This window comes from Pseudolysinimonas kribbensis (genome assembly GCF_039531715.1).
GTDB classification, from domain to species: domain Bacteria; phylum Actinomycetota; class Actinomycetes; order Actinomycetales; family Microbacteriaceae; genus Pseudolysinimonas; species Pseudolysinimonas kribbensis.
The window spans coordinates 286,551-344,221 of the sequence record NZ_BAAAQO010000003.1; the positions used below are offsets into that span (position 1 = coordinate 286,551).

Annotated in this window: 46 protein-coding genes and 1 tRNA gene (2 of these 47 cut by a window edge); 36 read left to right on the forward strand and 11 right to left on the reverse strand. The window is 72.5% G+C overall.

Annotated elements, in window-relative coordinates:
- A protein-coding gene (locus ABD285_RS07965; RefSeq protein WP_344201773.1) for a copper-translocating P-type ATPase crosses the window boundary here: on the forward strand, positions 1–34 show its 3' portion. The gene continues 2,147 nt to the left of window position 1, outside the view; 34 of the gene's 2,181 nt are visible here — the last part of the coding sequence; its start codon lies off the left edge, out of view; its stop codon occupies positions 32–34.
- Positions 35–49: 15 nt separating this feature from the next.
- Here the strand turns inward: ABD285_RS07965 and ABD285_RS07970 are convergent, their stop codons facing one another.
- Positions 50–1,009: a hypothetical protein gene (locus ABD285_RS07970; RefSeq protein WP_344201776.1), complete on the reverse strand. Its 960-nt coding sequence runs from the start codon at positions 1,007–1,009 to the stop codon at positions 50–52.
- An 18-nt stretch (positions 1,010–1,027) separates the two neighbouring features.
- Between ABD285_RS07970 and ABD285_RS07975 the strand changes: the two genes are divergently transcribed.
- The 3 genes from ABD285_RS07975 to ABD285_RS07985 all read left to right on the forward strand — a co-directional run bounded on the left by ABD285_RS07975 (position 1,028) and on the right by ABD285_RS07985 (position 3,110).
- Positions 1,028–1,948: a YegS/Rv2252/BmrU family lipid kinase gene (locus ABD285_RS07975; protein WP_284253086.1), complete on the forward strand. Its 921-nt coding sequence runs from the start codon at positions 1,028–1,030 to the stop codon at positions 1,946–1,948.
- Between the two features lie 41 nt (positions 1,949–1,989).
- Positions 1,990–2,065 (forward strand) — tRNA-Glu (locus ABD285_RS07980).
- A gap of 139 nt (positions 2,066–2,204) precedes the next feature.
- A complete protein-coding gene (locus ABD285_RS07985; RefSeq protein ID WP_344201779.1) occupies positions 2,205–3,110 on the forward strand; it encodes a DMT family transporter in 906 nt (301 codons plus the stop codon).
- 6 nt (positions 3,111–3,116) lie between these two features.
- Here ABD285_RS07985 and ABD285_RS07990 read toward each other — a convergent pair whose 3' ends face one another.
- Entirely contained in the window at positions 3,117–3,473 is a 357-nt protein-coding gene (locus ABD285_RS07990) for a hypothetical protein (RefSeq protein ID WP_284253084.1), read from the reverse strand.
- 45 nt (positions 3,474–3,518) lie between these two features.
- Between ABD285_RS07990 and ABD285_RS07995 the strand changes: the two genes are divergently transcribed.
- The 21 genes from ABD285_RS07995 to ABD285_RS08095 all read left to right on the forward strand — a co-directional run bounded on the left by ABD285_RS07995 (position 3,519) and on the right by ABD285_RS08095 (position 36,491).
- Positions 3,519–3,680 carry a hypothetical protein gene (locus ABD285_RS07995; RefSeq protein ID WP_284253083.1) on the forward strand — a complete coding sequence of 54 codons (162 nt, stop codon included), beginning with the start codon at positions 3,519–3,521 and terminating at the stop codon, positions 3,678–3,680.
- 83 nt (positions 3,681–3,763) lie between these two features.
- Positions 3,764–4,144, forward strand: coding sequence for a hypothetical protein (locus ABD285_RS08000; RefSeq protein ID WP_284253081.1), 381 nt, complete (start codon positions 3,764–3,766; stop codon positions 4,142–4,144).
- A gap of 49 nt (positions 4,145–4,193) precedes the next feature.
- Positions 4,194–4,901, forward strand: coding sequence for an SOS response-associated peptidase (locus tag ABD285_RS08005; protein ID WP_344201783.1), 708 nt, complete (start codon positions 4,194–4,196; stop codon positions 4,899–4,901).
- 393 nt (positions 4,902–5,294) lie between these two features.
- Positions 5,295–6,290: a TerC/Alx family metal homeostasis membrane protein gene (locus ABD285_RS08010; RefSeq protein WP_284253078.1), complete on the forward strand. Its 996-nt coding sequence runs from the start codon at positions 5,295–5,297 to the stop codon at positions 6,288–6,290.
- A 155-nt stretch (positions 6,291–6,445) separates the two neighbouring features.
- Complete coding sequence (locus ABD285_RS08015) at positions 6,446–7,987, forward strand: serine/threonine-protein kinase (protein ID WP_344201786.1); 1,542 nt, start codon at positions 6,446–6,448, stop codon at positions 7,985–7,987.
- Positions 7,988–8,095: 108 nt separating this feature from the next.
- Positions 8,096–13,567 (forward strand): Ig-like domain-containing protein, encoded by a 5,472-nt coding sequence (locus ABD285_RS08020; RefSeq protein ID WP_344201789.1) that lies wholly within the window; start codon positions 8,096–8,098, stop codon positions 13,565–13,567.
- A 127-nt stretch (positions 13,568–13,694) separates the two neighbouring features.
- A complete protein-coding gene (locus tag ABD285_RS08025) occupies positions 13,695–14,657 on the forward strand; it encodes an AAA family ATPase (RefSeq protein ID WP_344202465.1) in 963 nt (320 codons plus the stop codon).
- Positions 14,658–14,666: 9 nt separating this feature from the next.
- Complete coding sequence (locus tag ABD285_RS08030; RefSeq protein ID WP_344201792.1) at positions 14,667–15,902, forward strand: DUF58 domain-containing protein; 1,236 nt, start codon at positions 14,667–14,669, stop codon at positions 15,900–15,902.
- A complete protein-coding gene (locus ABD285_RS08035) occupies positions 15,899–18,316 on the forward strand; it encodes a transglutaminase TgpA family protein (RefSeq protein WP_344201795.1) in 2,418 nt (805 codons plus the stop codon). The genes ABD285_RS08030 and ABD285_RS08035 overlap by 4 nt, the downstream gene beginning before the upstream one ends.
- On the forward strand, positions 18,313–19,149 hold the full coding sequence (locus ABD285_RS08040; RefSeq protein ID WP_284253068.1) for a PP2C family protein-serine/threonine phosphatase: 837 nt from the start codon (positions 18,313–18,315) through the stop codon (positions 19,147–19,149). The genes ABD285_RS08035 and ABD285_RS08040 overlap by 4 nt, the downstream gene beginning before the upstream one ends.
- A complete protein-coding gene (locus ABD285_RS08045) occupies positions 19,146–20,213 on the forward strand; it encodes an FHA domain-containing protein (RefSeq protein ID WP_344201798.1) in 1,068 nt (355 codons plus the stop codon). The genes ABD285_RS08040 and ABD285_RS08045 overlap by 4 nt, the downstream gene beginning before the upstream one ends.
- On the forward strand, positions 20,210–20,986 hold the full coding sequence (locus ABD285_RS08050) for an FHA domain-containing protein (RefSeq protein WP_284253066.1): 777 nt from the start codon (positions 20,210–20,212) through the stop codon (positions 20,984–20,986). Before ABD285_RS08045 ends, ABD285_RS08050 begins: the two co-directional genes overlap by 4 nt.
- The gene (locus ABD285_RS08055) at positions 20,983–21,516 is read left to right on the forward strand and encodes an FHA domain-containing protein (RefSeq protein ID WP_284253065.1); all 534 of its coding nucleotides are present in this window, start codon (positions 20,983–20,985) and stop codon (positions 21,514–21,516) included. The genes ABD285_RS08050 and ABD285_RS08055 overlap by 4 nt, the downstream gene beginning before the upstream one ends.
- A 59-nt stretch (positions 21,517–21,575) precedes the next feature.
- Positions 21,576–22,406 carry a PP2C family protein-serine/threonine phosphatase gene (locus ABD285_RS08060; RefSeq protein WP_344201802.1) on the forward strand — a complete coding sequence of 277 codons (831 nt, stop codon included), beginning with the start codon at positions 21,576–21,578 and terminating at the stop codon, positions 22,404–22,406.
- Positions 22,403–23,629, forward strand: coding sequence for an FHA domain-containing protein (locus tag ABD285_RS08065; RefSeq protein ID WP_344201805.1), 1,227 nt, complete (start codon positions 22,403–22,405; stop codon positions 23,627–23,629). Before ABD285_RS08060 ends, ABD285_RS08065 begins: the two co-directional genes overlap by 4 nt.
- Positions 23,626–25,278: a serine/threonine-protein kinase gene (locus tag ABD285_RS08070; protein ID WP_344201808.1), complete on the forward strand. Its 1,653-nt coding sequence runs from the start codon at positions 23,626–23,628 to the stop codon at positions 25,276–25,278. Before ABD285_RS08065 ends, ABD285_RS08070 begins: the two co-directional genes overlap by 4 nt.
- A 14-nt stretch (positions 25,279–25,292) precedes the next feature.
- Positions 25,293–25,994 carry an FHA domain-containing protein gene (locus tag ABD285_RS08075; protein ID WP_284255598.1) on the forward strand — a complete coding sequence of 234 codons (702 nt, stop codon included), beginning with the start codon at positions 25,293–25,295 and terminating at the stop codon, positions 25,992–25,994.
- 127 nt (positions 25,995–26,121) lie between these two features.
- Entirely contained in the window at positions 26,122–31,692 is a 5,571-nt protein-coding gene (locus tag ABD285_RS08080; RefSeq protein ID WP_344201811.1) for an Ig-like domain-containing protein, read from the forward strand.
- 13 nt (positions 31,693–31,705) lie between these two features.
- On the forward strand, positions 31,706–32,674 hold the full coding sequence (locus tag ABD285_RS08085) for an AAA family ATPase (RefSeq protein WP_284253058.1): 969 nt from the start codon (positions 31,706–31,708) through the stop codon (positions 32,672–32,674).
- A complete protein-coding gene (locus ABD285_RS08090; protein ID WP_344201814.1) occupies positions 32,671–33,960 on the forward strand; it encodes a DUF58 domain-containing protein in 1,290 nt (429 codons plus the stop codon). The genes ABD285_RS08085 and ABD285_RS08090 overlap by 4 nt, the downstream gene beginning before the upstream one ends.
- Positions 33,957–36,491, forward strand: a complete 2,535-nt coding sequence (locus ABD285_RS08095) for a transglutaminase-like domain-containing protein (RefSeq protein WP_344201817.1) — start codon at positions 33,957–33,959, stop codon at positions 36,489–36,491. The genes ABD285_RS08090 and ABD285_RS08095 overlap by 4 nt, the downstream gene beginning before the upstream one ends.
- Before the next feature lie 31 nt (positions 36,492–36,522).
- Here ABD285_RS08095 and ABD285_RS08100 read toward each other — a convergent pair whose 3' ends face one another.
- The 7 genes from ABD285_RS08100 to ABD285_RS08130 form a co-directional block, all read right to left on the reverse strand.
- Positions 36,523–37,305, reverse strand: coding sequence for a hypothetical protein (locus tag ABD285_RS08100; protein ID WP_284253054.1), 783 nt, complete (start codon positions 37,303–37,305; stop codon positions 36,523–36,525).
- The gene (locus tag ABD285_RS08105) at positions 37,286–37,927 is read right to left on the reverse strand and encodes a hypothetical protein (RefSeq protein ID WP_284253053.1); all 642 of its coding nucleotides are present in this window, start codon (positions 37,925–37,927) and stop codon (positions 37,286–37,288) included. Before ABD285_RS08105 ends, ABD285_RS08100 begins: the two co-directional genes overlap by 20 nt.
- On the reverse strand, positions 37,924–38,544 hold the full coding sequence (locus ABD285_RS08110) for a hypothetical protein (protein ID WP_284253052.1): 621 nt from the start codon (positions 38,542–38,544) through the stop codon (positions 37,924–37,926). Before ABD285_RS08110 ends, ABD285_RS08105 begins: the two co-directional genes overlap by 4 nt.
- A gap of 2 nt (positions 38,545–38,546) precedes the next feature.
- The gene (locus ABD285_RS08115; protein ID WP_284253051.1) at positions 38,547–39,932 is read right to left on the reverse strand and encodes a putative T7SS-secreted protein; all 1,386 of its coding nucleotides are present in this window, start codon (positions 39,930–39,932) and stop codon (positions 38,547–38,549) included.
- On the reverse strand, positions 39,929–40,258 hold the full coding sequence (locus ABD285_RS08120; RefSeq protein ID WP_284253050.1) for a hypothetical protein: 330 nt from the start codon (positions 40,256–40,258) through the stop codon (positions 39,929–39,931). Before ABD285_RS08120 ends, ABD285_RS08115 begins: the two co-directional genes overlap by 4 nt.
- A gap of 80 nt (positions 40,259–40,338) precedes the next feature.
- Entirely contained in the window at positions 40,339–40,635 is a 297-nt protein-coding gene (locus tag ABD285_RS08125; protein ID WP_284253049.1) for a WXG100 family type VII secretion target, read from the reverse strand.
- A gap of 134 nt (positions 40,636–40,769) precedes the next feature.
- On the reverse strand, positions 40,770–45,239 hold the full coding sequence (locus tag ABD285_RS08130; RefSeq protein ID WP_344201827.1) for a type VII secretion EssC family protein: 4,470 nt from the start codon (positions 45,237–45,239) through the stop codon (positions 40,770–40,772).
- A 146-nt stretch (positions 45,240–45,385) separates the two neighbouring features.
- Here ABD285_RS08130 and ABD285_RS08135 point away from each other — a divergent pair, with 146 nt between their 5' ends.
- The 7 genes from ABD285_RS08135 (at position 45,386) to ABD285_RS08165 (ending at position 52,775) form a co-directional block, all read left to right on the forward strand.
- The gene (locus ABD285_RS08135; protein ID WP_284253046.1) at positions 45,386–45,934 is read left to right on the forward strand and encodes an FHA domain-containing protein; all 549 of its coding nucleotides are present in this window, start codon (positions 45,386–45,388) and stop codon (positions 45,932–45,934) included.
- A 453-nt stretch (positions 45,935–46,387) separates the two neighbouring features.
- Entirely contained in the window at positions 46,388–47,809 is a 1,422-nt protein-coding gene (gene leuC, locus ABD285_RS08140) for a 3-isopropylmalate dehydratase large subunit (RefSeq protein ID WP_284253045.1), read from the forward strand.
- Positions 47,809–48,405 carry a 3-isopropylmalate dehydratase small subunit gene (gene leuD, locus ABD285_RS08145; protein WP_284253044.1) on the forward strand — a complete coding sequence of 199 codons (597 nt, stop codon included), beginning with the start codon at positions 47,809–47,811 and terminating at the stop codon, positions 48,403–48,405. Before leuC ends, leuD begins: the two co-directional genes overlap by 1 nt.
- Positions 48,406–48,510: 105 nt before the next feature.
- On the forward strand, positions 48,511–49,836 hold the full coding sequence (murA, locus tag ABD285_RS08150; RefSeq protein WP_344202467.1) for a UDP-N-acetylglucosamine 1-carboxyvinyltransferase: 1,326 nt from the start codon (positions 48,511–48,513) through the stop codon (positions 49,834–49,836).
- Between the two features lie 39 nt (positions 49,837–49,875).
- Entirely contained in the window at positions 49,876–50,598 is a 723-nt protein-coding gene (locus tag ABD285_RS08155; protein WP_344201834.1) for a lysophospholipid acyltransferase family protein, read from the forward strand.
- A gap of 42 nt (positions 50,599–50,640) precedes the next feature.
- Positions 50,641–51,672 carry an NAD(P)H-dependent glycerol-3-phosphate dehydrogenase gene (locus ABD285_RS08160; protein ID WP_284255597.1) on the forward strand — a complete coding sequence of 344 codons (1,032 nt, stop codon included), beginning with the start codon at positions 50,641–50,643 and terminating at the stop codon, positions 51,670–51,672.
- A gap of 8 nt (positions 51,673–51,680) precedes the next feature.
- Positions 51,681–52,775, forward strand: coding sequence for a D-alanine--D-alanine ligase family protein (locus ABD285_RS08165; RefSeq protein ID WP_344201837.1), 1,095 nt, complete (start codon positions 51,681–51,683; stop codon positions 52,773–52,775).
- 6 nt (positions 52,776–52,781) lie between these two features.
- Here ABD285_RS08165 and ABD285_RS08170 read toward each other — a convergent pair whose 3' ends face one another.
- Positions 52,782–53,324, reverse strand: a complete 543-nt coding sequence (locus ABD285_RS08170) for a DUF3515 family protein (RefSeq protein ID WP_284253043.1) — start codon at positions 53,322–53,324, stop codon at positions 52,782–52,784.
- A gap of 25 nt (positions 53,325–53,349) precedes the next feature.
- On the opposite strand from ABD285_RS08170, the gene ABD285_RS08175 reads away from it, so the two are divergent.
- Positions 53,350–53,592 carry a hypothetical protein gene (locus ABD285_RS08175; RefSeq protein ID WP_284253042.1) on the forward strand — a complete coding sequence of 81 codons (243 nt, stop codon included), beginning with the start codon at positions 53,350–53,352 and terminating at the stop codon, positions 53,590–53,592.
- A complete protein-coding gene (locus ABD285_RS08180) occupies positions 53,592–54,608 on the forward strand; it encodes a thiamine-phosphate kinase (RefSeq protein ID WP_284255596.1) in 1,017 nt (338 codons plus the stop codon). The genes ABD285_RS08175 and ABD285_RS08180 overlap by 1 nt, the downstream gene beginning before the upstream one ends.
- Here ABD285_RS08180 and rsmD read toward each other — a convergent pair.
- Positions 54,578–55,180 (reverse strand): 16S rRNA (guanine(966)-N(2))-methyltransferase RsmD, encoded by a 603-nt coding sequence (gene rsmD / locus ABD285_RS08185; protein ID WP_344201842.1) that lies wholly within the window; start codon positions 55,178–55,180, stop codon positions 54,578–54,580. The genes ABD285_RS08180 and rsmD overlap by 31 nt on opposite strands.
- 113 nt (positions 55,181–55,293) lie before the next feature.
- Here rsmD and ABD285_RS08190 point away from each other — a divergent pair, with 113 nt between their 5' ends.
- A complete protein-coding gene (locus ABD285_RS08190; RefSeq protein WP_284255595.1) occupies positions 55,294–56,352 on the forward strand; it encodes a magnesium and cobalt transport protein CorA in 1,059 nt (352 codons plus the stop codon).
- Positions 56,343–57,671: the 5' portion of an ATP-dependent DNA helicase RecG gene (locus ABD285_RS08195; RefSeq protein WP_425564980.1), read on the forward strand. Its footprint extends 864 nt past the window's final position; only the first 1,329 of its 2,193 coding nucleotides appear in the window; the start codon lies at positions 56,343–56,345; its stop codon lies beyond the right edge, outside the window. The genes ABD285_RS08190 and ABD285_RS08195 overlap by 10 nt, the downstream gene beginning before the upstream one ends.

The following is a 57,671-nucleotide window of genomic DNA, read 5'->3' on the forward strand; positions in this document are numbered from 1 at the left end:
CCATTTCTGGCCGCCGCGGCGGCGCCAGCGCTGACGGCCGTCTCGGCCGTCAGTCGTCGCGAAGGCCGAGTTCGTAGAGCCAGCGCTTGCGCGGGAACTCGCTGGCGCCCCAGAGCCGGCCACGGGCGTCGAGCGCGAGGTCCTCGGGGCCGGGCGGCAGTGCGCCCGCGCGGCGCACGAGGGCGTCGCGCGGGCCGTGCCACAGGTCGCCGCGCGCGTTCGGGCCGTTGCCGGAGCTCACCGACCACATGCCGTCCCGGAGTGCGACGCCCTGCATCGCCGCGATGCCGGGCGTGACGACGTCCACGATCTCGGCGTGCTCCTCGCCCACGCGCAGCCGGGCGATCCGGCCGCGGTCGTCGGGGCGGTACTCGCCGGCGACGAGCTCGCGGGCCCCCTCGACGGCGGAGACGAATGAGTAGCGCAGCCGTTCGTGCCGCTCGCCCTGCGCGATGAGCTCGGCCGACTGCGGCAGCACGAGGCCGTGCTCGAACGGCCCGTGCGCGCGGGCCAGGTCGGCGAGCCGGAACTCCCGGATGCCGCCGAACGTGGCGGCGGCGTAGAGGAGCCCGCCGTCCGCGCCGGGCAGCCACGCGATCCCGCCCGCGTGGATCGGCACCGTCTCGAGCGCGCCGTCCGCGCCGATCGCGACGAGCAGCACGTGCCGGTAGCGCGGTCGACGCGCATCGCGCAGGTCGACGACGCTCACGCGTGCGCCGCGCCGGATGCCGCGCCGCTCCTGCGCGAACCAGCTCACGAGCGCGACGGGGGCGCCGTGGTGCTCGCCGAGCGCCACGCCCTGCGGCCACCACACCCGCGACCAGCGGTCGGCGGCATCCCAGGTCCAGGCGCGCGCGACCGCCGTGCCGGGTGCCCGGGCCGCGCGCAGCGTCCGCCCACCGGGTTGCGCGAGCACCCCGCCGAGGCCGAGCACCTCGATCACGGCGGGCGCCCCCGCGACGGAGGCCGCGGTGCGGCGGATCCGCAGGGGGAGCGGCGGGCGGTCCACGTGCTCCATACTCGTGCCATGCCGACGACGAAGCCGAAACGGGTCGTCGTCGCCATCAATCCCTCGGCATCGTTCGGCAAGCGCCGGGAGGTCGGTCCGGCCCTCGTGCAGACGCTCCGCGCGTCGGGGCACGAGGTCACCTCGCTGCAGGAACCGGACTGGGAGTCGCTCGCGGCGTCGGCCCGGGCGGCCGTCGCGAAGCGCCCGGACGCTCTCGTCGTCGTGGGCGGCGACGGGATGGTGCACCTCGGCGTCAACATCCTCGCGGGCAAGCGGGTGCCGCTCGGGATCGTGCCCGCCGGGACCGGCAACGACATGGCGCGCTCGCTCGGCATCCCGTACGAGAACGCCGAGGCCGCGATCCGTGCGCTCGGCGACGCGCTGAGCCGCGATCCCCGCACCATCGACGCCGCCAGGGTGCGCTGGACCGACCCGGATGGCATCCCCGACGAGCGCTGGGTGGCGTGCGCGATCAGCGCCGGCTTCGACGCGATCGTCAACGAGCGTGCGAACACGATGCACCACCCGAAGGGTCCGAGCCGCTACACGATCTCGATCCTCGTCGAGCTCGCCCGGCTGAAGCCGATTCCGTACCGGCTGACGCTCGACGGCCGCGTGATCGAGACCGACGGCTCGCTCGTCTCCCTGGGCAACGGCGTCTCCCTCGGCGGCGGCATGAAGGTGACGCCCGACGCGCTGCTGGACGACGGCCTGCTCGACGTGATGATCGTGCAGCCGCTGACGAGGGTGAAGTTCCTGCGGCTGTTCCCGAAGGTGTTCTCGGGCCGCCACACGACGCTGCCGGTCGTGCGGATGGAGCGCGCGCGCCGCATCCGGATCGAGGCTCCGGGCATCATCGCGTACGGCGACGGCGAGCGGCTGGGGCCGACGCCGGTCGACATCGAGCTCGTGCCGGGGGCCCTCCGGGTGCTGGCCTGAGCGGCCCGCGCGACCTGTATACTCGGTCGAGTTGTCGTGACGGCCCCATCGTATAGTGGCCTAGTACGCCGCCCTCTCACGGCGGTAACGCGGGTTCGAATCCCGCTGGGGTCACCACTTCCCTGACAAGCCCGGTTCTGCCGGGCTTGTTCTGTGATCGGCGTCGCCCGCCGATCCGGATGCCGTGCTGAGGGTTCGCACCCTCACCGATCCGACGACTCGGCGCGGTGTCGCCGGCCGGCCCTACGCTGAGCCGGTGACCCGCCGCGGCATCGTCCTGTTCGCCGCCCTCGGGATCGCGTGGGGCATCCCGTATCTGCTCATCAAGATCTCGGTCGGCGAACTCGATCCGGCGATGGTCGTGCTCGGCCGCACCGCCATCGGCGCCCTCTTCCTGCTGCCGCTCGCCTTCGCCCGGCGGCAGGTGCTGGTCGTGCTGAAGCGCTGGCGGCCGCTGCTGGCCTACACGGCCCTCGAGATCGTGCTTCCGTGGTTCTTCCTCAGCGCGGCGGAGCAGCGACTGCCGAGCTCGACATCCGGGCTGCTGCTGGCCGCCGTGCCGCTCGTGGGGGTCGGCGTCGCCTTCCTGTTCGGGCGACCGGCGCGGCTCACCCTGCTCAACTGGCTCGGCATCCTGGTCGGCATGCTCGGCGTCGCGGCGCTCGTCGGGCTCGACGTCGCGGGCTCCGACCTGGTGGGCGTGCTCGAGATCGTCGTCACGGTCGTCGGCTACGCGTTCGGCCCGGCGATCCTGTCCAAGTGGATGTCGGACCTGCCCGGCCTCGGCGTCGTGAGCGTCTCGCTCACCCTCACCGCGATCGTGTACCTGCCCGTCGTGGCGCTGACCGGCGGCTTCCCGGCGCAACTGCCGTCGCCGCCCGTCGTCGTGAGCATCATCCTGCTGGGCGTGGTGTGCAGCGCGGTCGCGTTCCTCATCATGTTCGCGCTCGTCGGCGAGATCGGGCCGGTGCGGATGACGACGATCACCTACGTGAATCCGGCCGTGGCGATCATCGCGGGGGCCCTCGTGCTGCACGAGCTGGTCACGGTGTGGACGATCGTGGGGTTCGTGCTCGTCGTCGGCGGGGCGTTCCTCGTGACCTGGCATCGCGCGATCGCGCCCCCGGATCCCGAGGCGCCGCCGGCCGAGCTCGCGCAGTAGCGGCGGCTACTCCGTGCGGGTCCAGTGCTCGCGGCCGAACAGCCGCGCGAGACGCGCGGTCAGCGACGTGCCGGTCGCCTGGAGCGCCTCGACCTCGTAGATCGGCTCGCCGTCGGGTTTCGGGAGGTGGGCCGCGTCGTCGTCCGCGATCGTCGTGGTGACCTTCGCGGCGGTGATCGCGTCGATGCTGTCGCGGCCGACGAACCGGATGCCGTGCGGCGTGTGCAGCACGATGCCGTCGAAGAAGTCGAGGTGGTCGTCGGCGAGCACGTGGGCGACCGTGCCGAGCTCGGCGCCGTGCGCCGAGACGACGCGGGTGCCGGGCCGCAGGGCTTCGTACGAGATGGGGGTGTCGTCGGCCATGGCTCCGAGGCTAACCCGCTCGCGCCAGGGGCGTAGGGTCGCGGCATGCTTCCCACGGCGATCACGCTCCCGGGCGGGACGGACGGGCTCTGGACCCTGTTGTTCGTGCCCGTCTCGATCGCGCTCGCGGCGATCGGCGGGGTGATCGGCATCCTGCTGACTCGGCGCGGGGAGGCATCCGGCGGGTCGGAGAAGGAGCGGTCGTGATGCAGGCCGGCCTCGCGCGGCGGATACGACGCCGCTAGCTTGGGCGCTGAGCCGGATCCGTACCCCGGCGAAAGGGGTGCCCGATGGCAGGCAGGCGACCCGGAGGCGTGACGCTCGTCGCGGTCCTCGTGGTGATCAACGGCGTCCTCGAGATCCTCGCCGGGGTGCTCGGATTGGCCGGCGTCGCGCTCGCCGGCGTTCCGCTGCTGGCGTTCCTGCCGATCATCCCGCTCGTGCTCGGCATCCTGACGATCCTCGTCGGCATCAGCCTGCTGCGCGGCGGGCAGATCGCCCGCGGCATCACGACCGTCGTGCTCGTGCTCGACCTGGCGTTCGCGATCTTCGCCATCGTGCAGAATCTGGGCTCCGGCAACGTGTGGAGCGGCGTCGTGTCGGGTGTTCTCGCGCTGATCGGCATCATCCTGCTCTGGACCCGGCGGGCGTCCGAGTTCTTCCGCGACTGACGACGCGGCCCACCCCGCGCACGTCGGCGGTCCGCGCGACAATGGCCGCATGTGCGGCCGGTTCGCGATGGACAAGGAGACGAACGACCTCATCGAGGAGTTCGTGCTCGACGGCAACGACTACCGCGACTGGAGCGTCTCGTATTCGATCGCGCCCACCGACACCGTGCCGATCGTGCGCGAGCGCCGCGACAAGGACTCCGGTGAGGTCACCCGCACCGTCGAGCCCGCCGTGTGGGACTTCCACCCCGCGTTTCTGAAGGACTCGAAGCGCCCGAACTTCAACGCGCGCATCGAGACGCTCGCGACCAACGGGCTGTGGAAGCGCGCGTTCGCGAGCTCGCGCTGCCTCGTGCCGATGCGGGGCTACTACGAGTGGTCCGAGCGCGACGGGCTCAAGATCCCGCACTTCCTGCACGGCCCCGACGACCTGCTCGCGGCGGCCGGCATCGTCGCGGTGCGCAAGGTCGACGACGAGTGGATCGTGTCGACCGCGATCGTGACGCGCGAGGCGCGCGACACCTCCGGCGCGGTCCACGACCGGATGCCCGTCTTCCTCCCGGCGGACGACTGGGCCGACTGGCTCAACCCCGCCCCCCTCGACGCCCCCGCCATGGACGAGACGATCGTCCGCATCACGACCGCCTCCGAGCGGATGGCGCGCGAGGTGACCGAGTACGAGGTCGACCGCCGCGTCAACAACTCGCGCACCGTCGACCCCGCCGACCCGACGCTCGTCGCTCCCGTCAGCGCCTGAGAGATCCCTCATCGCGATCGCCCCTCTTCGGGGGTCGGCGGCGACGCGGGGACCGTCGTAGCGTGGCATCTACATAGGGGGGACGAGGGTCCGCTCACCACGGATCCCCTCGCAGGGCAGCCAGGGAATGCCCGACACCCGACGGCCGCCCTCCGCGCGATGCAACCACCGGCGGATGGGCGGCCGTCGTCACGCGCTTGTCCACAGTCGGGCCGCGACCGGGGTCCTACATACAGCGCCCCCTAGACTGACGCGCAGCGAAGGGGAGTATCCCACCTCGTCGCGGCCGTCATCACGGGTGCCGAAGGCGTCATCCCGGTCGCGATCGGCCGCCCGGCAGGGCGGACGCGGGAGAGACGTTCGGGTCGTTCGACGTTCCCGAAAGGTCCTCCCATGCAGATCCCGTGGTGGTTCGAGGTCGGCGCGCTGGTCGTGCTGCTGCTCGTGCTCGCCGTCGACGTGTTCCTCGCCTTTCGGCGCCCGCACATCCCGTCCACGCGCGAGTCGGCGCTCTGGATCGGCGCCTACGTCGCGGCCGCGCTCGTGTTCGCGGCGGTGCTCTGGGCGATCGGCGACGCGGAGCAGGCCGGCCAGTTCGTCGCAGGATGGCTGACCGAGTACAGCCTCTCGGTCGACAACCTGTTCGTCTTCCTCCTGATCATGAGCCGCTTCGCGGTGCCGCGCCGGTACCAGCAGGAGATCCTGATGGTCGGCATCGTGCTGGCGCTGGTGTTCCGGGGCATCTTCATCCTGGTCGGCGCGCAGCTCATCGAGCACTTCAGCTGGATCTTCTATCTCTTCGGCCTGTTCCTCGTGTACACGGCGATCAGCCAGGCGGTCACCGGCCACGAGGACGAGAAGGAGAGCGAGGGCCGGCTGATCCGCTGGCTCCGGCGGCGCATCCCGGTCACGGAGCGCTTCGAGGGCGCGCGGCTGCGCACCCGCATCGACGGGCGCCGGATGTTCACCCCCGCCCTGATCGTGTTCATCGCGCTCGGCACGACCGACCTGGTCTTCGCTCTCGATTCGATCCCGGCCATCTTCGGGATCACGCAGGACCCGTTCCTCGTCTTCGCCGCGAACGTGTTCGCGCTCATGGGGCTGCGGCAGCTCTACTTCCTGCTCGGCGGCCTCGTCGAGCGGCTCGTGTACCTCAAATACGGCATCGCGGTCGTGCTGGCGTTCATCGGGGTCAAGCTCTTCCTGCACGCGCTGCACGAGAACGAGCTGCCGTTCCTGAACGGCGGGCGCGGCTTCGCGTGGGCGCCCGAGATCCCGACCGTCGTCTCGCTCGGGGTCATCGTGCTCGCGATGGCGCTCGCGGTCGTCGCATCGGTGGTCCGGATGCGGGTGCTCGCGCGGCGACAGAGTGACGCCCCAACCCCGTGAGCGCCCCAGCCCCGTGAGCGCCCCAACCCGGTGAGCGCCGCAGCCCGTGAGCGCCTACGTTCGCATCATTCTGGCGCGATAGCACGTGCCCGCCTGATGTGAACGTAGGCGCTCGGCCGGGGGTGGCATCCGGACTGCTCCGCTACCCTGACCGGGTGCAGCGCGACCCCGCCGCCCCTCCCGAGCTCGACGGCTACACGGCCGTCCGGGTGCTCGGGCTCGGCGGGTTCTCCGACGTGTTCCTCTATCAGCAGGAGCTGCCGCGGCGACAGGTCGCCGTGAAGGTGCTCACGGGGGTGCTCACCGATGCCGTGCGCACCGCGTTCGTGCGCGAGGCCAACCTCATGGCGGCGCTCTCGACGCACCCCTACATCGTCACCATCCATCAGGCCGGGATCGCTCGCGACGGGCGTCCCTATCTCGTCATGGAGTACTGCTCGCGCCCGAGCCTCGCCGAGCGGTACAAGCGGCAGCCGCTGTCGATCGCCGACACGCTGCGCACCGGCATCCGGATCGCGGGGGCCGTCGCGACGCTGCACGGCGCCGGCATCCTGCACCGCGACATCAAGCCCGCGAACGTGCTCACCAACGACTACGGCTGGCCGGCCCTGACCGACTTCGGGATCGCGACGGCGTTCGGACCCGGCGGCGCCGGCGCGGGAACGGTCGGGCCGGCCGGTGCCGGTTCCGTGGCGGGCGGAGGCTTCGACGCGACCGGGGGCACGGGCACGATCGGGCTCAGCGTTCCGTGGTCGCCGCCCGAGATGTTCGTCGACGTGCCGGACCCGGATGTGCGCTCGGACGTGTTCTCGCTCGCCGCGACGCTCTACACGGTGCTCGCCGGCCGGACGCCGTTCGAGATCCGCGGCGGCCCGAACGGCCAGCTCGACCTCATCTCGCGCATCGAGCGCGGCGAGGTCACGCCCATGTCGCGCACCGACGTGCCGGTCTCGCTGCTCGCCGCGCTCGCCCGGGGCATGGCGCCCCGTCGCGAGGATCGCTGGCCGAGCGCCCTCGAACTCGCCCGGGCGCTGCAGCGCGTCGAGCTCGAGCTCGGCTACGCCCCGACCGGCATCGAGCTGCCGGGCGCGGAGGCTCCCTCGCGGCGCAGCGATCCGGATGACGACGGTGGCGACGGCGACGAGAACGCCACCCGGGTGCGCGCGATGCCGACCGTGATCGCGCAGCCCGCCGCACCGCCCGCACCATCCACGCCGCCCGCGCCGCCTCCGACGGCCGTTGCGCCCGCGGCACCCGCGCCGTCGGGGGTGGCGGACCTCCCGCGGCGCCGCGCGCGCATCGTCGGGATCGTCGTCGGAATCCTCGCCGTCCTCGCCGTGGGCGCCGTCGTCGTCGCCGTGCTGATCGCGGGGCTCCCGCACGAGACCGCCGCGGGACCCGGCAGCTCGCCGACGGGCGGCTCCGCGATCGGCCCCGGACTTCCTCAGCCCACGAAGGGCGCGGCCGCGGTCTCGCCCGACGGCACGGAGGTCACCTTCACCTGGACCAACCCCTCGCCCGAGAAGGGCGACGTCTACTACTGGGCCCGCTCCGAGTCGCCCGACGACCGGCAGGTGACGCCCCACACCCGCGTCGTCGTGACCGGCGTGGTGCCCGGCAGCCGGGTCTGCATCGACGTCGCGCTCGGGCGCTCCGGCCGCACCTCGGCGCCCGAGAGGATCTGCACCCGGCCCTGAGCCTGAGGATCGACCGCGTCACGCGTGAATCGCTCATGTTACGGTGAGTCGGCCCCGCGGCGACCACCCATCGGGGGCCATCGGCGGAGGCATTCGGAGGTCGGCGGCGTGTCGCTCGTCAAGTCCGTCGTCCGCCACAAGAGGGGCGTCTGGTCCGGGATCGTGGTCGCGGGCCTCGCCGCGATCCCCATCGCGTTCGCGGTCATGCATCAGGGCTTCCCGGTCACCGACGTCACGCTCGACGCGAAGGACGTGTGGGTCACCAACGGCCATTCGCTGCAGGGCGGGCGTCTCGACCGGCAGATCGAGGAGCTCGACGGCGCCGTGAGCGGCGCCTCGTCGGACCTGGATGTCGCCCAGAACGGCTCGAGCGTGTTCCTGTTCGATCCGAGCCGGGGCGACATCTCGCGCATCGATCCCGCCTACACCGAGCTCGTGGAGCCCGCCAAGATGCCGGCCGGGTCCCACGTCGCGCTGGGCGGCGACACCCTCGCGATCACCTCGCCCGACGGCAGGCTCTGGGCGATCGACGTGGCGAACGGGCTGACCTTCGACCCGTCGCAGCGGCCGGCCCTCAAGCTCGGCGCGGGCGGGCAGGCCGTCGTGACGGCATCCGGAGCGGTCGTCGCGATCAGCCCGAAGGACCAGGAGATCTTCCGCATCGACACACCCGGTGGCCCGGCCACCCAGCGCGGCATCGCGGTGCCGAGGAACGCCCAGCTCGCCCCGGCCGGCGACCGGGCGGTCGTGTTCGCGCCGGGCAGCCGCAGCCTCGAGCGCGACGACGGCACGACCATCCTGCTGCCTGTCGCGGCGCAGCAGCTGCAGCTGACCGGCGACTCCGACGAGGTCGCCCTCGCGAGCGGCGACCGGCTGCTCATCGCGCAGCTGGGCGACGGATCCGTGCGCAGCGTCTCGGCGAAGCTCGCGCGTCCGGTCGGCGACCCGAGCGGGATCACCCGGCCGGTCGTCGTCGCGGGATGCGTCCACGGCGCCTGGGCGGGCGCGCAGCGCTACCTGCTCGCCTGCGACGGCGCGAAGCCGCGCGCCGAGGACATCGATCAGGCGACGCAGGGCAAGCGTCTCGAGTTCCGGGTCAATCGCGACGTGGTCGCGCTCAATGATCTCGACACCGGCAACGTCTGGCTGCTCGACGATCAGATGCGGCTCGTCGACAACTGGCAGCAGGTCACGCCGCCCCAGCAGGACGACAGCGACAAGGGCCATCACAAGGCCAGCACGCAGTCGTTCCAGGACACGCTCGCCCAGCGCAGCGCGATCAACCGCCCGCCCGTCGCGCGCGACGACGATCTCGGCGTCCGGCCCGGACGCACGACCGTGCTCGCGGTTCTCGACAACGACACCGACCCCGACGGCGACGTGCTGACGATCCCGCGCTTCACCCCGATCCCCGCCACGCAGGGCGAGATCGACGTGATCGACAGCGGCCGGGCGCTGCAGTTCACGCCCGCGGCGGGGGCGAGCGCGGCGTCGTTCCATTACACGGTCGATGATGGCCGCGGCGGGGTGGCCGAGGCCGCTGTGACGCTGCGGATCGTGCCGGAGACCGTGAACACGGCGCCGGTCGCGGTGCGCGACGCGGCGATCAGCGTCGAGACGGGCGGCACGATCAGCTACAACGTGCTGGCCGACTGGCGCGACCCGGACGGCGACGACATCTACCTCGACTCCGCCACGCCGACCAGCTCCGACCAGGTGCGGTTCACCCCCGACGGCTTCCTCACCTTCCAGAGCCTCGGCGGCCAGACCGGCGCCAAGGAGGTGCAGTTCGTCGTGAGCGACGGACGGCTCCAGACCAAGGGCACGCTCGAGGTCGACGTGCAGCCGGCCGGCAAGCTCGGCCCGGTGGGCACGCCCGACTTCGCCCAGGCGTTCCGGGGCAAGCAGATCGAGATCTCGCCGCTGGTCAACGACGTCTCGCCCGACGGCGGCGCGCTCGATCTGCTCGGGGTCAGCGAGACGCCCGGCGGGGTGCAGGTCGTGCCCAACCTGCAGAAGGGCACCATCAGCTTCACCTCGGCCACCGTCGGCACGTACTACTTCAAGTACCAGCTGGCCGACGGCGCGGCCTCGAGCGTCGGGCTCGTGCGGGTCGACGTGCTGCCCGACCCCGACCACCCCTCGCCGCCGATCGCGGTCAAGGACACCGCCTTCCTGCGCGCCGGGCAGCCGACGAGCGTCAAGGTGCTGCTCAACGACGTCTCACCCGACGGCAAGGTGCTCGCGGTGCAGTCCGTCGACACCTCGCAGACCGACCCGGCCGTGAGCGTGGAGGTGCTGAGCAACGCGGTCATCCGCATCTCCAGCTCGGCCGCGCTCGCGACGCAGACGCAGTTCCGCTACACGGTCTCGGACGGCGAGCAGACCTCGACCGCCGGCGTCACGATCGTGCCGGTGCCGCCGATCGTCAATCGCCAGCCGCCCGTGGCCGTCGACGACAAGGTGCTCGTGCGGGCCGGCGACATCGTGAGCGCCGACGTGCTCGCGAACGACTTCCACCCCGATCAGGCGCAGCTGATCCTCGAGCCCGACCTGGTCGACACGAGCGACAAGGGCGACGGGCTCGCGTTCGTCGGCGACGGCAAGGTGCGCTACCAGGCGGGCACGACCCCCGGGGAGTACAGCGTCGTCTACCGCGTCACCGATCAGTACGGCGAGACGGCGACGGCGCGGGTCGCGTTCATCGTGACGGCTCCGGATGCCAAGACCGACCAGGACCCGGCACCGGCGCCCCTGATCGCGCGCGTCTTCGCCGGCGCCGAGGTGCCGATCACCGTGCCGCTGGACGGGGTCGACCCCGACGGCGACTCGGTCGTCATCGACGGCGTGCAGAGCCCCCCGCAGCTGGGCACGATCACCGGCGGCTCGACGACCGGATTCGAGTACCGCGCCTTCGACACCGCCGCGGGCACGGACGAGTTCACCTACACGGTCGAGGATCCGTACGGGCACAAGGGCATCGGCACGATCGACATCGCCGTCATCCCGCGCCCCGACACCGCCGGCGCGCCGAACGCCGTGGACGACGCCGTCACGATGAAGCCCGGCCGCACCGCGACCGTGCAGCCGCTGCTCAACGATTCCGACCCGAGCGGGTACCCGCTCTCGCTCACCGGCATCAGCGCCGTCGACAGCCACCTGAGCGCGACCGTCGATCACGCGAAGATCGTCATCGTCGCGCCGAAGACGACCGGAACGTACTCGCTGCGCTACGCGATCGGCAACGGGCACGGCGGCCAGGACACCGCCTTCGTGCAGGTGAAGGTCACGCCCGACGCGCCGCCGGTCTACCCGACGGCCGAGGACATCCACGTGCCGGCCACCTCGATGGTGAACAAGTCGAGCGTGCCGGTGAAGCTCGCCGGCTCGATCGCGAACCCCGCCGGCCGCGACGGAGATCTCACGATCGCGCTCGCGGGCGCGAACGCGGGGCTCGGCACGGTCGACCAGGCGACCCAGACGGTCACGGTGCGGCCCGCGGACCGTCGCATCGCCGTCGCCTACACCGTCACGAATCCGGATGACGACCTCACCGCGACCGCGTTCATCGTCGTGCCGCCGAAGCAGGTCGGCGCGGTCGTGCCGCCGCCCCACCTGAACCCGAAGGTGCTGCCGCAGTACGTCGACATGAACACGCCCAAGCAGTGGACCCTGGCGCAGCTGCTGATCGTGCCGTCGAAGCAGAAGGCGATCCTGATCGACACCGGCGACATCCAGGCGCCCAACTCCGACGGCTCGCCGATCGCGGTGGGCGACGACGCGATCCGGTTCACGCCGCGCACCGGGTTCCGCGGGCAGACGACGATCTCGTTCCGGGTCACCGACGGCACCTCGGCGACCGATCCGAACGGCCACCAGAACCTCATCAGTTTCCCGATCACGGTCGGCGACCCCGACCGGCTCGACGAGCCGCCGACCTTCGCCGGTCTCACGGTGCAGGTGCAGCCCGGCGAGGCGCCGCAGGTGCACGACCTGCGCGACGCGACCGAGCAGCCGAGCCCCAAGGTCGACAAGGGGCAGTTCACCTACACGGGCCTCACCGGCCAGACCGGCGACGTGACGGCGACGCTCGACGGATCCCGCCTCGGTGTCTCGGCGCCGCTCGGCACCCAGCCGGGCGCGCGGGCGACGCTGCATGTGGTCATCCACTACCGCGGCTTCACCGTGCCGGCCACGGTGCAGGTGAGCGTCGTGTCGTCGAACCGCCCGCGCACCCAGGCGAACGAGGACGACGCCAAGGGCCAGCGCGGCAGGACCGACACGGTGAACGTGCTGCGCAACGACACGAACCCGTTCCCCGGCCAGCCGCTCACGCTGACCGGCGCGCAGATCGAGAACGCGGCGCAGTCCGGCGCCTCGATCTCGTTCACGAAGGACGGCGACATCACGGTCCGGCCCGACACGTCGTTCATCGGCGTCGTGAGCGTGCTGTACACGGTGCGCGATGCGACGAGGGACCCGTCGCGCGACGTCACCGGCCGGCTGCAGTACACGGTCCGCGATGTGCCGGGCAAGCCCGCGGCGCCCACCTTCGTCGAGGGCGACTCCGCGGTGACGGTGCAGTGGCAGCCGCCCGCGACCAACGGCGAGCCGATCGACCATTACACGATCGCGTGCTCCGGACCCGGATGCCCCGCGACGACGACGGTGCCCGGATCGGACGCGACGCACCGGTTCTCCGGTCTGACGAACGGCGACGGCTACACCTTCCACGTCACGGCCCACAACGCGCTCGGCGACGGGGAGATCTCCGACGCGAGCGCGACGGCGAAGCCGTTCGGCGCGCCCTCCGCCCCGACGACCGCGACGATCGCGGCGACCTCCGACGGCTCGGGCAACGTGGTGCTCAGCTGGGACGGGGCGCAGGGCAACGGCCGCGACATCGCGGGGTACCACATCGTGCTCTCGGACGGCACGCAGCGCGACGTGGGAGCGGTCGCGACGGTGACCCTGCCGGGCCACGTCGGCACGCACTACACCTACACGATCCAGTCGAAGAACAGCGGCGGCCTGCAGAGCGCCCCGAAGACGTCGACGGGCAGCGCCGTGCCGACGCCCCGCGCACCCACCATCAGCGCGACGCAGAGCGGATCGAGCGTCGTCTACAACTGGGGGCCGGGCGCGAGCACCGAGCCCATCACCTACACGCTCTCGGGCGACGGGGTCGGCGGCGCGGTGTCGGCGCCGGGCAGCACGAGCTTCGCCGGCAGCTACGGCACGACCTACCACGTGACCATCACCGAGACGAGCGCGGGACAGACGGCGAGCGCCTCGGCCTCGGTGACGCTCGTGAACCCGTTCTCGATCCACCTCTGCTACGGCGGGGCGCTCAGCGGGGGCAACCGCCTCGGCGTGACGTGGACGAGCTCGCCGGACTCGTCGCTCGTGCGGTTCGGGCCCGACTTCCAGTCGACGGTGACGACGAGCCCCGGGACCGGCTCGGCGGCCTCCAACGCGTGGGCGGCCCGCAACACCGCCGGCGACCTGGGCCAGAACTTCCAGTTCACCTACAAGGGCCAGACCTACACCGAGAACTGGGGGAGCGCCCCGCCGTGCTGACCGACGACCGCCCCCTGCCGCCCGTGCCCCACCGATCCGGAGAGACCCGATGACCGATACCGCCCAGCCCGCGGCGAACGCGACGCCCGCGGCGACCGCCGCCGTGCCGCCCACCGAGGCCGTCACCGTGACCACCGAGCAGGCCGGCTGGTTCGCCGATGCGTTCGAGAAGCTCGTCGCCAACATCGACCAGGCGATCCTCGGCAAGCGCGACGCCATCCGGCTCGTGCTCACGGCGCTGCTGAGCGACGGCCACATCCTGCTCGAGGACGTGCCCGGCACCGGCAAGACCGTGCTCGCGAAGGCGCTGGCCAACACGATCGACGGCACGACCTCGCGCATCCAGTTCACGCCGGATCTGCTGCCCTCGGATGTGACGGGTGTCTCGATCTACGACCAGGCGAAGGGCCTGTTCGAGTTCCACCCGGGACCGATCTTCGCCTCGATCGTGCTCGCCGACGAGATCAACCGCGCATCGCCGAAGACCCAGTCGGCGCTGCTCGAGGTCATGGAGGAGGGGGTCGTCACCGTCGACGGCACCGGCCACGCGGTGGGCTCGCCGTTCATGGTCATCGCGACGCAGAACCCGGTCGAGCAGGCGGGCACGTACACGCTGCCGGAGGCGCAGCTCGACCGCTTCCTCGTCAAGACCTCGCTCGGCTACCCCGACCACGACACGACGGTCGCGCTGCTGCTCGACTCGGCCAACCGGGCCCGCGCCGCGAAGGTCGTACCGATCATCGCGGCCCGCTCGATCGCCGAGATGGCGCGGCTGACCGACGGCGTCTACACCGATCCCGCGGTCATGGACCACCTGGCGCGGATCGCCGCGGCTACCCGTGAGCACCGTGACGTGCAGCTCGGCGTCAGCATGCGCGGAGCGCTCGCGCTCGCCCGCGCTGCGAAGACGTGGGCGCTCGCGGCCGGGCGCGCCTACGTCACCCCGGAGGACGTGCGGGAGCTCGCCGTGCCGGTGCTCGCCCACCGTCTCGTGCTCGATCCGGAGGCCGCGTTCGCCGGCCAGAGCGCCGAGAAGGTCGTCGCGGGCGTGGTCGACGGTATCGCGCCGCCCGAGCTGCGGGCCCGGTAACGCCACCGCATGACCGCGCTGCGTTCGCTCCTCGGACTCGCCCGGCTCGCCGCCGGGCGGGTCGCCGCGGCGTGCGCACCGGTGGCCGGGATCGTCAGCCCGCTGGGCGCGATCGTCGCGCTCGCCGCGGTCGCGGCGGGGGTCGCGAGCGCGGTGCTCGGCTGGGCCGAGCTCAGCTACCTCGCCCTGACCCTGGTGTGCGGGCTCCTCGTCGCGGCGCTGTTCCTCATCGGCCGCGCGAGCTATCGCGTGACGATCGAGCTCTCGCCCCGCCGGGTGGTCGCGGGGGAGCGCGCGTTCGGACGGCTGCTGGTCGCCAACGCCGGGTCGCGGCGCGCGAGTGCGGGCCGGCTCGAGCTGCCGGTGGGGCGCGGACGGGCCGAGTTCGACATCCCGGCGCTCGCCCCCGGCGCGGAGCACGAGGAGCTGTTCGCCGTGCCCACCGCGCACCGCGCCGTGATCGTCGCCGGTCCCGCGATCGCGGTGCGCGGGGATCAGCTGGGGCTGCTGCGCCGCCGCGTGCGGTGGGCGGATCCGATCGAGCTGTTCGTGCATCCGCGCACCGCACTGCTGGCGCCGTCGGCCGCGGGGCTGGTCAAGGACCTCGAGGGCCGCACCACGCCGACCCTCACGAGCAACGACCTGGCCTTCCACGCGCTGCGCCCCTACGTGCCGGGCGACGATCGCCGCTACATCCACTGGCGCACGACGGCGCGCACGGGCGTCATCATGGTGCGCCAGTTCGAGGAGACCCGGCGCAGCGACCTCGTGCTGCTGCACCACGCCGAGCGGCGCGCATACGCCGATCCCGACTCCGACGATCCGGATGCCGAGTTCGAGCTGGGCGTGTCGGTCGCCGCGTCCGTGGCGGTGCAGACGATCCGCGACGGCACCCGCTCGCGCATCCTCGGCGAGGAGGCCGAGCTGCGCACCGCGACCGTCGGCGCACTGCTCGACGACAGCTGCCGGCTCGCGCCCGTGCAGCGCTATGCGACCCCGCGCGACTTCGCCCGCGCGGCGACGGCCCTGCTGCCGGCACCCGCGGTCGTCGTGTTCGTCACCGGATCGCGCACCCCGGTGGCGGAGCTGCGCGCCATCGAGACCGCCTTCCCGCCGGACACCGACCTCGTCGCGATCCGGGTCGAGCGCGGGGGCGAGCCGCGACTGCAGGTCGTGTCGCGGCTGCGGGTGCTGACGGTCACCGAGCTCGGCGACCTGCCGAAGCTGCTGCGGAGGATCTCGTGAGCCGCGCGCCGATGTCGTTCCGCACCTGGGTCGACGTCGTGGTACCGCTGCTGCTCGCGATGATCGGCGTGGTCGGGCTCGCCTCGAGCTATCACGATCTCGGCTGGCTCCTCGCCGGCGCGGGCGGGCTCGTCGTCGGCGCGGGCGCCGCGCTCGCCGCCCGAGCGCTCCGGTTCGGCGTGCTGCTGACCGTCGCGCTCGCGCTGGTCGCGTACCTGCTGTTCGGCAGCGCGCTCGCCGTGCCGGAGCAGGCGCTCGCCGCCGTCGTGCCGACGCTGACGAGCGTGCAGAGTCTCGGCGTGGGCGCCGTGTGGGGCTGGGCGGACATCCTGACGCTGCGGGCGCCCGTCGACCTGCCCGACTACGTCACGGTCGTGCCCTACGCCTCGGCCTGGGTCGTCGGGCTCGTCGGCTCCACCCTCGCCGCCCGCTGGCTGCCGCGCCGGCGCACCGCGGCACGCGCGTCGCTGCTGGTGCTCGGGCCGGCCGCGCTCTACGTCGGGAGCGTGCTGCTGGGCACCCAGCAGCCCTACTACCCGGGCGTGCGGGGCGTGCTGTTCGCCGCCATCGCGCTGGTCTGGCTGGGATGGCGGGGCACGACGGGTGAGCAGATCCGGGTCGAGCGGCGACGCGGCACCCTCGGGCGCCGCGTCACGGGCACCGCGATCGTCATCGGCGCGGCCGTCGTGCTCGGGGCCGTGAGCGGCTCGGTGCTCGTGCCGCCGCCGCAGGACCGCTTCGTGTTGCGCGAGAAGGTCGAGCCCCCGTTCCAGCCGATCGACGTCGCAAGCCCGCTGTCGGGGTTCCGGCGCTACTCCAAGATCGACGCGAACCGGACCATCTTCACGGTGCGCGGGCTGAAACCGGATGAGCGGCTGCGGCTCGCCACGATGGACGGCTACGACGGCCACGTCTGGGACGTCGCGGGTGCGCAGGTCGCGAGCGGCGGATCCGGCAGCTTCGAGCTCGTGGGCGGCGCCTATCCGGCTCCGCCGCTCGTGCGGCCGGGGGGTCGGCAGACCCTGACGATCACGGTCGGCGACTACGACGACGTGTGGATCCCGACGCCGGGCTACACGCAGGCCCTGACCGTGACGGGCCCCGGCGGCGCCGGGCTCGGCGACGCCGCGCGGCAGAGCCTGCGCTACAACGCCGCGACGGGGGGCACGGTGCTGCTCGGTGGCCTCGCCCGGGGCGACGCCGTGCGGATCACGGCGCAGACGCAGCGGGCTGCGCCCGACGACGACCAGCTGCGCAGCGTGCCGACCGCGAACGTGCAGCTGGGGCCGGTCACCGACATCCCGGATGTCGTGGCAGCGAAGGCGACCGAGTTCGCGGCTTCCGCGAAGAGCGCGATCGGGCAGCTGCGCAACATCGAGCAGACCCTGCACACCAAGGGGTACCTCTCGCACGGCACGTCGTCGGACACGGTCGCGTCGCTCGCCGGGCACGGCGCCGACCGCATGGAGCAACTGTTCTCGGGCAACGTCATGGTCGGCGACGACGAGCAGTACGCCTCCGCGATGGCGCTCATGGCGCGCAGCCTGCACTACCCCGCCCGCGTGGTGTTCGGCTTCGCCCCGAAGGTGCCCGACGGCGCCGACCCCGCGACGCCGCGCAAGATCACCGGCCACGACGTGAGCGCGTGGGTCGAGGTGGCGTTCCAGGGCGTCGGCTGGGTGCCGTTCTACCCGACGCCGACCCAGACCGATGTGCCGCAGGCGCTTAACCCGAAGCCCCAGACCGAGCCGCAGCCGCAGGTGCGCCAGCCGCCGCGCAGCAACAGCGACGAGAACGACCTGGTCACCAACGTCAAGATCGACGACGGCGACAAGAAGGACGTGTCGCTGTTCGGCCTGCCCGGTTGGGTGGTCGCGGCGGGACTCGGCGTGCTGATCCCCCTGGCGATCGTGCTCCTGCCGGCCCTCGTCGTCGCCCTGTTCAAGGCGCGCAGGATGCGGCGCCGACGCGCGGCGGCCCGCGCCCCGGACGCCGCCGCCGGGGCGTGGTCGGAGCTCGTCGATCGGCTCGACGAGCTCGGCATCGGGCCGCCTCCACCGGGCACCCGGGCACGGGTCGCGGGAGCGCTCGACGCGCGGCTGCGGGAGCTGCCGGCCGCGGGACGCGCGCCCGATGCCGTGGGAACCGCGACGGCCACGGCGACGCTCGAGCCCCTGGCCCGGCGCACCGACGAGCTCGTGTTCGCGGCCCGCCCGGCGACCGCCGCCGAGGCCGACGCGGTGTGGGCGGAGGCGCTCGCCGTCATCCAGTCGACCGAGCACCGCCTGTCCCGGGGGCGCCGTGTGCTGCGCCGGTACCGGCTGTCGTCGCTGACCGGCTGGGCGCGGCGGATGGCGGCGCGGGGCCTGGCCGCCGTGCCGAGGACCGGCGAGCCCGGCGGCGGAGCGCGATGAGCGCCCGCGCGACCGAGCAGCGGCTGACCGTCGCCGACGGCGAGCTGGTGCTGCGCGTGAGCGTCGCCTCCGATCGCGGGACGGTTCGTGCCGTCAACGAGGACGCGGTGCTCGCAGAAGCGCCGGTGTTCGCCGTCGCCGACGGCATGGGCGGTCACGCGCTCGGCGACCGGGCCAGCGCGGCCGCCGTCGCCGCGCTGCGCGCGGTGCTGCCCGCCGACCGGCCGGCGACGACGTCCGAGGTGCGGGAGGCCGTGCGGCGAGCGAACGCCGACGTGCGCCGGGTCGGCGGGCAGAGCATGGCCGGCACGACTCTCGCCGCCGTCGTCCTCGTCGACCCTGCGGCGTGGATGGTCGTGCACGTCGGAGACTCACGGGTCTACGGCTGGGACGGCCGCGTGCTGCACCGGCTGACGAGCGATCACTCGCTCGTGCAGGAGCTGCAGGATGCCGGGATCATCGATGCGGAGCAGGCGCAGCGGCATCCGGATCGCAATGTGGTGACGCGCGCGCTCGGGCCCCACGACACGGCCCTGCCCGACGTGCGGGTGCTCGACCTGCGACTGCCGGGCGACGAGCCGGCCCTGCTGCTGTGCTCCGACGGGCTCACCCGCGAGCTCGACGACGCGGCGATCGCCGGGATGCTCGCCGATGGTGCCGATGCCCACGACCTGGTGGAGGCGGCGGTGCGGGCAGGCGGCCACGACAACGTCAGCGCGGTGATCGTACGCCCCGAGTTCGCGGGACTGGCGGAGCCGCCCGTGGACGAGCAGACTCTCGACCGGATGCTGGGGACCGAGCTCGAGGACACGAGGCCGAGGAGGCATTCATGATCCTGAGGACGAACCCCGGGACGGGGGAATGGACCGTTGCGACGGTCGGGGATGCGGTGCTCGCCGTCGGCGACCCCGCGCAGATCGGCGACCTGACGGCGCGACTCGCGGGACCGGACGGGTTCCGGGCGGCGCTCGAGCGCCTGGTGAGCGGCGGGATCGCCGCGGCGCCCGACTTCGCCCTGATCGATGCGGCCGGCGGCATCGCGCGCATCGTGCTCCGCGGCGCGGCCGAGGTGGATGCCGGGGCCGAGAGGCTCTCGGGCGCGGGCGTCACGACGTGGACCGAGCGCGTGCTCGAGGGCGTCGACGAGCTGCGACTGAGGGTGCCGGGGTCGAGCTGGACCCTGCTGCCGGGCGGTCCGGCGGTTTCGGGTGTCGTCGGCCGGGCCGCCGAGCGGTTCGACGAGGCCGACGCGCATACGACGCTGGTGCCGGCGCGCGAGGAGCGTGCGGCGTCGCCCGCCACGGCTCCCGTCGCCCCCATCGCCGCGGTCGCCGCTCCCGCGGCGGCTGCCGCCGGCGCGCCTGCCGTCGAGGACGAGCCCTACGCGTTCCTCTTCGGCGACACGGTCTACCGCACGATCTCGGGTGACTCGGTGCGCATCCCGAATCCCGACCCCGCACGCCCCGGCGACCACGACGGGCGCACGGTGCTCGTGGACGAGCTGGAGGAGCACGAGCCGGCCGAGCCGCCGGCGGTGGCCGCGGCATCCGGACCGGTGCTCGCCCTCGAGCTGCCGGGCGGCGACGTCGAGCCGCTCACCCGTCCGGTCCTGGTCGGGCGCTCGCCGAGCGACCCCGGACACGACGCATCGGGCGGTCCGCCCCGGCTCGTCGTCGTGGCGGCCGGCGACAAGGACATCTCGCGCACGCACGCCCGCATCGAGGTGGCCGGCGGCGCCGTCGTCGTGACCGACCTGGATTCCAAGAACGGAACGAGCGTCACCATGCCGGGTGCGGCACCGCGGCGGCTGCGCGCGGGGGAGCCCGCGGTCGTGCTGCCCGACACGGTCATCGACCTCGGTGGCGGCGTCATGATGACGGTGCGGGAGACGGCATGAGCGGCCCCGCGTCGGCGCTGCCGGCCGGGACGGCCTCCCGCGGCGGGCTGAGCGGCGAGACCGTGCCACCGCCCCTCACCGCGCTGCGGGTGCGCTACGGCGACCGGAGCGCGGAGGTGCGACCGGGCACCGCGTTCTCGATCGGCCGCGACGCCGACCTCAACGTCGACGACAACCCGTACCTGCACCGCCAGTTCCTGCGCCTGCGCTCCGAGGTCGGCCTCTGGTGGCTCGAGAACGTCGGCACGTTGCTGTCGGCGACCCTCACCGACGGCAGCGGCCAGGTGCAGGCCACGCTCGCGCCGGGCGCCCGGCTCCCGCTCGTGTTCGACCGCGTGCAGGTCGTGTTCGGGGCCGGGTCGACGAGCTACGAGCTCGAGATCTCGAGCGACGCGGCGTTCTTCGGCCCGCCCGTGCTGCCCACCCCGCGCACCGTCGGCTCCGCGGACGAGACCATCGGCCACGTGCCGCTCACCCACAGCCAGCGCCAGCTCGTCGTCGCGCTCGCCGAGCCGCTGCTGCGTGGCGGGTCGACCGGCCGCGGCGAGATCCCGGGCTCGGCGGAGGCGGCTGCGCGTCTCGGCTGGACCCTCACGGCGTTCAACCGCAAGCTCGACAACGTCTGCGAGAAGCTCGACCGCATCGGCGTGAGCGGCCTGCGCGGTGGCCGGGACAGTCTCGCGACGAACCGTCGGCTGCGCCTCGTCGAGTACGCGGTGGCCACGCGCCTGATCACGGCGGATGACCTCGCCCTGCTCGAGCCGGCGACATGAGCGAGAACCCGTTCCTCCTGCCCGGCGCCCGTCCGGGCGGGGCGGGGACGCCGCCGCCGGACCAGCCACGGCTCGAATCCGCCACACGCCGGGTCCCCCGGGTGGATGCCGCCGTGCCGCCCGTGATCCTGCCGCCGGCTCCTGCGGCCGCGCCCGGGCCCGGTGCGCCGCCCGCGGCGGCATCGCCGCCGGCTCCCGCCGCGCCGGCGGCCTGGCGTCTCGTGTTGCCGGGCGGCGAGGAGATCGCCCTCGACCGCGCCGTGATCGTCGGGAGGGATCCCTCGCAGCCGGACGAGGCGCCGGATGCCCACCCGGTCACGGTCGCCGACCCGCAGAAGACCGTCTCGAAGACCCACGTCCTGCTCACGCCCGACCCGGCCGGCGTGCGCGTGCGCGACCTGCATTCGACGAACGGCACGACGCTCGTGCTCGCCGGGGGACGCGCCCCCGTGCCGGCCGAGGGCGGCCTGCTCGTCTCGCTGCCGGCCGACCTCGAGCTCGGCCGCTACACGGTGCGCATCGAGTGCTGACACGGCCATGGGGAGCGCTCCCCACCCCGCCGCCGCCCGATCCGGTGTTCAATGAAACGATGACCCCGCCGCGCCGCGCCCCCCGGGACGCCGAGCCCCTGGTGAGCGTCCGCACCGACCTCGGCCGGGTGCGCGAGGTCAACGAGGACAGCGTGCTCGCCCGCTACCCCGTCTACCTGGTCGCCGATGGCATGGGCGGGCACAGTCGCGGCGACGTCGCGAGCCGCACGACGATCGAGGTCATCGACGCCGCGATCCCGGCGGGTCGGCCCACCGCGGCGGCCGCGATCGTCGAGGCCGTGCACGCGGCCAACGCCGCCGTGCACGCGCTCGGGGCGGAGACCGTCTCGGGCACGACGCTCACCGGCATGGCCGTCAGCGTCTCGGCCGAGGGCGAGAAGCACTGGACGATCGTCAACGTCGGCGACTCCCGCGTCTACAGCTGGAGCGGCCGCACCCTCACGCAGCTGACGGTGGATCACTCGGTCGTGCAGGAGCTGATCGAAGCGGGCGAGCTCTCGCCGCTCGAGGCCGATCGGCATCCGGAGCGCAACACGATCACACGGGCGATCGGCCCGTTCGAGGAGGTCGAGGTCGACGTCTGGCTGCTGCCGTACGTCGACGGGCAGTCCTTCCTCATCTGCTCCGACGGCCTCACGAAGGAGCTGCCGCTCGAGCGCATGGAGCACATCTTCGCGGCGCACACCGGCGACGACGGCGGTTCGCTCGCGGATGCCGTGGTCGAGGCGGCGCTCGCCTCCGGCGGGCGCGACAACGTGAGCGCGATCGTCGTCGAGACCGGCGGCGGCGACGACGCCACCCGGGTTGGCACGGGCACGCGCGAGCGCCCCCGCCAGCTCGAGGACACCCTGCCGCGGGGCATCGGATGACCGCGCGGGTGGTCGCGGATCCGTCCGGGGCATGGCTCGCGGTCGTCGGGCCGGCCGGCGCGCTGCTCGTCGCGCACGCGGCGGAGCGTGCCGAGGAGCTGCTCGCGGCGCTCTCGGCGAGCGACCCGGTGCAGCCGGTGCTCGACGTGCTCGCGGGTTCGGGCGTCTCGGTCGCCCCCGACTTCGCCCTCGTGCTGACCGACGAGGCGGGACGCCCGCGGCACGCGGTGATCCGCGGCCACGCCGTGGTGCGGGTCGCCGGTGCGGGCGACGCGGTCGACGAGCTCACCGGGCGGGGCGCCCGCACCTGGATGGAGCACGAGGTGGATGCCGCCTCGGCCTCGCTCGTCGCTCCCGTCGCGTCGACCGGGGCCGCCCTCCCGCTCGAGCGCGGCGCCGTGCTCGGTGTCCGGATCGACGTGGGGGAGTCCGCGGCCCGGCCCGCGTCCGACCGCGCGCCGTCGCCCGCAGCTGCCGCGCATCCGAGCCCCGCGCCGGCCCCCGGTCCTGCCCCTTCGCCCGCCCCCGCGCTCATCCCGGCCGTCGACGAGCACACGATGGTCGAGCCCGACGAGGGGGGACTCGGCTACGACCGCCTGTTCGAGGCGACGATCGTGCGGCCGGTCGAGGCCGCGGCGGTGCGCCCCGAGCCGGTCGACGAGGAGGCCGACCCGCCGACGCCCGCGCCCGCCTCTGCCTCCGCGCCGGCCGCGCCGCCCCACGACGAGTCCGGCGCCGGCGCATCGGCCGACGACGAAATCGACGACGACGGCGACCACGACGGCGAGACGGTGCTGAGCGGAGACCTGCGGGGTCGCGCGACCCGCACCCGACCCGCGCCGGACGAGATCGCCCCTGCCGCCGCCGCGCACCGCTACGCGCTGGTCCTGCCCGACGGCCATCGAGAGGCCCTCGTCGGGGAGCTCATCCTGGGTCGTGCCCCGACCGCCCGCGTCGTCGACGGCCGGATGCCGCGCCTCGTCACGATCGAGGGCGACCCCGACGTCTCCCGCAGCCACGTGCGTGTGGCGCTCGAGGGCGACACGGTCGTCGTGACCGACCTGCGCTCCCGCAACGGCACCTCGGTCGTGCTGCCCGGCAAGCAGCCCCAACTGCTGCGCGCCGACGAGCCGACTCCGGTGATCCCGGGCACGGTCATCGACCTGGGCGAGTCGAAACTGCGCGTCGAGCGCGCGGACACGGGCGCGGGGGACGCCGCATGAGGCGGACCGCCTCGGCCGCCCCGGAGTTGCAGGGCTACGAGTACCAGCGCCTGCTCGGCGCCGGCGGCTTCTCCGACGTCTTCCTCTACCTGCAGCGGCTGCCGCGTCGCCCCGTCGCCGTGAAGGTGCTGCTCGCGGAGGAGCTCACGCCCGCGGCGCGCCGCGCTTTCGTCGACGAGGCGAACCTCATGGCGCAGCTCTCGGCGCACCCGTACATCGTCACCATCTACTCCGCCGACATCACGCCCGATGAGCGCCCGTACTTCGTCATGGAGTACTGCGCCGGCCCGAGCCTCAGCGAGCAGTACAAGAGGGAGCGGTTCTCGGTCGCCGATGCGCTGCGCACCGGGGTGCGGCTCTCGAGCGCGGTCGCGACGGCGCACGCGGCCGGCATCCTGCATCGCGACATCAAGCCGGCCAACGTGCTCACCAACGAGTACGGCTGGCCGGCGCTCACCGACTTCGGCATCTCGTCCGCGGTGGAGGAGCTGCCGATCCACACCATGACGGCCGGCATCCCGCGCGGCGACGAGACCGGCGGCACCGGGCAGTCGATCGGCATGAGCGTGCCGTGGTCGCCGCCCGAGATGTTCGACGACGATCCGGATCCCGACGTGCGCTCCGACGTCTTCTCGCTCGCCGCCACGATCTGGACCCTGCTCGCCGGCCGCACCCCGTTCGAGGTGCCCGGCCGGTCCAACGGCACGCTCGACCTCATCGGCCGCATCGAGCGCGGGGCCGTCACCCGGCTCGACCGGGACGACGTGCCCGCCTCGCTCGTCGCGGTGCTGACCAAGGGCATGGCCGTGCGTCGCGTCGACCGCTACCAGTCCGCGGTCGAGTTCGCCCGGGCCCTGCAGAGGGTCGAGCTCGAGCTCGGCTACGCACCGACGAGCATCGAGCTCCCCTCCATCGGCGGGGATGACGAGCCGGATGCCGTCGCCCCGACCGACGAGGCCCCCGAGACCCGGGTGCGCGGCGTGGCGACCATTCACGCGCAGCCCGCCGCGCCGGCGCCGACGTCGGCCGGCGCCGGGCATCCGGCCGCGGCCGTCGCCGCCGCGGAGCTCGCGCCCACCCGGGTCCGGGGTCTCGCCGTCGTGTCGCCCGAGGCGCCCGCCGCCGAGGCGCCCGCGTCCGCGTCGTCCGCTCCCGAGCACACCGTCATCCGCCCGCGCCCCGAGCCGGCCGCGCCGGCTCCCGATCCGTCGACCGCGGCGCCCGTCGAACCGCGGCCGGGCCGCCGCGTCCCGCGCCTGCGCGTCGTCCTCGCCGCCGTCGCCCTCGTCGTGGTCGCCGCCGCGGTGACGACGTCGATCGTGCTCACGGGGGGTCAGGCCGTCGATCCGACCCCGAGCCCGACCGCCTCCGGCTCGAGCGCCGTCATCGGCGGCGCGCCCGAGGCGCCGCGATTCGTCCGCGCGACGGCGAGCGCCGACGGCACGGCGGTCACCTTCACGTTCGCGCCGGTGAAGAACGCGGCGGGCTACCAGTGGGCGCCGGGCGAGAACGCGGACGCGAAGACCTCGGTGCGCACGCCGGTGGTCGTGCGGACCGGCCTCACCCCGAACCAGCGGGTCTGCGTCAGGCTCGACACGATCGCACCGGACGGCCGCACCTCCGAGGCGACGACGGGGTGCTATCCGTGACCAGCGCTCCGGCCATCGGCACGCTCACCGTCGACTTCATCGGCGAGGAGTACGTCGTGCAGCCCGGCGACGAGTTCACGATCGGGCGCGAGGGCGACCTCAGCATCGACGAGAACCCCTACCTGCACCGGCACTTCCTCCGCCTCGCCGTCGAGTACGACATGTGGTGGCTCTCCAACGTGGGCAGCCTGCTCTCCGCGACGGTGAGCGACGGCACCGGCCAGGTGCAGGCCTGGCTCGCGCCGGGCGCGCGGCTGCCCATCGTCTTCCCGGTCATGCACGTCATGTTCAGCGCCGGGTCGACCACCTACGACTTCACGATCCGCACCGAGGCCGACTGGTTCAACACGAGCACCTCGGGAGCGGCGCTCTCGAGCGCGACGACCGTCATGCCCGTGACGCTCACCCGCACGCAGCGCCAGCTCGTGCTCGCGCTCGCGGAGGGCGTGCTCACCCAGTCGGTTCCGGGTCGTGGGGCGATCCCCGCATCCGCCGACGCCGCGAAGCGGCTGGGGTGGTCGATGACCACCTTCAATCGCAAGCTCGACAACGTCTGCGACAAGCTCGACAAGCTCGGGGTGCCGGGGCTCCGCGGCGGCCCGGGCCGGCTGGCGACCGGCCGCCGGGCGCGGCTCGTCGAATACGCGATCGCGAGCCACCTCGTCTCGGTCGACGACCTGCCGCTGCTCGACGACGCCGGTTCCGAGTCGGACTAGCCCCGACGCGGTCTCGGCGCCCGCGTGGGGAGTGCTCCCCATTCGCCCCCCTTCGAGGGCCGTGTTAGCGTCGAGCGTCGTTCAGGGACGGCCCGAGAGTACGTCCGATGAGACCCGGGGGTTGCGAGTGTTGCGCTGGTTGCGCGGCTGGAGCCGCGCCCGCAAGGCGATCGGCTCGACCGCCGTGATCGCGGTGGCGGCCGGGGTGCCGCTCACCGTGGCGGCGCTGTACCACGGCTTCCCGGTGAGCGACGTCGACCTCACCCAGCGCGACGTCTGGGTGACGAACTCCCAGCAGGAGCTCGCCGGCCGGCTCAACAGGCAGATCGACGAGCTCGACGCGTCGGTGCAGGCGACGACCGCGTCGATGGATGTCGTCCAGTCCGGCCGCGACGTCTTCCTGATCAACCGCACGGCCCACACGCTCGAGCGGATCGATCCCGCCTACACGACGCTCGGCCAGCGCGCCGACCTGCCGAAGAACGCGGAGGTCGCGCTCGGCGGCTCGACCCTCGCGATCGTGGACCCCTCCAACGGTGCGCTGTGGTCGATCGACGTGAGCAACCAGCTGAGCTTCGACCCCGCCACCCGGCACCCCGACATCAAGCTGGGCGCGGGCGGGCACGCGACCGTCACGCCGACGGGCGTCGTCGTCGCGACCTCGCCGAAGAACCACGAGATCGTCACCGTGCCGCGGCCGGGGGCGCGTCCGACGACGGCCGGGGCCGACATCCCGGTCGACAATCAGATCTCGTCGGTGGGCGAGAAGGCGGTCGTGCTCGAGCCCGGGGCGAAGAAGCTCCTGGTCGTCGGCGGCCCGACCGTCGAGCTGCCGGCTCCCGCGCTCAAGCTGCAGCAGGCGAGCGCGGCGCACGGATATGCGGTGCTCGAGGGGCGCGACGAGCTCATGGAGGTGCCGCTCGGCGGCGGCACGGTCACGCGGATCATGGCCGGCATCCCCGACTCGTCCTCCGGCAACGGGGCGATCGCCCCGGTCTGGGTCGATGGCTGCGCCCACGGCGCGTGGGGCGCCTCGCAGCGCTATCTGCTGGCGTGCGACGGGCGGCAGCCGCAGAAGGCGACGATCCACCAGAAGACCTCGGGCGACGAGCTCGCCTTCCGGGTCAACGGCCACGTGGTCGCCCTGAACAACCTCGACACCGGCAACGTCTGGGTCATGGCCGACTCGCTGCATCTCGTCGACAACTGGGACGAGGTCACACCGCCCAAGGAGCAGCAGAACGACCAGATCGACAAGACGAAGTCGAGCGTCGAGTCGTTCGAGGACACGCTCGCCAAGCGCACGAACGTCAACCACCCGCCGACCGCGACGCCCGACACGTTCGGCGTGCGTGCGGGGCGCACCACGGTGCTGCCCGTGCTCGACAACGACACCGATCCCGACGGCGACGTGCTGGTCATCACCGACTTCACGGCGATCCCCGACTCGCTCGGCCACCTGGATCCGATCGACGGCGGTCGCGCGCTGCAGTTCACCCCCGCGGCGGATGCGGCCGGCAGCGCGTCGTTCCGCTACACCGTGAGCGACGGCCGGCCCAACGGCACGGCGGACACGACCGTCGACGTCCACGTCGTGCCGCCGGATCGCAACTCGGCCCCCGTCTCGCATCGCAAGGCCGCCGTGAGCGTCGAGGACGGCCAGACGATCACCTACAACGTGCTGCAGGACTTCCGCGACCCCGACGGCGACGACATCCTGCTGCAGAACGCCGCGCCCGCGTCGCAGGACCAGGTGCGCTTCACGCCGGATGGCACGCTCACCTTCCAGTCCACGAGCGGCCAGGTGGGCCTCAAGACGGTGAACTTCACGGTCTCGGACGGGCGCGCCTCGACCACGGGCCAGCTCACGGTCGCCGTCAAGCCCGCCGGCTCGCTCGACCCGGTGGGAACGCCCGACTTCGGTCAGGGCTTCGCCGGCGACACGATCAAGATCTCCCCGCTGCAGAACGACACCTCGCCCTCGGGGCAGCCGCTCCAGCTGCTGGGCGTCAAGGACGTGCCGGGCGGCGCCACGGTCACCCCCAACCTCGACCAGGGCACGGTCGACGTGACATCGAGCCGTCCCGGCACCGTCTACTTCGAGTACGAGCTCGGGGCGGGGCCGAGCACCTCGGTCGGCATCGTGCGGGCCGACTTCGCGCAGCGGCCGCAGGACGCGATCCCGCCGGTCGCCGTCACCGACACCGCCTACCTGCGCCAGGGCCAGTCGAGCGAGGTGAGCGTGCTCGACAACGACGTGTCGCCCACCGGCAAGGTGCTCGCGGTGCAGTCGATCGACACGTCCGCCCTCGATCCGGGCGTCAAGGTCGAGGTGCTGAACAACACGATCGTGCGGATCAGCGACTCGGCGTCCCTCACCACGCAGACGCAGTTCACCTACACCGTCTCCGACGGCGACGCGAGCGCGGTCGCGGGCGTGACGATCGTGCCGGTACCGCCCGTCGTCGACCGGCAGCCGCCGATCGCCGTCGACGACCACGCCACCGTGCGCGCGGGTGACATCGCCACGGTCGATGTGCTCGACAACGACTCGAGCCCCGACCAGGCGCAACTGACCCTGCAGCCCCGGCTGGTCGACACGCACGCGGCCGGCGACGGTGTCGTGTTCGTCTCCGGCGACACCCTGCGCTACCAGGCGCCCAAGAAGCCGGGGGTCTATTCGGTCGTCTACCGGGTCGCCGATCAGTACGGCGAGGCCGCCGACGCGACGGTCGATCTCACGGTGACGGCCCCGGATGTCAAGGGCGACCGCGCACCGGTGCCCGATCCGCAGACCGCGCGCACGTTCGCGGGCGCGAAGGTCCGCATCGACGTGCCGTTGAACGGCATCGACCCCGACGGCGACTCGGTGACCCTGGTCGGCTACACGAGCGCGCCGCAGCTCGGCCGCATCGTCGAAAGCGCGAGCGACCACTTCACCTACGAGGCGTACCCGACCTCGGCGGGCACCGACAGCTTCCGCTATTCGGTGCAGGACGCCCTCGGCAAGACCGCGGTCGGCGAGGTGCGGATCGGCGTGATCCCGCGGGCGGCCGAGTCGCAGCCGCCGAACGCGGTCGACGACACCGTCTCCGTGCGACCCGGCAAGACGATCGCCGTCCAGCCGCTGCTGAACGACTCCGACCCCAACGGGTACCCGATCACGCTGGAGAAGAAGCTCACCCACATCGACAAGCACCTGAAGGCGCACACCGAGGGGGCGCGGGTGCTCATCGTCGCGCCCAAGACCCAGGGCTCCTACAACGTCGGCTACCGCATCACCAACGGCCAGGGCGGCGAGGACGACGCGTTCATCATCGTGCGCGTCGACAAGAAGGCGCCGCTGCAACCGCCGACGGCCGAGGACCGGTACATCTCGTCCGAGGACCTCGGCAAGAAGGCCCAGTACACGGTCGACGTGTCGCGCCTGATTCAGAACCCGAACGGCGAGAACGACGTGCTCAAGGTCAGCACGGTCGGGCCGAACGCCGGACTCGCCGACGTCGCCGGCCAGAGGGTGACCGTGCACGCCCAGGATCACCGCGTCGCCATCGCCTACAGGGTCGTCGATCCCGACGATCCGAAGCTCAGCGCCGAGGCGTTCATCATCGTGCCGCCCCGGGTCGGGTCGGACTACAGCCCGCCGCCGTACCTCAAGCCCGGCACGCACCCGGTCGTCCCGCAGGACGGCTCGAAGCAGTGGGATCTGAAGGACATCCTCGTCGTGCCCTCGGGGAACCCGGTGACCCTCGCGCACCCGGACCAGGTGGCGGCGACGGGCAGCGACGGGTCGAAGCTGGTCGTCGACAAGAACACCCTGCGCTACGCACCGCGCAAGGGCTTCCGGGGCCAGACCGCGATCACGTTCCAGGTCACCGACGGACCGACCGCGACCCAGCCGACCGGCCGCGTCACGCTCATCACGATGCCGCTGACGGTCGGCAATCCGGACCAGTCGGACGTCGCGCCCTCGTTCACCGCCATGACGGTGCAGATCGAGGCGGGCGAGCCGGCCAGGGAGGTGGACCTGCGGGCCGCGACCGCCCATCCGAACCGGTCGGTGGTCTCGCAGTTCCGCTACGGCGCCCTGACGGGCGGCACCGATTTCATCCACGGCGACCTGTCCGGCGCGACGCTCAGCGTGTCGTCACCGCTCGGCACCCGCGTCGGCACGACCGCCGACCTGCACTTCACCATCGCCTTCCGCTCCTTCACGGTGCCCGGCACCGTGCACGTCGTCACGGTGCCCTCGACGCGGCCGCGCGCTCAGGCGATCGAGGACGACGTCAAGGCGCAGCGCGCCAAGGCCACCGCACCGATCGACGTCCTGGCCAACGACTACAACCCGTTCGCCGATCAGGGCAAGCCGCTGCAGCTGACCCGCGCCACCGTCGACAACTCGGCGCAGACCTCCGCCGCCGTGTCGTTCACGCCCGATGGCCACGTGACGGTCAGGCCCGACGCCTCGTTCATCGGAGTGGTGAGCATCACGTACACGGTGCGGGATGCGACCGGTGACGCGAGTCGCGACGTGACGGGCCGGCTGCTGGTGACCGTGCGCGACGTGCCGAGCCAGATCCAGCCCGCGCCGAATGTGCTGAGCGAGAAGGATCACGAGGTCACGATCGAGTGGAAGATCCCGGCGACCAACGGCGAGCCGCTCCTGGACTACACGATCCGATGGATCGGCTCCGACGGCGGCAAGTCCGGCGAGGAGTCCGTGGGCACCGGGAGCACGCGGGCGACCGTCACGGGCCTGGTGAACGGCGGCCATTACCAGTTCACGGTGTTCGCGCGGAACATCCTGGGCGACGGCACCCCCTCCGCGCAGAGCACCGTGGCGATCCCGTTCGGCACACCGACGCCGCCGACGACGGTCACGGCCACCCCGACGAACGACGGCTCGGGCCACGTGAAGCTCACCTGGTCGGGAGCCACCGGCAACGGGCGCGACATCACGACGTACACCTGGCGCTCGAACAGCGGTGCGACCGGCCAGTCGACGACGACGAGCGCGACCGCGAGGCTGGCCGTCGGAAGCAACTACACCTTCACGGTGACGGCCACCAACAAGGGCGGGTTGACCAGCAAGCCGAGCGTCGCGTCGAAGGCCGCGATGCCCGGCGTGGGTGCCCCGAGCAGCCCGCGCCTGAAGACCGGCGCCGACGGCGACAAGACGATCACGGCCACCTGGGGCGCCGCGACCACCTACGGCACCCCGGTGACCTACCACGTGATCATCAACGGCGACGACAAGGGGGTGCACAGTTCCGGGTGGCAGTTCAACGGCAACTTCGGCTCGAACTACACGATGGTCGTGCGCGCCGTCGCGGGCGGCTCCACCCATGACTCCGCCAAGTCGAACACGGTCTCGCCGAGTGACAAGAAGCCCGCGGCCCAGACGGTGAAGGGGCCGGAGTACAACGGCTACTCGGGCTGTCCCGTCAACTGCTACAAGGTGAAGGTCAACTACCAGGACTTCCCGTCGGGCACCTACACGCTGGTGATCTGGGACCGCGATGCGGGCCAGAGCTCCGGTCACTCGGAGTCTCCGTCGTTCTCCGCGCACATGAGCGGCAGCGGATCCGTCGTACTCGACTACACGTTCGGCACGGTGGGTGAGCACGACGAGATCTGGGTGCACATCTCCGGCAACGGAATCAACATGGACGCCACGCACTCCGGTGCCTGGGGATAAGGAGACCGCACACATGCCCGTCACCCAGGAGCAGGCGACCTGGTTCGCCGACGCGTTCGGCAAGCTCGTCGACAACATCGACAAGGCGATCCTCGGCAAGCAGCACGTCATCCGGCTCGTGCTCACCGCGCTGCTGAGCGACGGGCACGTGCTGCTGGAGGACTTCCCGGGCACCGGCAAGACGGTGCTCGCCAAGTCGCTCGCGAACACGATCGACGGCACGCACTCGCGCATCCAGTTCACGCCCGACCTGCTGCCCTCGGATGTCACCGGCGTCACGATCTACGACCAGTCCAAGGGCGTGTTCGAGTTCCACAAGGGCCCGATCTTCGCGTCGATCGTGCTCGCCGACGAGATCAACCGCGCATCGCCGAAGACGCAGTCCGCGCTCCTGGAGGTCATGGAGGAGGGCGTCGTCACGGTGGACGGCGTGGGCTATCCCGTGGGCTCGCCGTTCATGGTGATCGCGACGCAGAACCCGATCGAGCAGGCGGGCACGTACACGCTGCCGGAGGCGCAGCTCGACCGGTTCCTCATCAAGACCTCGCTCGGCTACCCGGATGACGCCACCGCGCTCTCGCTGCTGCTCGATCCCGGCGACCGGGCCCGCGCCAACCGGGTGCAGCCGATCATCGCGGCCGCCTCGATCTCGAGCATGAGCCAGCTCGTCGCCGAGGTGCACGTCGAGTCGAGCGTCATGGAGTACGTGAACCGCATCGTCGGGGCCACCCGCACGCGAGAGGACGTCACGCTCGGCGTCAGCATGCGCGGCGCCATGGCGCTCGCGCGCGCGATCAAGACCTGGGCCCTGTCGAAGGGCCGCGCCTACGCGACGCCCGACGACGTGCGCGAGCTCGCGGTGCCGGTGCTCGCGCACCGCGTCATCGTCGACCCCGAGGCGGAGTTCGCCGGCACGACCGGCATCGACGTCATCACGCGCATCGTCGCCGAGATCGAGCCCCCGGCCTACCGCGCCGCATGACCGCCGCCGCCGATCCCGCGCCGCTCGGGCGTGCGTCGCCGTGGACGGCGCGGGCCCGGGCGGCCGGAGACCGGCTGCGCACGGCCGGCCGGATCTCCGCCTACGCCGGACGTCGGGCCCGCACGGTGCTCGCGCCGCGGCTGGCGATCGTCAGCGGCCTGGGCTGGCTCGTGCTCGCGGCCGCGGCAGGCAGCGCCGTCGTCGGGTTCGTCCTGGGCTGGCAGGAGTTCGTCTACCTCGCGATCACGCTGGCGGCCGGGCTCATCCTCGCGGCCGCCTTCGTGTTCGGCCGCGGCAGCTATGACGTGCTGATCGAGCTCACGCCGCGTCGCGTCACCGCGGGCGATCGCGCGCTCGGCCGGATGGTCGTCGCGAACGCAGGTCAGAAGCGCTCGGCGCCCTCGCGGATGGAGCTGCCGGTCGGCGCCGGGCTGGCCGAGTTCGTGATCGGACCGCTGCAGCCCGGAGCCGAGCACGAGGAGCTGTTCGCGATCCCCACCAACCGCCGCGCCGTGATCGTCGCGGGCCCCGCCGTCTCGGTGCGCGGCGACCAGCTGGGACTGCTGCGGCGGGCGCTGCGCTGGACCGACCCCGTCGAGCTGTTCGTGCATCCGGTCACGACGCCGCTGGCTCCGTCGGCGGCCGGCCTCATCCGCGACCTCGAGGGCGAGACGACCAAGACGGTCGTCAACAGCGACATCTCGTTCCACGCGCTGCGGCCCTACCAGCCGGGCGATCCGCTGCGCAACGTGCACTGGCGCACGACCGCGCGCACCGGGCAGCTCATGGTGCGCCAGTTCGAGGAGACCCGCCGCTCGCGGCTGACGATCGTGTTCGACGACGCGAAGACGCATTGGGCCTCCGACGACGAGTTCGAGCTCGGCGTCTCGATCATGGCATCGCTCGCGGGGCAGGTGCTGCGCGACGGCAACCGGGTGAGTGTCGTGAGCGAGGCGCGCGAGCTGCGCACTCGCACGGTCACGACGATGCTCGACGACAGCTGCCGGCTGGAGCGGGTCTCGAGCGCGTTCCGCACGGTGCGGGAGATGGCCCGCGACGTCACCGCGCAGCTGCCCGACCCGAGCGTCGTCATCGTGATCGGGGGATCGCGCACGCCCGTGGGAGGGATCCGGGGGGTGCAGCGCCTGTTCGGGAGCGAGGTGCAGACGCTGGGGTTCCGGGCCGACCCCGGCGGCGCCACCCGCCTCGACGTGATCCGCGGCCTGCGCATCGGCACCGTGGGCGCCCTCGACGACCTCGGACGGCTCGTGCGGAGGCTCTCGTGAGCGCGGCGGGCGCGGAGTCGGGCGAGACCCGGGCGAGCACGCCCCGCAGCGCCGTCGCGCCTGCTGCGACCCGCGCCACCGGCCGGGCCGAGCGCGCCGCGCCGCGAGCGATCACCGCCCGCACCTGGACCGATCTGGCGGTGATCGCCGTGCTCACGGTCATCGGCCTGCTCGGCTTCGGGCCGGCGTTCCGCGATCTCGGCTACCTGCTGGCCGGCGCGGGCGGGCTCCTCGTCGGCGGCGCCGTCGCGGTGCTCGCCGCACGCTACCGGCTCGGGGCGCTCACGACGGTCGCCGTGGCGATCGTCGGCTACTTCCTGTTCGGCAGCGCGTTCAGCATGCCGACGATCGCGCTCGGCGTCGTGCTGCCGACGCTGCAGACCCTCTCGGGTCTGGCCCTCGGCGCCGTGTTCGGCTGGGCGGACGTCGTGACGCTCCGCCCGCCGGTGAGCCTGCCGTTCTACATCGACGTCGTCGCCTACGTGGCCGCGTGGCTCGTCATGCTCGTCGCCGCGACACTCGCCGCCCGGTGGCTCATCACCGGCCGGCGCACCGTGGCCCGGCTCGCGCCGGTGCTCGTCGGGCCGACGATCGTCTACGCGGCGGGCGTGCTGCTCGGCACCGACGAGCCGTATTTCGCGGCGGTGCGCGGTGTCGCCTTCGCCGCCATCTCGCTCATCTGGCTGGGATGGCGGCGCCCGTTCGGCGGCGGCGTGGCCGTCGGCGGGAACCGGATGCTGCTGCGGCGCAAGCTGGCCGGCACCGCGATCCTGGTGGCCGGCGCGATCGCGATCGGCGCGGGCGGGGGGGCGGTGCTCGCGCCCGCGTCCGCGCACCGGTTCGTGCTGCGCGAGCAGGTGCAGCCGCCGTTCGAGCCACTCGACTATCCGGCGCCGCTCGCGGGGTTCCGTCACTACACGAAGGACCTGCACGACACCGACCTGTTCCGGGTCTCCGGCCTGCACTCGGGCCAGAAGCTGCGGATCGCCACGATGGACACCTACGACGGCGTCGTCTGGGGCGTCGCGGGCGCCGAGCAGTCCACCGATGGGTCGGGCGAGTTCCGGCTCATCGGCCGCGACTTCCCCCGACCCACTCCCGGCATCACGAAGGGCGCGACGGCGCTGGATGTCTCGGTGCTCGGCTACTCGGACGTCTGGGTGCCGTCGACCGGCTACACGGGCGCGCTGACGTTCTCGGGGTCGCCGGCGGCGAGCCTCGAGGACGTGCGCTACAACGCCGCGACCGGCACGACGGTGCTCACCTCGAGCCTCCGGAAGGGTCAGCGGTACCGCCTGACCGCGCGGGACCAGCGCCTGCCCTCGGACGCGTCGCTGCAGCACACGCCGGTGGCGTCGATCCAGCTGCCGCCGGTCTCCGACATCCCGGACCCCGTGGGCGCCAAGGCGAGCGACATCACCAAGGACGCGCATTCGCCGATCGACAAGCTGCGCGCGATCGAGAAGTACCTGAAGTCCCACGGATTCCTGAGCCATGGCACGGCCTCCGACCAGTCGCCGTCGCGGGCGGGCGAGGGCGCCGACCGCATGGAGGAGATGATCTCCTCGGCCCACATGGTCGGCGACCAGGAGCAGTACGCGTCCCTCATGGCGCTCATGGCCCGCAGCATGAACGATCCCGCGCGCGTCGTGATGGGCTTCGCCCCCAAGGTGCCGTCGTCGGGCGGCCCGGTCACCGTCACCGGCGACGACGTGACGGCCTGGGTCGAGGTCGACTTCCAGGGAGTCGGATGGATCCCGTTCTTCCCGACCCCGACCGACACCGACGTCCCGCAGCAGCAGCAGCCGAAGCCGCAGTCGGTGCCGCAGCCGCAGGTGCGTCAGCCGCCGCGCACCCAGAACGACCACGACGACCTCGTGACGCCCGTGCAGATCACCGACTCGCACAAGAGGGACGAGGGGCTGTTCGCGCTGCCCGGCTGGGTGATCGGGCTCGCCCTCGGCCTCGTGACCCCGGCGGCGATCGTCTTCCTGCCGATGCTCGTGATCGGGTTGCTCAAGCAGCGCCGGGGCCGGCGTCGGCGGGCTCCCGGCGGCGACCGGGCGGCCGGCGGAGCGTGGGACGAGCTCGTCGACCGCCTGAGCGAGCTCGGCTACCCGCAGCCCGCTCTGCGCGCGACGCGGCTCATGGCGGCGGACGAGCTGGCACCGGCGACGACGCCGACCGTCACGGCGCTCGCCGAGCGCACCGACGACGCGGTGTTCGCGGGCGCCGCCGTGAGCGACGAGCAGGTGGCGGCACTGTGGAGCGAGGTCGACGAGGTGCTGGATGCCGCGGGCACCGCGGCCGGTCGCCGTCGCCGCCTGGTGAGCCGCTACCGGGTCGCGGCGGCCCGGCGCTGGGGCACGCGCGTCGTCGCGACCGCGACGCAGGCGCTGCCGCCCGGGGTCACCGAGCAGGCTGCCGACGTCGGCCGTCAGGCGGCCGCGACGGGACGGCGGATCGGCACCCGCGTCGCCGAGCGGGTTCAGACCGGTGTCAGCCGGGCCGCCCGCCGACCGCGCGACTGAGGGAACCGCCGATTGCGTCCCGGGAGAGACGTCAGACGAGGCTCTCGCCGGATCCGAGCGACTCGCCCGACCGCCAGAACTGGGTGCTCGCGACGATGCCGACGGCGACGAGCACCGCTCCGGCGATCAGCATGACCAGCAGGGCCGTTCCGGCGCCGGTCGCGCTGTCGTCCACGTCCGGCAGGGTGGTGGGGATCAGGCCGAACAGGAACCCGCCGATCCCCGCCGCCCAGATGTCGAGACGCCAGCGGTAGCCGATCCAGCGCCAGAAGACGCGCCCGCGCGCCGGGTCGCCGCCGTGCGGATGACGCGAGGCGCCCGAGCGCCAGACCGCCTTCTTCAGCAGCGAGACCGCGCCCCCGGCCACCGCACCGACCCCGACGGCGCCGTAGACGATCCAGACGGCCGCGAGATCGACGTCGGAGAAGGCGATGGCGGGCAGCACGAGCAGCGCGATCGAGACGAGCGCTCCCAGCACCAGCCAGAGCAGGTGCCAGCCCATCGGCAGCAGCCGGAAGCGGGTGACGATCGATGCGGTGGGGAGCGCCGTCGCGGGAGGAGCCGGATTCGCGCCCCAGCGGCCGCGGCGCAACTGCTCCCCGAGCACGAGGCATCCGGCGGCGACCAGCAGCAGGATGCCGGTCGCGATGCGGGCGAAGTCCGCACCGAGGAGCGTCCCGCCCACGAGCGCGATGAGCGCGAGCAGCGCCGCCACGGCCCCCGTGATCGAGAGGGTCGCCCCGGACCGCCGGTTCGACGCGGCCACGCGGGCGCGCCGCTCGGCCAGCTCGGCGTCAGACGGCCGGCGCGTCATCGAGAACGGCGATCGGCTCGGCCCAGGTGAGCGAGTCGACGATCTGATCGAAGAGCGCGGCCCACAGCTCCGGGTCGGCCATCATCGGGGTCGAGATGGTGAACTCCAGCAGGCGCGACGCGTCCGGGTATGGGATGCGGAACTGCGCGCGCATCGTCGGCGTCGACTGCGAGCCGATCTCCTGCGTGCCGAACTCGATGGTGCGCGCCGCGGGCCCCATCCGATGGGCGACGACCTCGGCGTCCGGGAATCCGGTTCGCAGCGCCTCCTCGATGCCGAGGGCGCGATCCGTCGCGGTGGGCGGCCACGCGACGTCGCCGCCGAGAATGGCGGCCGGGAAGGGCACGTCGGGCAGGATCTCCAGCGCCAGGTACATCGACGCGCAGCCGGCCTCCCGCGCGCGGCGCGCGGTCTCGTGCACCTGTTCCGTCACCTCACGGCGCTGACGGGCCAGCCGGTCGGCGCGGCCCATCTGCTTGCGCACGAGGGCCGTCACGCGACGCTTCACGTCCTCCTCGTCGCCGAGTGCGAACGCGAACCAGGCACCGGGCAGGATCAGCGTGTAGCCGCCGCCCGGCGCGGGAACCGATCGCACGTCGGCGGCGGATTCCTTCTCGCTCATGCCTCGCCCTCCAGCCGCACGTGGAGATTCAGCACGATCGACTGGGTCTGCTCCGGCATGTTCTCGAAGGAGCCCAGCCCCTGCGCCGAGAAGATGAACTGCACGGCCTGCGCCGCCCCGGGCGGATAGACCGCGATGACGACGCGCTCCTCGAGCAGCGAGCCTTCCGCGTCGTCCGCCTCCGGATGCGCCACCAGGTTGTGCGAGGCGACGACCTCGCCGGCCGGCACCGCGGACCGCCAGGTGCTCACGTTGTAGTAGAACTCGCCGTCCGTGGTGCGGTTCGCGTACGAGGCGAGGAAGCGCTCGTACTGGTCCGGCATCCCGATCTCGTCGAGCTCGGCCATCGCGAACACCATCGCCGCGTCCGCGTGCCCGCTCTCGGGCTCGCCGACCCAGACGGCGGCGCGGATGAGCGGGTCGTCCATGCCCACGAAGGCCGCGCGGGCCGACTCGAGCTCGCCGGTCAGGCGGGTCGCCGCATCCGGATCGTCGGTCAGGGAGGCGGCGAGCTCGCCCGGCCAGCTGCGGCCGCTGTCGTCGAGCGGCATCGGATACCACTCCTCGGGGAGCCCGAGGCGGAAGTCGGCGATGTCGCGAAGGGCTGCGGCGGGCATGATCACATCTTCCCGACGAAGTCCTTGACGTTGCCCGCGAGCTCGGGCACCTTGCTGTAGCTGCCGCCGGCGAAGCCGGCGCCGTCCTTGATCAGGGTGATCGGATCGTGCGCGCCGAGGTCCTTGCCGAGGCCCATGATCTTGTTCTCGGTCGTGTACATCTGGAAGCCGGTGAGGGCGACGGCCTTGGCCTTCATGCCGGTCGTGACGACGACGCGCGAGTCCTTCGCCATGTGCGCGGCCGAGAGCAGATCCTTGTTGAGCCCCGCCGCACCCTTCCAGTCGAAGGAGGGCTTGGGGAACGCGTTCTTGGCCGCCTTGCCCATGGCCTGGGTGAACGTGTACTCGCCCTTCTGGAACTTGCTCATGATGGCGAAGTCGTTACCCGAGCGGCGGAAGGGCTGTCGGAAGGCGTCGGTGAGCGGCTTGCGCACCGCCTTGCGCGCCGCCTTGAAGCTCATGAACTCCTTGCTGCCCTTGGTGACGCCCTGCAGCTCGCGCAGCTCCTTCGAGCCCTTCAGGCCGGTGGACAGGATCATCGAGCCCTTGAGCTCCTTGGCGGCCATCGCGAACAGCTTGCCGCCGAAGATCGTCAGCACGCACATGGCGGCGGCGCCCAGCACGGCCCACCAGGAGCCGTTGCCCTGCACCGCGGCGACGATCGACTCGACCAGCGTGATGAGCGCGCCGATTGCGGCGAGCACGAGCAGGATCTGGCCGAAGATCGGGATCCAGCCGAGGAAGATCGACAGGAATCCGGCCACGTCGCAGATGAACTTGACGACGTTCAGGATCTTGCTGCCCCAGTTGTCCCACCAGGAGTCCTTCAGGCCGTGCTCTTTCTTGCCGGAGACGACCTCCTTGATGAGCCCGATGGCCTTGTCCGCCGCGGTGTTCTTGAGGTTCTCGGCGTCGTGCCACTTCTGCTGGGCGGCGCGCAGGGCGCCGTCGGCATCCCCGGCCGCATCCGACGCCTGGGAGGCGGCCGTGGTCTTGTCGGACTTGTCGGCGTCGCTCGCGTCGTCGGCGTCCTGCTGGGCGGTCCGCGCGGCGGTGTGCGCGTGGTCGGCGTCCTGCTGCTTCTGCTCGATGTCGGGGATGGCGCGGTTCGCGTCCTCCTGAGCGGTGCGCAGCGACGACGCGTACTCGAGCAGGGCATCCGCGGTCTGCTGATAGCGGTCGTGGGCCTTGTCGATGTCGTCGGCGACGTCGTGCGCGGAACTGCGGACGGCGTCGACGGCCTTGCTCTTCATCGTGTCTTCGTCGTGGATCTTGCGCAGCGTGATCACGGAGCGCGCGATGGCCTCGCCGATGTGCTTGTAGTGGAGCGCCTTGGTGCGCAGCAGGTCCGGGTCGCCCTTCAGCGGCTTGTACTCGGTGTCGCTCATTTCGCGCCTCCGATCTTCTGCTTCTGCTGCTCGGTGTGGGCGTCCTCGAGGGCCTTGGCGAGTTTGCTGTCGACGGTGGTGAAGCCGTCGGTGATCGCGCTGATCTGCTTCTGCAACGCGTCGACGTTGGCGGTCATCTTCTTGCGCTTGTCGTTCCACTTGTGCGCGAAGTCGCGCACGCTGTCGTGGAGGGCGTCGTGGCCGGTGGCGTCGGCGACGTCGTCGCTGAAGTCGTCGGCGTCGGTGAACTCCTTGACGATCGCGTCGAGGTCCTTCTTGAGCTGCTTCAGCAGCGGGAGGTCGACGGAGAGGTCGGGGCCGGCCATGCGACGTTTCCTTTCTGGGTGGTGCAGTGACGTGGCGGACGGGTGCGGGGGCGACGGATGCCGGCGCCCCCGCGCGCGGCTCAGCCGCCGATGCCCTTGGCGAGCTGCTGGTCGACGTTCTGGAGGGCGTCGGCCGCCTTGGTCAGGAACTGGCTCATGCCGTCCAGGCCGTTGACGGCGTCGGTGGTGCCCTTGGTGAACTGCTCGTACGACGAGTGGAACGCGCCCGAGGCGGAGTCGGTCACGAAGCCGCCGTTGACGAGGTTGTTCACCAGCGTCTGCAGCTCGTGAAGCTTCGCGGTGATGTCGTCCTTGCCGGAGATGAGGCGGTTCGCCGCGTCGGTCATCTCCCCGTAGGTGACGTTCATGTTGGCCATGAGGGGTATCCCTTTCGGTAGTGGAGTCGGGCCGGGAATCGACCGCGTCTTGATGCCTTCGACGCTAACCCGGATGAGAAGGGCTCGGAATGGGGAGGACTCCCCATCGGCCCCGTCACCGGCTTCCGGGCAGGTCAGGAGGGCAGCGGCAGCTGCACCCGCGCGAACCTGCCCCGCGCGATGTAGACGCCCCGCCCCGGCGGGAACTCGTTCTTCTGCAGCCGGGGCAGGGCCGTCTTCAGCAGGATGTCGCCGTCGATCGAGTCGGGCTGCAGCAGCAGGCCGCGGCGCCCGTTCTTGAACTCGCCCATGAGCGGCCAGGACGATCCCCACGCGGAGGTCTCGGCCTCGGCGACCACGAGGTGCTCCGACTTCTTCGCCGCCTTGGCCAGCTCGACGATGGGCCCGTCCGCCGACGACTGCAGGAACTCGCCGAGCGACTCGATCACGACCGCGATCCGCCCCTCGGTGTCGTCGTCGGTCATGGCCTGCGCGAGCGCGCGGGCGAGCTCGGCCGCCTCCTCGGGCCTCGTCGCCGTCTCGACCCACTCGAGCGCCGCCGCGACCGGAGAGCGCCTGGACCCGATGTAGTACAGCCGGGTCTCCGGATCGAAGCGCTCGAGCGCCTGCGCGATCGAGATGAGCGACGTCGTGCGCCCGGAGGCCGGCGGCCCCGCGACGAGCACCGTGCCGCTCGGCTCGAACGGGTACGGGCCGAGATCGAGGTCGCTGATGCCGAGCACCGGGCTGCCGCCGAGCGTCGCCGGCAGTTGCGCCGCCGTGTACTCGGCGGGGAGCGAGCCGATGCCGGGTGCGGGCGTGACGCCGGCTCGGCGCATGGCCTCGCCGAGCTCCTTCATCGCGGCGGACTGATCGGCGACGATCGGGCTGCCGCCGAGCACCGCGATCTGGGTCTCCTCGCGATCGACGATGGCCCGCCCGGGCGCCGATGCGGGGGAGAGGATGTCGTTCGGCACGTCCAGCATCCCGTAGCTGTCGTCGGCCAGCCGCAGCACCACGCGGCGCTGGATGCTCGACGAGATCGAGGTCGGCACCGCGCCCGGCCGGTCGGCCGTGAGCGCCACGTGGATGCCGAGCTGACGCCCGTCGCCCAGGATGTCGCGGAAGACGTCGTACCACTGCGATCTCCCGGCGGGGATCTCGAAGTCCTCGCGGAAGTTGGGGAACCCGTCGATGAGCAGCAGGATGCGCGGGCGCCCGGCCTCGCCGGAGAGCGTGCGGTACTCGGTGATGTTCGCGGCGTTGCTGCCCGCGAACAACGGCCCGCGCTCCTCGAGCTCGTTCTTCAGCATCCGGAACAGCCGCACGACGCGCTCCGCGTCCTCGCCGGGGATCACGGCGCCTACGTGCGGGAGGTTCTCGAGCATCCGGAGGCTGCCCGAGCCGAAGTCGAGCGCATAGACCTGCACCGGCCCGCCGCGCGGCGTGATCGCCCCCGCGGCGGCGAGGGTGCGCAGCACCGTCGACTTGCCCGAGCCGCCCGTGCCGTAGATCGCGAGGTGGCCGTCGACGTCCGGCGTGAAGTAGACGGGCTGCTGCACCTGCAGGTCCGGCAGGTCGGTGACCCCGAGCAGGAGCTCGGCGTCGGTGCGCTGATGCAGCCGCGCCAGGTCGTACACCGAGGCGAGCTCGTCGAGCCACGGACGCCGGGGCGCCGGGATGGCCGCGGCGCCCGCCGCCTGGATCATCCGCGCGACGAGCCGCTGCTGGTCGGTCGGGCCGAGGTCGCGCTCCTCCTCCGGGGCCTCGCGGCGCGGCTCCTCCCAGCGCACCTCGCCGCCGAAGCGCAGCTCCGTGATCTCGACGTTGGCCTGCTCCGGTTCGCGGCTCGTCCAGCCGCCGGCGTAGGCGGACTGGAACATCGTGAGGCGGCCGGGGCCCGTCTTGGCCAGGCCGCGCCCGGGCAGGCCGGGGTCGAAGCCGCCCGCGTCCTTCGTGCCGACGACATCCTCGCTGTCGGACTCGTCGGCCATGCGCAGCGCCACCCGCATGTTGGTGTTCGCGCGCAGGTTGTCCTTGATGACGCCCGCCGGCCGCTGCGTCGCCATGATCAGGTGGATGCCGAGCGAGCGACCGCGCTGGGCGATGTCGACGACACCGTCGACGAACTCCGGCACCTCACCCGCGAGCGCCGCGAACTCGTCGATGACGAGCACGAGCGCGGGCGGGCTGTCGGGGTCGCCGCGGCGCTCGAGTTCGAGCAGGTCCTTGGCCTTCTTGCGGTTGAGCAGGTGCTCGCGGTGGTGCAGCTCGGCGCGCAGGCTGGTGAGCGCGCGCCGCACGAGGTGCGGGCTCAGGTCGGTCACGAGCCCCACGCAGTGCGGCAGCGTCACGCAGTCGGCGAACGCCGAGCCGCCCTTGTAGTCGACGAAGAGGAAGGTCACCCGGTCGGGGCTGTACTCGGCGGCCATGCCGAGCACCCAGGCCTGCAGGAACTCCGACTTGCCGGCGCCGGTCGTGCCGCCGACGAGGGCGTGCGGACCCTGTGTGCGCAGGTCGAGGTGCATGGCGTCGACGCCCGCGGAGCCGATGATCGCGCGCAGCTTGCCGGGGCGGCGCTTACGGGGCACGAGGCCGGGAGTGCGGTCGTGGATCGACTCGTTCTGCCGCCAGCGGTCGATGACGGCGTCGCTGGACTCGACGAGCTCGTGGCCGAGGAGCGTCACGAGGGAGACGGTGCGCGGCAGGTCGCTCGAGTCGGCGACCACCGCTCCCGCATCGATGACCGGCGCGAGCCGGCGCGCGTAGTCGAGCGCCGCCGTCCCGGTGACGCGCTCTGCGTTCACGCCTTCGATGGTCTCCCCGAGCCGCACCAGCCCGACGCGCGCGGTGTCGCCGTCGAGGGCGACGAACGTGCGGCACACGGCGGGCAGCGCCTCGACGTCGCGCGCCATCCAGATCGGGAACACGCCCGCGTCGGCCGCCTGCTCGGCGAGCTGCACGAGCCGGCCGCGGTCGACCGGCACGTCGTCGGAGATGACCAGGATGACGGCGGGGATCGGCGACTCGGTGCCCTGCCCCGTCTCGTGCCCGACCTTCGCCCCGCGCTCGAGCGCGAGCTCGTCCTGCTCGGCCGCCCCGCGGCGCCGGGCCTCGAGCTTCGCGAGGCGCGACGCGATGAGACCCTCGACGCTCGAGACGAGCTGGGCGGCGCTCGCCGGGCTGTCGGCGAGCTGCACGCCGTCGAGCGGACTCTGCGGGGATGCCGTGTGCGGCAGCCACTTGAGCCAGTCCAGCTGCGCCGACCAGGCGGGGGTGATGGCGGCGGCCACCACGACCTCGGACGGCGAGTGCAGCCCGGTCAGCTGCACGAGGATCGCGTTGGCGGCCTCGGCCGCCGCGGCCCCGTCGCCGGCGATGCCGAGCGCACCCGCATCGTGCAGGTTGTCCACGATGGGCACGTCGGCGACCTCGCGATTGGCCGCGAGCACCTCGTCGAAGCGCTCCTGGTAATCCGGCAGCGCCGTCGGCTTGCGGTCCTCCTGGATCGAGTTGCGGGAGGACATCCTCCCGATCCCCAGCCGCACGTTGAGGAACGACCAGTGCTCCGGCCGCCGGGTCCAGAGCAGCGGGCCCCGGCGGGTCGCCGCATCGAGCACCTCGGCGGTCGCGGGGGCCTCGCGCAGGCGCTGGTCGCGCTCGCGGACGCGCTCGGTCTCCATGTCGGCCGTGAGCTTCGTCAGGTGCTCGTCGAAGCGCGCCTTGTCGCGCTTCTGCTTGCCGCGCCGGGTGAAGAGCTGGCTCACGTAGTTGCCGATCATGAGGATCGGCGACAGCGCGACGTAGATGAGCGAGGTGGGGTTCTGGCTCACCACGAACATCACGGCGCCCATGCCGAGCGGGGCGACCATCGCGACGTACGGGAACGGCGGGTTGACGACCTCCTCCGGCACGGCGGGCCCGGTGTACGCCTGCCCGGCGTACCGCGGCTCGACGACGGGGGAGCGGTTGAAGAACACGGGGCCGGCGGTCGAGGCGACCTCGCCGCCGCCGAGGCGGCTGATCTCGAGCTCGGTGTCGCCGATCACCGCGGTGACCGCGTCCTCGACGACGAGGCGACCGGAGAGACCGCCGTCGACGAGCACGCCGTTGGCCGAGCCGAGATCGATGACCTCGACCGACGATCCGAGCTCGAGGCGTGCGTGCCGCTTCGACACCAACGGGTCGTCCGCGAGCACGATGTCGCAGTCCGGGTCGCGGCCGATGACGACGGTGCCCGGGGCCAGGTCGATGCTGCGGCCCGCCTGCCCGCCGCTCAGGATCCGCACCCGCGCGACCGGCGGACGGTTCGGCGCCGCGGTCGGGCGCACGGCGCCGTCCACGATCTCGATGCTGGCGCCGGAGCCGATCCAGGCCTCGCCGACCGGGGCGTCCGGGGGCAGCACCACAGGGGTCCCGGTGCCGGGCAGCTCGGCGCGCAGCGTACGCACGCCCGCGGGTGCGGTCGCGGGCGTGCCGGCGTGCGCCGGATCGACCCGCTCGATCGCGGCAGCGACCTCGGCGATGCTCGCTCCGGCGTCCGTGGTGACGACGATGTCCGCATCGTGACCGCCGCCGCGTCGCAGTGTCAGCTTGAGTCGCACGCGCGCCCCTCCCTCGCAGACCGGAACGATCCTCGCATGAGCCGTCGGCGAGGCCGCCCTCCATCCCATCCCCTCCCGCTCCCGGACGACATGGGCAGCGGTCCCCATGCCGGATAGGGTGGGACGGTCGGAGAGGGGGAGCGCCGATGACCGACGAGCCGTTCCTCATCACCCCGCCGCCCGGGCTGCTGCCGCCGCCGCGCGAGCCCGCTCCGGATGCCGTCCCCGTGACGACCGCATCGGAGACCGTCCGCCTGGGCGGGGCCGGCATCCCCGTGCAGCCGCCCGTGGCACCGGTGACCGCACCGACCGCGGCGTCGGCGCCCGTCGTGTCGGTGCCCGCTCCGTCGGCGGCGGCGACGCCCGGCGCGTGGTTCGTGCGTCTGGCCGACGGCACGGAGCACGAGCTCGGGAACGACGGCGTCGTGCTCGGCCGCAACCCCTCGGCGCCGTCCGCCCGGCCCGCCGCCGTCCCGGTCAGGGTCGACGACCCGGGCCGATCGGTGTCGAAGACGCACGCCGCGATCGTGCCGGAGGGCGACCGCGTGCGCGTGCTCGACCTCCGCTCGACGAACGGCGTCGCGGTGACCCCGCCCGACGGCGAGGCGACGGTCGTGCCCGCCGACGGGCTGCTCGCGGTCGCCGGCAGCGTCGTCGCCCTCGGGGACTATCCCATCGCGCTCGCCCGCCGCTGAGCCCCCCGCCCGCCCGCATCCGCCCCTAGCTGCCCCGCCACTCGCAGCCCCGGGTCGCCGGCATCCAGCCCCAGGTCGCCGGCATCCCCCGCCCCAGGTCGCCGGCATCCCCCGCCCCAGGTCGCCGGCATCCCCCGCGGCTGTCAAAAGTTCAGGACGGAACCGGCGCGTCGGTCACGCAGAGGTCGCGGCGCGCGACCGGTTCCTGCACTTTCGACCGGGTCGGGTCGGGGCGGAGAGCGGGAGCGGATTGAGCGGCACGAGGCGCAGCGGTACGGGGCGCAGCGGCACGGGCGCAGCGGAGTCGCCTTCCGCCGCGGTGGTACCCTGCTGGTGATGCGTCATCAGCTCCTCCTTCGTCGCCGCGACGAGGCCTAGCACCCGGCCTCCCTCGTCGCGGAGTCGACCGTGGGCCGGATCACCCGGAGTAGCACGGAACAACGGAGTAGAGCCATGAGCGGCAGGACCCTGGCGGAGAAGGTCTGGTCGGACCACCTGGTCAGCAAGGGCGACAACGGCGAGCCGGACCTCGTCTACATCGACCTCCACCTCGTCCACGAGGTGACGAGCCCGCAGGCCTTCGACGGCCTGCGCGCGGAGGGCCGGCCGGTGCGGCGCCCCGACCTCACGATCGCGACCGAGGACCACAACACGCCGACGCTCGCGATCGACCGGCCCATCGCCGACGTCACGAGCCGCACGCAGATCGAGACCCTGCGGCGCAACTGCGAGGAGTTCGGCATCCGGCTGCATCCGCTCGGCGACATCGAGCAGGGCATCGTGCACGTCGTCGGCCCGCAGCTCGGGCTCACCATGCCGGGCATCACCGTGGTCTGCGGCGATTCGCACACGTCGACGCACGGCGCGTTCGGGGCGATGGCGTTCGGCATCGGCACGAGCGAGGTCGAGCACGTGCTCGCCACCCAGACGCTGCCGCTCACGCCGTTCAAGACCATGGCGATCACGGTCGAGGGCGAACTGCGGCCCGGCGTGACGGCGAAGGACATCATCCTCGCGGTCATCGCGAAGATCGGCACCGGCGGCGGGCAGGGCTACGTGCTCGAGTACCGCGGCAGCGCCATCCGGAACCTGTCGATGGACGGCCGGATGACGATCTGCAACATGTCAATCGAGGCGGGCGCCCGGGCGGGCATGGTCGCACCCGACCAGACCACCTACGACTACCTGAAGGGGCGCCCGAACGCGCCGCGGGGCGAGGACTGGGATGCGGCAGTCGCCTACTGGGAGACGCTGCGCACCGACGACGACGCCGTGTTCGACGCCGAGGTGTTCCTGGACGCGAACGAGCTCGAGCCGTTCGTGACGTGGGGCACCAACCCCGGCCAGGGCGTGCCGCTGAACGGCACGGTGCCCTCGCCCGACGAGTACGCCGACCCCAACAACCGCGCCGCCGCCGAGCGCGCGCTGGAGTATATGGACCTCGAGGCCGGCACGGCGATGAAGGACATCCGCGTCGACGCGGTCTTCATGGGCTCCTGCACCAACAGCCGGCTGGACGATCTGCGCGCGTTCGCCGAGCTCATCAAGGGCCGCAAGAAGGCGGAGCACGTGCGCGTCATGGTCGTGCCCGGCTCCGCGCGGGTGCGGCTCGAGGCCGAGGCCGAGGGCATCGACAAGATCGTCGAGGAGTTCGGCGGCGAGTGGCGCTTCGCCGGCTGCTCGATGTGCCTCGGCATGAACCCCGACCAGCTCGCGCCGGGGGAGCGCTGCGCCTCCACGAGCAACCGCAACTTCGAGGGCCGGCAGGGCAAGGGCGGGCGCACCCACCTGGTGTCGCCGGTCGTCGCGGCGGCCACGGCGATCCGGGGCACGTTGTCGGCGCCGTCCGACATCCAGGCGGAGGTGCTGGCGTAATGGAGAAGGTCACGCAGATCACGGGCGTCGCGGTGCCGTTCCGCTACAGCAACGTCGACACCGATCAGATCATCCCGGCCGTCTACCTCAAGCGGGTCACCAAGACCGGCTACGACGACGCGTTGTTCGTCAACTGGCGTCAGGACCCGGAGTTCATCCTCAACCGGGCGGCGTACCAGGGTGCGAAGATCCTCATCGCGGGCCAGGACTTCGGCATCGGCTCGAGCCGTGAGCACGCCGTGTGGGCGCTGCGCGACTACGGCTTCCGCGCGGTCATCGCGCCGCGGTTCGGCGACATCTTCCGCGGCAACTCCGGCAAGCAGGGCTTGCTCACCGGCGTGGTGTCGGAGGCCGAGATCGAGCGCATCTGGCAGGCGCTCGAGGCCGAGCCGGGGCGGGATGCCACGGTCGACCTGGAGGCCCGCACGATCGCGGTCGGCGACCTCGTCATCCCGTTCGAGATCGACGACTACACCCGCTGGCGCCTGCTCGAGGGCCTCGACGACATCGGCCTCACGCTGCGCGACGAGGACGCCATCACGGCGTTCGAGGCGCGTCGCGAGGCCTGGCGCCCGACGACGCTGCCCGTGCGCTGAGGCGGCTGGGCGACCCCGCGATCCTCAGGGGTCGCGGGCTACACTCGCGAGGTGGATACGGTCACGGCGGGGCTCGCCAAGGACGCCCAGAAGGCGGGAGAGCGCGTGGGACTCAAAGCGGACTCGATCGTCATCGAGGGCGGCAAGCCGTTGCGCGGGCGCATCGAGGTACGCGGCGCCAAGAACCTCGCCACCAAGGCGATGGTCGCCTCCCTGCTCGGTGACACGCCGAGCCTGCTGCAGGACGTGCCCGAGATCAGCGACGTCGACGTGGTCTCGCGCATGCTCGACGCCTACGGGGTGGCCGTCACGAGCCCGGCGCCCGGCGAGCTGCTGCTCGACCCGGTCAACGTGGCGCGCAGTCACTTCGAGACGATCGATGCGCTCGCCGGCAGCAGCCGCATCCCGATCCTGTTCTGCGGGCCGCTCCTGCACCGCCTGGGCGAGGCCCTCATCCCGGACCTCGGCGGCTGCCGCATCGGCGATCGGCCCATCGACTTCCACATGGATGCCCTGCGCGCGTTCGGCGCGATCGTCGACAAGTCGTACGAGGGCATCCGGATCACCGCACCGGACGGGCTGCGCGGTGCGAACATCGAGCTGCCGTTCCCGAGCGTCGGCGCCACCGAGCAGGTGCTGCTCACCGCCGTCAAGGCCAAGGGCGTCACGGAGCTGAAGAACGCCGCCATCGAGCCCGAGATCATGGACCTCATCGCGGTGCTGCAGAAGATGGGCGCCATCATCTGGACCGAGGCGAACCGCACGATCTTCATCGAGGGCGTCGACCAGCTCTCGGGCTACACGCACCGGGCGATCTCGGATCGCAACGAGGCCGCCAGCTGGGCGGCGGCGGCGCTCGTGACCCGCGGCGACATCTTCGTCGGCGGCGCGAAGCAGCAGGACCTGATGACGTTCCTCAACGTCTTCCGCAAGGTCGGCGGCGCGTTCGACGTGCGCGAGGACGGCATCCGGTTCTGGCATCCGGGCGGAGCGCTCAAGCCCGTGCAGGTCGAGACCGACGTGCACCCCGGGTTCATGACGGACTGGCAGCAGCCGCTCATCGTCGCGCTCACCCAGGCCGAGGGCGTCTCGGTCGTGCACGAGACGGTGTACGAGAACCGCTTCGGCTTCACGGATGCGCTGAACGACATGGGCGCGGACATCGTCGTGCACCGCGACGGCCTCGAGTCGGTCACCCGGCGCGTGCCGCGGCGCAAGCTCGAGCAGGCCGCCGTCGTCACGGGCCCGACCCCGCTGCACGGCGCCGAGGTGCGGGTGCCGGACCTCCGCGGCGGCTTCAGCTACCTCATCGCCGCCCTCGCAGCGCAGGGGCGTTCGCGCGTGAGCAACATCGGCATCATCAGTCGCGGCTACGAGCACTTCGTCGAGAAGCTCGAGGCGCTCGGCGCGGACTTCACCCTGGAGGCGTGAGTGGCGTCGACCTCTGACCGCTGGAACATCGGATGGAGGGTGGCTCAGCTGGTCGCCGTCCCGCTCGCCCGGCTGCTGATCGGCACGCGGGTCACCGGCGCGGAGAAGATCCCATCGACCGGGCCGTTCATCGTCGTTCCGAACCACTTCTCCGATGTCGACCCGATCGTCGTCGGCGTCGCGGTCTGGAGGGGGCGGCGCTTCCCGCACTTCCTCGCGAAGGAGAGCATCTTCCGGGTGCCGGTGGTGGGCTGGTTCATGCGGGCGACCCACATGGTGCCCGTGCTGCGCGGCAAGCGCGGCGGCGCCGACCCGCTCGCCGCGGCGCGCGCGCTGCTCGCCGAGGACGGCGGCATCGTGCTGTACCCGGAGGGCACCCTCACCCGCGACCCCGAGCTCTGGCCGATGCGCGGCAAGACCGGCGCCGCCCGGCTGGCGCTGCAGACCGGCGCCCCCGTCATCCCGTGCTCGCACTGGGGGGATCAGAAGATCGCGCCGCGCTGGCAGCACAAGCTCAGATTCTTCCCGCGCACGACCGTCGACGTGGTGTTCGGCGACCCCGTCGACCTGAGCGCGTGGCTCGGCGGCCCGCTCGTCGGCTCGGCGATCAATGCGACCACGGATGCGATCATGGCCGCGATCACGGAGCTGGCCGAGCAGCAGCGCGGCGAGACCGCACCGGCCGAGCGCTGGGATCCGGCCGCGCACGGGCAGTCGGAGTTCGGCCGCGAGAACACGACGGGCACGATCAGCCCGAGCTGAGCCTGCTCCTCGACTCGCGCGGGGCAGAATGTCCAGGTGACGATGACGCAGCCGCTGCAGCTGCCGCCGCCCGGGATGCGCCGCGTCGCCGTTCTGGGCGCCGGATCGTGGGGCACGACGTTCGCGAAGGTGCTCGCCGACGGGGGCTCGAGCGTCGCGCTCTGGGCACGTCGTCCCGAGCTCGCGCGGGAGATCCGGGAGTCGCGCCGCAACTCCGACTACCTGCCCGGGATCAACCTGCCCCGCGGCATCGTCGCGAGCCCGCGCCTCGAGGAGGTCATGTTCGGGGCCGAGCAGGTCTACCTGAGCGTGCCGAGCCAGACCCTGCGCGAGAACCTGCGTGCGGTGCGCGAGCTGATCCCCGACGGGGCGATCGTCGTCTCGCTCATGAAGGGGCTCGAGATGCAGACCCGGCACCGGATGAGCGAGGTGATCCTGCAGGAGCTGGGCGGCGATCCGGACCGCATCGCCGTCGTCTCGGGTCCGAACCTCGCCCTCGAGATCGCCAAGGAGCAGCCGACCGCCGCCGTCGTCGCGTCGCGCAGCCTCGAGACGGCCGAGGAGATCGCGCGCGCCGCCACTAACCCGTACTTCCGCAGCTTCGTCAACACCGACGTCACCGGCACCGAGTTCGGCGGCGTGCTCAAGAATCTGATCGCGGTCGCGATCGGCATCGTCGACGGCGTCGGCTACGGCGAGAACACCAAGGCCTCGATCATCACGCGGGGTCTCGTCGAGATGACGGACTTCGCGGTCGCCCACGGCGCCCTGCCGGAGACGATGACGGGTCTCGCCGGCCTCGGCGACCTCATCGCGACGTGCGAGTCGCCGCTGTCGCGCAACAACACCGCGGGCCGGCTGCTCGGCCAGGGCTACGCCTTCCGCGAGGTCATCCAGCAGATGAACCAGACCGCGGAGGGGCTCTCGTCGGTCGCACCGGTGCTCGAGCTGGCCGAGGCGCGGGGCATCGGGATGCCGATCGTCAGCCAGGTCGCGCAGGTGCTCGCCGGTACGCTGAATCCGCGCGACATCGCTCCGCACCTCACCACCGACGACACGCCGCAGGGCGAGTAGGGAGCCCCGTGCCGACCCCGCCCCGGACCCGCGTCGCGCTCTTCTTCGGGGGTCGCTCCAGCGAGCACGCCATCAGCTGCGCGACGGCCGGCGGGGTGCTCGGAGCGATGGATCCCGAGCGGTACGAGGTCGTGCCGGTCGGGATCACGCCCGACGGGGCCATGACGCTGCGCGCCGCCGACGAGGTCGCGGCGTTCTCGCTCGACGAGCTGCCGCGGCTCGCCGACAACGGCACGCGGGTGCGACTGCCCGAGTCGGCGGCCTCGCGGGAGCTGACCGTCCAGGAGGGCGGTGCGGTCCGCTCACTCGGTGAGATCGACGTCGCCTTCCCGATCCTGCACGGGCCGTTCGGCGAGGACGGCACCATCCAGGGCGCGTTCGAGCTGGTCGGGATGCCGTACGTCGGCAACGGCGTGCTCGCGTCAGCGCTGGGCATGGACAAGCACTTCACCAAGACGGTGCTCGAGGGCGCGGGGATCGAGGTCGCGCCCTGGGCCACGGTGACGCGCGCGGAGCTGGCGCGGCATCCGGAGCTGTGGCGCCGTCGCATGGAGGGGCTGGGGCTTCCGGTGTTCGTCAAGCCGGCGCGCGCCGGGTCGAGCGTCGGGGTGACCCGCGTGACCGACTGGCCGCAGCTCGACGCCGCGCTCGAGGTCGCCTTCGCCGAGGACAGCCGCGTGCTCGTCGAGCAGGCCGTCGTCGGGCGCGAGCTCGAGTGCGGGGTGCTGGAGGGGCGCGACGGATCGCCGCCGCGGGTGAGCGTCGCCGGCGAGATCGCGATCACCGGGCGGGATTTCTACGACTTCGACGCCAAGTACCGGGGCGCCGACGGCATCCGGCTCATCTGCCCCGCCGACCTGCGCGAGCAGGAGCTGGAGCGGATGCAACAGATCGCGGCGCGCGCGTTCGAGGCGATCGGGGGTGCCGGGCTCGCCCGGGTGGACTTCTTCTTCACGGGCACCGGGTTCGTCGTGAACGAGATCAACACGATGCCGGGCTTCACGCCGATCTCGATGTTCCCGAGCTGCTGGCTCGCGTCGGGGCTCAGCTATCCCGAGCTCATCGACGAGCTCATCGCGCTCGGCATCGGCGCGCTCCGCTGAGGCCGGTCACCCCGTCGGGGTCGGCGAGGGCGTCGGGGTGTCGCTCGAGGTGCCGCCGCCGGTCACGGTGTCCTCGGTCGAGGAGCACACGTGGCCGGTCTTCGGCAGCGCGGCGGCGATCTGGTTGCCGAGCTGATCGAGCACGACGCCGGGCGAGAGCCTCGTCGAGATCGTGAGCTGCGCCGCGGGGTCGCGGCCGAACGTCGTGAAGGTCCAGATCTTGGTCTTCGCGTTCTTCTGCCGCAGCCAGTACACCCCGCCCGTGTCCTGCACGCAGGGCAGCGCCGACGGACCCGGTACACGAACGCCGCAGCTCAGGATCACCGACGTCGGGTCGCCCCACGCCGCCGTCGACTGCGCGTCCGTCTCGCGATGCACGAGCACGCCGTTCTGACTGTCGAGCGTGTCGGGCAGGTGCACCATGACATCGGCGCAGTGCCGATCGTTCGCGTGCGGTGGCGCCGGATGCAGCGTCACGGTCGGTGCGCACCCCGCGAGCAGCGCGGCTGCCGCGATTCCGATCGCCGCCGCGAGAGCCCGTGCCTTCATCGCCGATCAGGCTAGCGTGGGCGCCATGGAGCACCCTGAGGCGGCACTCGCGGAATCCGACCTCGCCGAGGACGGCCTCGCCGCGCTGCTGGACGGGTCGGCCCGCGACGAGACGCCCCCGCGGACCGGACAACAGGTGCTGCTCATCGTCGTCGGCTGGCTGATCGTGCTCGCGATCGCGTGCGTCGTGGTCGTGCTCACGGCGCCCGCGATCGAGACGGTGATCGTCGCCCTGGTGCGGGCGTTCGTCCACGCCGGTCAGGCGTGATGCCGCCCGCGCTCGGAGACCACGGGCAGACCCTCGGCGAGGCAGGGGAGGCCGCGACCCTCGCGCGCATCTTCCCCCGGCTGCCGGAGGCCGATGCCGCCCTCCTCGGGCCGGGCGACGACGCGGCGGTGCTGCGGGCTCCCGACGGCCGCTACGTGGTCACGACCGACACGATGGTGCACGGCCCCGACTTCCGGCGTGCGTGGTCGTCGCCGCACGACCTCGGCTGGAAGGCCGCCGCGACGAACCTCGCCGATGTCGCCGCCATGGGTGCGGTTCCGACCGCGCTCGTCGTCGCGCTGGTCGCACCGCCCGAGACGCCGGTGTCCGACCTGGAGGCGTTCGCCGACGGGCTCCGCGATGCGTGCGCCGCACTCGCGCCGGGGTGCGGCGTGGTCGGCGGCGACCTCTCCGCGTCCGGGACGCTGACGATCGCGGTGACCGCGTTCGGCGACCTGCAGAGCCGGGAGCCGGTGCTGCGCTCCGGCGCGCGCCCCGGCGACGTCGTCGCGCTCGCGGGACGCCTCGGCCTCGCGGCCACCGGTCTGCTCCTGCTGTTCGAGCGCGGCGTGGACGCCGACGGCATCCCGGATGCCGCTGCCGCGGCCCGGCTGCGCGCCGCAGCGCCGGGGCCGGTCGACGCGCAGCTCGCCCCGTCGCCTCCGATCGCAGCCGGTCCCGCGGCGGCCCGCGCCCGAGCGACCGCCATGCTCGACGTGAGCGACGGGCTGGCGATCGACGCCCGTCGCATCGCCGCGGCGTCGGGCGTCGCCCTCGACCTCGATCCGGCCGCGATCGCCGCGATCGCCGGCACCGGGATCGATCCGCGGGTCGCCCTCTCGGGCGGCGAGGACCATGCGCTGCTCGCCACGTTCCCGCCCGATGCGGTGCTGCCGCCGGGCTTCGCGCCGATCGGACGGGTCGTCGAGGGCGCCGGCCTGCTCGTCGACGGCCGCCCTTTCGACGGGCGCGGGGGATGGGACCCCTACGCCGACTGGGACGGCGCCGCCGGCTGATCCCCGGGCCCGGGAACGAGCCAGAACAGCGCGGTCTCGCCGTAGTCGCGGCGTCGTTCGAGCTCGAGGCCGCCCGGCCATTCCGGCGGCCGGTCCCGGCCGGAGCGCTCGACCACGACCACGGCATCCGGCGCCAGCTGCGCGACGAGCGCCTCGAGGTCGTGCCGCAGCTCCGCTGCGCCGAGGTCGTACGGCGGATCGAGGAAGACGACGTCCCAGGTGCCACCACCGGCACCGAGGAACGACAGCACGGGCCGGCTCGACACGACGACCTCCGGCTGCGCGTCACGCGGTGCCGCCCGGCGCACGCGGGCGGCGTTGTCGTGCAGCACGCGGCTGGCGGCGGCCGCCCGATCGACGAGCGTCACGTGCGCCGCCCCGCGCGATGCCGCCTCGAGCCCGAGGGCTCCGGAGCCCGCGTAGAGATCGAGCACGCGCGCCCCCTCGAGCACGTCGCGGGCCTGGAGCGCAGAGAAGATCGCCTCCCGCACCCGATCGCTCGTCGGCCGGGTGCCGAATCGCGGCACGCTCAACCGCAGCGACCCCGCATACCCAGCGATGATCCGCGTCACCCCCACACTCTGCCCGCGAATGACCGGATTTCGCGACGCGCGCGGCGGAGGAGCTGCACAAAGTGGTCATTCGCGGGCGGGGCCCGGGGGCCGACTAGCATCGGGGCGTGACGATGGCCGACACCTCCTCGGAGCGCGCCGGAGCGCGGCGCTCGGGGGTCGTCACCAACGCGGTGTACGAGAACGGCGCGCGCATCGCGTCGCCCTCGTCGCTGCACGAGACCTTCGACATGCTCGGCGCCCATCCCACGGCGCTGGCCTGGATCGGCCTGTACCGCCCGGATGCCGCGGAGCTCGCCGAGCTGAAGTCCGCGTTCGGCCTGCACGAGCTCGCGATCGAGGACGCGGCCCAGGGTCATCAGCGCCCCAAGCTCGAGCGCTACGGCGACACGCTGTTCATGGTGCTGAAGGCCGCGCACTACGACGACGCGGCCGAGGAGGTCGTCTTCGGCGAGCTGCACGTCTTCGCGGGCACGAACTTCCTGATCACCGTGCGGCACAGCGAGAGCCCCGACCTCGCGGGGGTCCGCCGCCGGATGGAGACCTCGCCCGACACGCTCAAGGAGGGCACCGAGGCGGTGCTCTACGGCATCCTCGACGCCGTCGTGGACGGCTACGGCCCGGTCGTCGCAGGGCTCGCCAACGACATCGACGAGATCGAGACGCAGGTGTTCGACGGCGACCCCCGGGTGTCCCGTCGCATCTACGAGCTCAATCGCGAGGTGATCGAGTTCGAGCGAGCCGTCTCACCGCTCAGCGCGATCATCCAGACCCTCTCCACGGGCTTCGCGGACGGCTACGTGGGCGAGGTGCTCGAGCAGTACCTGCGCGACGTCGCCGACCACGTGACCCAGGCCAAGGAGCGCATCGAGGAGTTCCGCGTGCTGCTGCGCGACATCCTCGCGGTGAACACCTCGCTCGTCGGTCAGCGCCAGACGGAGGAGGCGCGCGCGCTCAGCGAGGCGAGCAACCAGCAGGCGATCGAGTCGCGGCGCATCGCGGGATGGGCCGCCATCCTGTTCGCCCCCTCGCTCATCGCCGGCATCTACGGCATGAACTTCCGCAACATGCCCGAACTCGGCTGGGTGTTCGGCTACCCGATGGCGCTCGGGATCATGGCACTGTTCATGCTCATCCTGTACATCGTGTTCAAACGGCGCGGATGGCTCTGAGCTCGACGCCCGGCATGCCCGCCGCGCTGGACGCGAGGCTCACCACCGTGCTGGGCGGCCGCACCGCGCAGGCGGTGCAGAAGGCGTTCGGCTACGCGACGGTGGGCGAGCTGCTGGCCCACTACCCGCGGCGCTACGCCCGGCGCGGAGAGCTGACAGCGCTGGACGAACTGACGATCGACGAGGCGGTCACGATCGTCGCCGAGGTGCGGTCGGTCTCGGAGCGGCCGATGCGCAACCGGCGCGGGTCGCTCCTGGAGGTGTCGATCAGCGACGGGCGCGGCATCCTGACTCTCACGTTCTTCAACCAGGCGTGGCGCAAGAACGATCTGCGACCGGGGGTGCGCGGCATCTTCGCGGGCAAGGTGGGCGCGTACCGCGGCGCGCGCCAGCTCGCGCATCCCGACTACGAGCTCTTCGGAGACGGGGACGGCGGCGATGCCGGCGCGGCGATCGACCGCGCCGCGGGCTGGGCGGAGACCCCCATCCCCATCTACCCCGCGATCTCGACGCTCGCGAGCTGGCAGCTCGCCAAGGCGATCGGCGTCGCCCTCGACACCCTGCCGGCGGTGCTGGACGACCCGGTGCCGCCGGATGCCTCCGAGGCGCGGGGACTCATCCCGTTCCGGCGCGCGCTCGAGCTCGTGCACCGGCCGGCGACCGACGCCGACTGGCATGCCGCCCAGGAGGCGCTGCGCTTCCAGGAGGCGTTCGTGCTGCAGGCGGCTCTGCTGCGCGATCGCGCGGAGCGGCACGCCGAGTCGACGGCCGAGCGGCGGCCCGGATCGCGCTCCGCGGAGTTCGAGGAACGCCTGCCGTTCGCGCTCACGGGCGACCAGCTCGCGGTGGGTGCCGAGATCGAGCGCGACCTCGCGTCCGGCACCCCGATGAACCGGCTCGTGCAGGGCGAGGTCGGCTCGGGCAAGACGCTCGTCGCGCTGCGCGCGATGCTCGCCGTCGCCGATTCGGGAGGTCAGTCCGCGTTCCTCGCTCCGACGGAGGTGCTCGCCGGCCAGCATCTGCGCTCGCTCGTGGGCGCCCTCGGCCCGGATCTCGCGGCGCGCCTTCGGCCGATCCTGCTCACCGGCTCGATGCCCGCGGCGGACCGCCGCCGCGCGCTGCTCGCCGCCGCGAGCGGGGGCGCCGCGATCGTCGTCGGCACGCACGCGCTGCTCGGCGACCGGGTGCAGTTCGCCGATCTCGGCCTCGTCGTCGTCGACGAGCAGCACCGGTTCGGCGTCGACCAGCGCGAGGCGCTGCGGCTCAAGGGGCAGTCGCCGCACGTGCTCGTGCTGACCGCGACGCCGATCCCGCGCACC

What these genes read in the sequence shown, in the direction of transcription:
- ABD285_RS08125 (WP_284253049.1), bottom strand. Translation starts at nt 40,635, where the DNA reads ATGGCCAACATGAACGTCACCTACGGGGAGATGACCGACGCGGCGAAC.
- ABD285_RS08060 (WP_344201802.1), top strand. Translation starts at nt 21,576, where the DNA reads ATGACCCCGCCGCGCCGCGCCCCCCGGGACGCCGAGCCCCTGGTGAGC.
- ABD285_RS08085 (WP_284253058.1), top strand. Translation starts at nt 31,706, where the DNA reads ATGCCCGTCACCCAGGAGCAGGCGACCTGGTTCGCCGACGCGTTCGGC.
- ABD285_RS08180 (WP_284255596.1), top strand. Translation starts at nt 53,592, where the DNA reads ATGCCGCCCGCGCTCGGAGACCACGGGCAGACCCTCGGCGAGGCAGGG.
- ABD285_RS08110 (WP_284253052.1), bottom strand. Translation starts at nt 38,544, where the DNA reads ATGCCCGCCGCAGCCCTTCGCGACATCGCCGACTTCCGCCTCGGGCTC.
- ABD285_RS08120 (WP_284253050.1), bottom strand. Translation starts at nt 40,258, where the DNA reads ATGGCCGGCCCCGACCTCTCCGTCGACCTCCCGCTGCTGAAGCAGCTC.
- ABD285_RS08050 (WP_284253066.1), top strand. Translation starts at nt 20,210, where the DNA reads ATGAGCGGCCCCGCGTCGGCGCTGCCGGCCGGGACGGCCTCCCGCGGC.
- ABD285_RS08005 (WP_344201783.1), top strand. Translation starts at nt 4,194, where the DNA reads ATGTGCGGCCGGTTCGCGATGGACAAGGAGACGAACGACCTCATCGAG.
- ABD285_RS08105 (WP_284253053.1), bottom strand. Translation starts at nt 37,927, where the DNA reads ATGAGCGAGAAGGAATCCGCCGCCGACGTGCGATCGGTTCCCGCGCCG.
- ABD285_RS08175 (WP_284253042.1), top strand. Translation starts at nt 53,350, where the DNA reads ATGGAGCACCCTGAGGCGGCACTCGCGGAATCCGACCTCGCCGAGGAC.
- ABD285_RS08170 (WP_284253043.1), bottom strand. Translation starts at nt 53,324, where the DNA reads ATGAAGGCACGGGCTCTCGCGGCGGCGATCGGAATCGCGGCAGCCGCG.
- ABD285_RS08000 (WP_284253081.1), top strand. Translation starts at nt 3,764, where the DNA reads ATGGCAGGCAGGCGACCCGGAGGCGTGACGCTCGTCGCGGTCCTCGTG.
- ABD285_RS08090 (WP_344201814.1), top strand. Translation starts at nt 32,671, where the DNA reads ATGACCGCCGCCGCCGATCCCGCGCCGCTCGGGCGTGCGTCGCCGTGG.
- ABD285_RS08190 (WP_284255595.1), top strand. Translation starts at nt 55,294, where the DNA reads ATGGCCGACACCTCCTCGGAGCGCGCCGGAGCGCGGCGCTCGGGGGTC.
- ABD285_RS08160 (WP_284255597.1), top strand. Translation starts at nt 50,641, where the DNA reads ATGACGCAGCCGCTGCAGCTGCCGCCGCCCGGGATGCGCCGCGTCGCC.
- ABD285_RS08045 (WP_344201798.1), top strand. Translation starts at nt 19,146, where the DNA reads ATGATCCTGAGGACGAACCCCGGGACGGGGGAATGGACCGTTGCGACG.
- ABD285_RS08040 (WP_284253068.1), top strand. Translation starts at nt 18,313, where the DNA reads ATGAGCGCCCGCGCGACCGAGCAGCGGCTGACCGTCGCCGACGGCGAG.
- leuD (WP_284253044.1), top strand. Translation starts at nt 47,809, where the DNA reads ATGGAGAAGGTCACGCAGATCACGGGCGTCGCGGTGCCGTTCCGCTAC.
- ABD285_RS08135 (WP_284253046.1), top strand. Translation starts at nt 45,386, where the DNA reads ATGACCGACGAGCCGTTCCTCATCACCCCGCCGCCCGGGCTGCTGCCG.
- ABD285_RS08030 (WP_344201792.1), top strand. Translation starts at nt 14,667, where the DNA reads ATGACCGCGCTGCGTTCGCTCCTCGGACTCGCCCGGCTCGCCGCCGGG.
- ABD285_RS08115 (WP_284253051.1), bottom strand. Translation starts at nt 39,932, where the DNA reads ATGAGCGACACCGAGTACAAGCCGCTGAAGGGCGACCCGGACCTGCTG.
- ABD285_RS08100 (WP_284253054.1), bottom strand. Translation starts at nt 37,305, where the DNA reads ATGACGCGCCGGCCGTCTGACGCCGAGCTGGCCGAGCGGCGCGCCCGC.
- leuC (WP_284253045.1), top strand. Translation starts at nt 46,388, where the DNA reads ATGAGCGGCAGGACCCTGGCGGAGAAGGTCTGGTCGGACCACCTGGTC.
- ABD285_RS07990 (WP_284253084.1), bottom strand. Translation starts at nt 3,473, where the DNA reads ATGGCCGACGACACCCCCATCTCGTACGAAGCCCTGCGGCCCGGCACC.
- ABD285_RS08055 (WP_284253065.1), top strand. Translation starts at nt 20,983, where the DNA reads ATGAGCGAGAACCCGTTCCTCCTGCCCGGCGCCCGTCCGGGCGGGGCG.
- ABD285_RS08065 (WP_344201805.1), top strand. Translation starts at nt 22,403, where the DNA reads ATGACCGCGCGGGTGGTCGCGGATCCGTCCGGGGCATGGCTCGCGGTC.
- ABD285_RS07995 (WP_284253083.1), top strand. Translation starts at nt 3,519, where the DNA reads ATGCTTCCCACGGCGATCACGCTCCCGGGCGGGACGGACGGGCTCTGG.
- ABD285_RS08070 (WP_344201808.1), top strand. Translation starts at nt 23,626, where the DNA reads ATGAGGCGGACCGCCTCGGCCGCCCCGGAGTTGCAGGGCTACGAGTAC.
- ABD285_RS07975 (WP_284253086.1), top strand. Translation starts at nt 1,028, where the DNA reads ATGCCGACGACGAAGCCGAAACGGGTCGTCGTCGCCATCAATCCCTCG.
- ABD285_RS08010 (WP_284253078.1), top strand. Translation starts at nt 5,295, where the DNA reads ATGCAGATCCCGTGGTGGTTCGAGGTCGGCGCGCTGGTCGTGCTGCTG.